Source organism: Corallococcus sp. AS-1-6 (genome assembly GCF_020037015.1).
Lineage (GTDB): Bacteria > Myxococcota > Myxococcia > Myxococcales > Myxococcaceae > Corallococcus.
The window spans coordinates 1-56,045 of record NZ_JAIQDE010000044.1 but is presented as its reverse complement, the minus strand read 5'-3'; the positions used below and the strand labels follow the sequence as shown (position 1 = coordinate 56,045).

At 72.5% G+C, this 56,045-nt stretch carries 52 protein-coding genes and 1 pseudogene (1 of these 53 running past the window's edge); 30 read left to right on the top strand and 23 right to left on the bottom strand.

The window, feature by feature from the left end:
• The 6 genes from K8612_RS36840 to K8612_RS36815 all read right to left on the bottom strand — a co-directional run.
• A protein-coding gene (locus K8612_RS36840; protein ID WP_304503948.1) for a YcaO-like family protein crosses the window boundary here: on the bottom strand, positions 1-490 show its 5' portion. It extends 986 nt beyond the left edge of the window; 490 of the gene's 1,476 nt are visible here — the first part of the coding sequence; its start codon is at positions 488-490; the stop codon falls past the left edge of the window.
• Positions 487-1,320 carry an MBL fold metallo-hydrolase gene (locus K8612_RS36835; protein WP_223765675.1) on the bottom strand — a complete coding sequence of 278 codons (834 nt, stop codon included), beginning with the start codon at positions 1,318-1,320 and terminating at the stop codon, positions 487-489. The genes K8612_RS36840 and K8612_RS36835 overlap by 4 nt, the downstream gene beginning before the upstream one ends.
• Positions 1,311-2,345 (bottom strand): Gfo/Idh/MocA family protein, encoded by a 1,035-nt coding sequence (locus K8612_RS36830; protein ID WP_223765674.1) that lies wholly within the window; start codon positions 2,343-2,345, stop codon positions 1,311-1,313. Before K8612_RS36830 ends, K8612_RS36835 begins: the two co-directional genes overlap by 10 nt.
• Positions 2,346-2,385: 40 nt before the next feature.
• A complete protein-coding gene (locus tag K8612_RS36825; protein ID WP_223765673.1) occupies positions 2,386-3,318 on the bottom strand; it encodes a hypothetical protein in 933 nt (310 codons plus the stop codon).
• Between the two features lie 4 nt (positions 3,319-3,322).
• Positions 3,323-4,549 carry an inositol-3-phosphate synthase gene (locus tag K8612_RS36820; protein WP_223765672.1) on the bottom strand — a complete coding sequence of 409 codons (1,227 nt, stop codon included), beginning with the start codon at positions 4,547-4,549 and terminating at the stop codon, positions 3,323-3,325.
• Between the two features lie 199 nt (positions 4,550-4,748).
• Positions 4,749-6,191: an MATE family efflux transporter gene (locus tag K8612_RS36815; RefSeq protein ID WP_223765671.1), complete on the bottom strand. Its 1,443-nt coding sequence runs from the start codon at positions 6,189-6,191 to the stop codon at positions 4,749-4,751.
• An 88-nt stretch (positions 6,192-6,279) separates the two neighbouring features.
• Between K8612_RS36815 and K8612_RS36810 the strand changes: the two genes are divergently transcribed.
• A complete protein-coding gene (locus K8612_RS36810; protein WP_223765670.1) occupies positions 6,280-7,473 on the top strand; it encodes a glycosyltransferase in 1,194 nt (397 codons plus the stop codon).
• Here the strand turns inward: K8612_RS36810 and K8612_RS39685 are convergent.
• The 3 genes from K8612_RS39685 to K8612_RS36795 are packed head-to-tail and all read right to left on the bottom strand — an operon-like array spanning position 7,404 to position 10,329.
• Positions 7,404-8,627: a glycosyltransferase family 4 protein gene (locus K8612_RS39685; protein WP_223765669.1), complete on the bottom strand. Its 1,224-nt coding sequence runs from the start codon at positions 8,625-8,627 to the stop codon at positions 7,404-7,406. The genes K8612_RS36810 and K8612_RS39685 overlap by 70 nt on opposite strands.
• Before the next feature lie 9 nt (positions 8,628-8,636).
• Positions 8,637-9,416: a DUF5953 family protein gene (locus K8612_RS36800; protein ID WP_223765668.1), complete on the bottom strand. Its 780-nt coding sequence runs from the start codon at positions 9,414-9,416 to the stop codon at positions 8,637-8,639.
• A gap of 1 nt (position 9,417) precedes the next feature.
• Positions 9,418-10,329 (bottom strand): DUF6310 domain-containing protein, encoded by a 912-nt coding sequence (locus tag K8612_RS36795; protein ID WP_223765667.1) that lies wholly within the window; start codon positions 10,327-10,329, stop codon positions 9,418-9,420.
• A gap of 26 nt (positions 10,330-10,355) precedes the next feature.
• Between K8612_RS36795 and K8612_RS36790 the strand changes: the two genes are divergently transcribed.
• Positions 10,356-11,165, top strand: a complete 810-nt coding sequence (locus K8612_RS36790) for a hypothetical protein (RefSeq protein WP_223765666.1) — start codon at positions 10,356-10,358, stop codon at positions 11,163-11,165.
• A 1-nt stretch (position 11,166) separates the two neighbouring features.
• Here the strand turns inward: K8612_RS36790 and K8612_RS36785 are convergent, their stop codons facing one another.
• Entirely contained in the window at positions 11,167-12,213 is a 1,047-nt protein-coding gene (locus K8612_RS36785; RefSeq protein WP_223739754.1) for a pirin family protein, read from the bottom strand.
• Between the two features lie 276 nt (positions 12,214-12,489).
• On the opposite strand from K8612_RS36785, the gene K8612_RS36780 reads away from it, so the two are divergent.
• From K8612_RS36780 to K8612_RS36760, 5 genes are read left to right on the top strand one after another with little or no spacing between them, the layout of a single operon-like run.
• Positions 12,490-13,482 (top strand): hypothetical protein, encoded by a 993-nt coding sequence (locus K8612_RS36780; RefSeq protein WP_223765665.1) that lies wholly within the window; start codon positions 12,490-12,492, stop codon positions 13,480-13,482.
• A gap of 60 nt (positions 13,483-13,542) precedes the next feature.
• Positions 13,543-14,511, top strand: coding sequence for a hypothetical protein (locus tag K8612_RS36775; RefSeq protein WP_223765664.1), 969 nt, complete (start codon positions 13,543-13,545; stop codon positions 14,509-14,511).
• On the top strand, positions 14,508-15,176 hold the full coding sequence (locus tag K8612_RS36770; protein ID WP_223765663.1) for a hypothetical protein: 669 nt from the start codon (positions 14,508-14,510) through the stop codon (positions 15,174-15,176). Before K8612_RS36775 ends, K8612_RS36770 begins: the two co-directional genes overlap by 4 nt.
• 12 nt (positions 15,177-15,188) lie before the next feature.
• On the top strand, positions 15,189-15,590 hold the full coding sequence (locus K8612_RS36765; protein WP_223739718.1) for a hypothetical protein: 402 nt from the start codon (positions 15,189-15,191) through the stop codon (positions 15,588-15,590).
• Positions 15,591-15,592: 2 nt separating this feature from the next.
• Complete coding sequence (locus K8612_RS36760; RefSeq protein WP_223739717.1) at positions 15,593-16,588, top strand: hypothetical protein; 996 nt, start codon at positions 15,593-15,595, stop codon at positions 16,586-16,588.
• Here the strand turns inward: K8612_RS36760 and K8612_RS36755 are convergent.
• Positions 16,585-16,971, bottom strand: coding sequence for a serine/threonine protein kinase (locus tag K8612_RS36755; protein ID WP_223739716.1), 387 nt, complete (start codon positions 16,969-16,971; stop codon positions 16,585-16,587). The genes K8612_RS36760 and K8612_RS36755 overlap by 4 nt on opposite strands.
• Positions 16,972-17,199: 228 nt before the next feature.
• On the opposite strand from K8612_RS36755, the gene K8612_RS36750 reads away from it, so the two are divergent.
• Together K8612_RS36750 and K8612_RS36745 are read left to right on the top strand one after the other, a co-directional pair.
• Complete coding sequence (locus K8612_RS36750; RefSeq protein ID WP_306799789.1) at positions 17,200-18,744, top strand: HAMP domain-containing sensor histidine kinase; 1,545 nt, start codon at positions 17,200-17,202, stop codon at positions 18,742-18,744.
• 102 nt (positions 18,745-18,846) lie between these two features.
• The gene (locus tag K8612_RS36745; RefSeq protein ID WP_223765662.1) at positions 18,847-19,458 is read left to right on the top strand and encodes a hypothetical protein; all 612 of its coding nucleotides are present in this window, start codon (positions 18,847-18,849) and stop codon (positions 19,456-19,458) included.
• Positions 19,459-19,473: 15 nt separating this feature from the next.
• Here K8612_RS36745 and K8612_RS36740 read toward each other — a convergent pair whose 3' ends face one another.
• Both K8612_RS36740 and K8612_RS36735 read right to left on the bottom strand, forming a co-directional pair.
• Complete coding sequence (locus tag K8612_RS36740) at positions 19,474-19,839, bottom strand: response regulator (RefSeq protein ID WP_223739714.1); 366 nt, start codon at positions 19,837-19,839, stop codon at positions 19,474-19,476.
• A gap of 80 nt (positions 19,840-19,919) precedes the next feature.
• Complete coding sequence (locus K8612_RS36735; RefSeq protein ID WP_233587365.1) at positions 19,920-20,201, bottom strand: helix-turn-helix domain-containing protein; 282 nt, start codon at positions 20,199-20,201, stop codon at positions 19,920-19,922.
• A gap of 528 nt (positions 20,202-20,729) precedes the next feature.
• Here K8612_RS36735 and K8612_RS36730 point away from each other — a divergent pair.
• The 3 genes from K8612_RS36730 (at position 20,730) to K8612_RS36720 (ending at position 25,468) form a co-directional block, all read left to right on the top strand.
• Positions 20,730-22,106 (top strand): GDSL-type esterase/lipase family protein, encoded by a 1,377-nt coding sequence (locus K8612_RS36730; RefSeq protein ID WP_223765661.1) that lies wholly within the window; start codon positions 20,730-20,732, stop codon positions 22,104-22,106.
• Entirely contained in the window at positions 22,103-24,355 is a 2,253-nt protein-coding gene (locus K8612_RS36725; RefSeq protein ID WP_223765660.1) for a serine hydrolase domain-containing protein, read from the top strand. Before K8612_RS36730 ends, K8612_RS36725 begins: the two co-directional genes overlap by 4 nt.
• Before the next feature lie 222 nt (positions 24,356-24,577).
• Positions 24,578-25,468, top strand: a complete 891-nt coding sequence (locus K8612_RS36720; protein WP_223765659.1) for a YIP1 family protein — start codon at positions 24,578-24,580, stop codon at positions 25,466-25,468.
• Between the two features lie 16 nt (positions 25,469-25,484).
• Here the strand turns inward: K8612_RS36720 and K8612_RS36715 are convergent, their stop codons facing one another.
• Positions 25,485-26,543: a hypothetical protein gene (locus tag K8612_RS36715; RefSeq protein ID WP_223765658.1), complete on the bottom strand. Its 1,059-nt coding sequence runs from the start codon at positions 26,541-26,543 to the stop codon at positions 25,485-25,487.
• Between the two features lie 366 nt (positions 26,544-26,909).
• On the opposite strand from K8612_RS36715, the gene K8612_RS39060 reads away from it, so the two are divergent.
• From K8612_RS39060 to K8612_RS36705, 3 genes are all read left to right on the top strand, one after another.
• Positions 26,910-27,032: a hypothetical protein gene (locus K8612_RS39060; protein ID WP_255651485.1), complete on the top strand. Its 123-nt coding sequence runs from the start codon at positions 26,910-26,912 to the stop codon at positions 27,030-27,032.
• A 90-nt stretch (positions 27,033-27,122) separates the two neighbouring features.
• A complete protein-coding gene (locus K8612_RS36710; protein ID WP_223765657.1) occupies positions 27,123-28,406 on the top strand; it encodes a hypothetical protein in 1,284 nt (427 codons plus the stop codon).
• A gap of 2 nt (positions 28,407-28,408) precedes the next feature.
• Positions 28,409-30,364 carry a tetratricopeptide repeat protein gene (locus K8612_RS36705; RefSeq protein WP_223765656.1) on the top strand — a complete coding sequence of 652 codons (1,956 nt, stop codon included), beginning with the start codon at positions 28,409-28,411 and terminating at the stop codon, positions 30,362-30,364.
• Between the two features lie 31 nt (positions 30,365-30,395).
• On the opposite strand, the gene K8612_RS36700 is transcribed toward K8612_RS36705, so the two are convergent.
• Both K8612_RS36700 and K8612_RS36695 read right to left on the bottom strand, forming a co-directional pair.
• A complete protein-coding gene (locus K8612_RS36700) occupies positions 30,396-31,052 on the bottom strand; it encodes a metallophosphoesterase (RefSeq protein ID WP_223739706.1) in 657 nt (218 codons plus the stop codon).
• An 85-nt stretch (positions 31,053-31,137) separates the two neighbouring features.
• On the bottom strand, positions 31,138-31,998 hold the full coding sequence (locus K8612_RS36695) for a sigma-70 family RNA polymerase sigma factor (RefSeq protein WP_223739705.1): 861 nt from the start codon (positions 31,996-31,998) through the stop codon (positions 31,138-31,140).
• Positions 31,999-32,310: 312 nt separating this feature from the next.
• Here K8612_RS36695 and alr point away from each other — a divergent pair, with 312 nt between their 5' ends.
• Complete coding sequence (alr, locus tag K8612_RS36690) at positions 32,311-33,528, top strand: alanine racemase (RefSeq protein ID WP_223765655.1); 1,218 nt, start codon at positions 32,311-32,313, stop codon at positions 33,526-33,528.
• Positions 33,529-33,534: 6 nt separating this feature from the next.
• Here alr and K8612_RS36685 read toward each other — a convergent pair whose 3' ends face one another.
• A complete protein-coding gene (locus tag K8612_RS36685; RefSeq protein ID WP_223765654.1) occupies positions 33,535-34,569 on the bottom strand; it encodes a lysophospholipid acyltransferase family protein in 1,035 nt (344 codons plus the stop codon).
• Positions 34,570-34,667: 98 nt separating this feature from the next.
• Here K8612_RS36685 and K8612_RS36680 point away from each other — a divergent pair, with 98 nt between their 5' ends.
• Positions 34,668-37,430 carry a M1 family metallopeptidase gene (locus K8612_RS36680; protein ID WP_223765653.1) on the top strand — a complete coding sequence of 921 codons (2,763 nt, stop codon included), beginning with the start codon at positions 34,668-34,670 and terminating at the stop codon, positions 37,428-37,430.
• A gap of 78 nt (positions 37,431-37,508) precedes the next feature.
• Here K8612_RS36680 and K8612_RS36675 read toward each other — a convergent pair whose 3' ends face one another.
• Together K8612_RS36675 and K8612_RS36670 are read right to left on the bottom strand one after the other, a co-directional pair.
• Positions 37,509-38,261: an enoyl-CoA hydratase gene (locus tag K8612_RS36675; protein ID WP_223739701.1), complete on the bottom strand. Its 753-nt coding sequence runs from the start codon at positions 38,259-38,261 to the stop codon at positions 37,509-37,511.
• Between the two features lie 11 nt (positions 38,262-38,272).
• Positions 38,273-39,193 carry a ribose-phosphate pyrophosphokinase gene (locus tag K8612_RS36670; RefSeq protein WP_223765652.1) on the bottom strand — a complete coding sequence of 307 codons (921 nt, stop codon included), beginning with the start codon at positions 39,191-39,193 and terminating at the stop codon, positions 38,273-38,275.
• Between the two features lie 123 nt (positions 39,194-39,316).
• On the opposite strand from K8612_RS36670, the gene K8612_RS36665 reads away from it, so the two are divergent.
• From K8612_RS36665 to orn, 3 genes are all read left to right on the top strand, one after another.
• On the top strand, positions 39,317-40,003 hold the full coding sequence (locus K8612_RS36665) for a phosphoribosyltransferase (protein WP_223739699.1): 687 nt from the start codon (positions 39,317-39,319) through the stop codon (positions 40,001-40,003).
• Positions 40,004-40,055: 52 nt separating this feature from the next.
• A complete protein-coding gene (locus K8612_RS36660) occupies positions 40,056-40,514 on the top strand; it encodes an archease (RefSeq protein WP_223765651.1) in 459 nt (152 codons plus the stop codon).
• Positions 40,515-40,620: 106 nt separating this feature from the next.
• Complete coding sequence (orn, locus tag K8612_RS36655; RefSeq protein ID WP_014393105.1) at positions 40,621-41,172, top strand: oligoribonuclease; 552 nt, start codon at positions 40,621-40,623, stop codon at positions 41,170-41,172.
• 7 nt (positions 41,173-41,179) lie between these two features.
• Here the strand turns inward: orn and K8612_RS36650 are convergent, their stop codons facing one another.
• Both K8612_RS36650 and K8612_RS36645 read right to left on the bottom strand, forming a co-directional pair.
• Complete coding sequence (locus tag K8612_RS36650; protein WP_223739697.1) at positions 41,180-41,548, bottom strand: response regulator; 369 nt, start codon at positions 41,546-41,548, stop codon at positions 41,180-41,182.
• Between the two features lie 177 nt (positions 41,549-41,725).
• Positions 41,726-43,288: an AMP-binding protein gene (locus K8612_RS36645; protein WP_223765650.1), complete on the bottom strand. Its 1,563-nt coding sequence runs from the start codon at positions 43,286-43,288 to the stop codon at positions 41,726-41,728.
• Positions 43,289-43,395: 107 nt separating this feature from the next.
• On the opposite strand from K8612_RS36645, the gene K8612_RS36640 reads away from it, so the two are divergent.
• On the top strand, positions 43,396-43,902 hold the full coding sequence (locus tag K8612_RS36640; RefSeq protein ID WP_223765649.1) for a hypothetical protein: 507 nt from the start codon (positions 43,396-43,398) through the stop codon (positions 43,900-43,902).
• Positions 43,903-43,908: 6 nt separating this feature from the next.
• Here the strand turns inward: K8612_RS36640 and K8612_RS36635 are convergent, their stop codons facing one another.
• Positions 43,909-44,997, bottom strand: coding sequence for a hypothetical protein (locus K8612_RS36635; protein WP_223765648.1), 1,089 nt, complete (start codon positions 44,995-44,997; stop codon positions 43,909-43,911).
• A gap of 218 nt (positions 44,998-45,215) precedes the next feature.
• Here K8612_RS36635 and K8612_RS36630 point away from each other — a divergent pair, with 218 nt between their 5' ends.
• The 5 genes from K8612_RS36630 to K8612_RS36610 are packed head-to-tail and all read left to right on the top strand — an operon-like array spanning position 45,216 to position 52,470.
• Entirely contained in the window at positions 45,216-46,460 is a 1,245-nt protein-coding gene (locus tag K8612_RS36630) for an HlyD family efflux transporter periplasmic adaptor subunit (RefSeq protein WP_223765647.1), read from the top strand.
• The gene (locus K8612_RS36625) at positions 46,460-47,203 is read left to right on the top strand and encodes an ABC transporter ATP-binding protein (RefSeq protein ID WP_373692166.1); all 744 of its coding nucleotides are present in this window, start codon (positions 46,460-46,462) and stop codon (positions 47,201-47,203) included. The genes K8612_RS36630 and K8612_RS36625 overlap by 1 nt, the downstream gene beginning before the upstream one ends.
• An 18-nt stretch (positions 47,204-47,221) precedes the next feature.
• Complete coding sequence (locus tag K8612_RS36620; RefSeq protein ID WP_223765645.1) at positions 47,222-49,642, top strand: ABC transporter permease; 2,421 nt, start codon at positions 47,222-47,224, stop codon at positions 49,640-49,642.
• Between the two features lie 42 nt (positions 49,643-49,684).
• A complete protein-coding gene (locus K8612_RS36615) occupies positions 49,685-51,091 on the top strand; it encodes a sigma-54-dependent transcriptional regulator (protein ID WP_373692165.1) in 1,407 nt (468 codons plus the stop codon).
• Positions 51,088-52,470 (top strand): ATP-binding protein, encoded by a 1,383-nt coding sequence (locus tag K8612_RS36610; RefSeq protein ID WP_223765643.1) that lies wholly within the window; start codon positions 51,088-51,090, stop codon positions 52,468-52,470. Before K8612_RS36615 ends, K8612_RS36610 begins: the two co-directional genes overlap by 4 nt.
• On the opposite strand, the gene K8612_RS36605 is transcribed toward K8612_RS36610, so the two are convergent.
• The gene (locus K8612_RS36605; RefSeq protein WP_223765642.1) at positions 52,439-52,957 is read right to left on the bottom strand and encodes a hypothetical protein; all 519 of its coding nucleotides are present in this window, start codon (positions 52,955-52,957) and stop codon (positions 52,439-52,441) included. The two genes, K8612_RS36610 and K8612_RS36605, sit on opposite strands and share 32 nt — an antisense overlap.
• Positions 52,958-53,488: 531 nt before the next feature.
• On the opposite strand from K8612_RS36605, the gene K8612_RS36600 reads away from it, so the two are divergent.
• From K8612_RS36600 to K8612_RS36585, 4 genes and pseudogenes are all read left to right on the top strand, one after another.
• A complete protein-coding gene (locus K8612_RS36600; protein ID WP_223765641.1) occupies positions 53,489-54,598 on the top strand; it encodes a GRAS family protein in 1,110 nt (369 codons plus the stop codon).
• Positions 54,595-55,086 (top strand): CinA family protein, encoded by a 492-nt coding sequence (locus K8612_RS36595; RefSeq protein ID WP_223765640.1) that lies wholly within the window; start codon positions 54,595-54,597, stop codon positions 55,084-55,086. The genes K8612_RS36600 and K8612_RS36595 overlap by 4 nt, the downstream gene beginning before the upstream one ends.
• An 84-nt stretch (positions 55,087-55,170) precedes the next feature.
• On the top strand, positions 55,171-55,569 hold the full coding sequence (locus tag K8612_RS36590) for an STAS/SEC14 domain-containing protein (RefSeq protein ID WP_223739686.1): 399 nt from the start codon (positions 55,171-55,173) through the stop codon (positions 55,567-55,569).
• A 12-nt stretch (positions 55,570-55,581) separates the two neighbouring features.
• Positions 55,582-56,045, top strand: a pseudogene (locus K8612_RS36585) (hypothetical protein); the annotation flags it as partial.

Genomic DNA, 56,045 nt, shown 5'->3' with positions numbered 1-56,045 from the left:
CCTGGCCGTTGGTGATGGGGGTGATGAGCGGGGTCCGCCCCTGCAACTGCCCGGGGTGGATGGCGACGTACTCCTCCGGCACCAGCACCCGCTCCCCGGTGGACAGCCGCTGCATCTCCACCCAGACGAGCGGCAGGTCCGGTTGGTACGGACTGCCCGCGGGCAGCCCCAGCGTGAGCGGATCCGCCACCGCCGTGGGGCCTCGCGCGCGCACCAGCGCCGCGTAGCTGCCGTGCACGCGCGGCATGCGCTGCATGGCGAGCTCACAGAAGGTCTCCTCCACCAGCTCGCCCAGCGCGCCCACCCGCGCCTCTTCGTCCGTGCGGCCATATCCGTTGCCGTGCAGCACGGAGCCCGGCCCGCCCCCCAGCGCCAGGCTGGCGGAGGCCACCGGAATCCCCAGCCGGTCGATGGGGTCGATGCGGAACATCTGCAGGGCGCCGGTGGACACGGCGTGGTGATACGCGTCGATGGCTCGGGCAATGCTCATGACAGTTCCTCCAGGGGAAGGGGACGGGTGTGCGGCATGCCCGAGAGCAGCCGGTCGAACAGCGCCAGCGCGTGCCGGCGGGTGACGCCGCGCGCGAACTCGAACGAGGTGAAGACGTTCTCGAACGGGAGCTCCTTGAGCACCGCGCGGTAGCGGCGCAGCTCGCCGTGGCTCAGCGGGATCGCGGCGTGGAAGCCCTTGTGGCACGACAGGCCCGTGGGCCTGCCCCGCGCGTCCAGGTCCACCTTCAGCGCGTCGCCGCAGAACAGCGAGCGGGTGCGCGCGTCGTACAGCACCATCTGGCCCTCGTAGTGGCCCCCCACGCAGTGCAGCGTCAGGCCCGTCGCCAGCTCGTGCTCGTCATCCACCGGCCAGCGCACCTGGAAGGCCTTGCTGTAGGGCACCGCGTCCCGGTGCAGCACGAGCAGCGGGTCGAAGTGCTCCTGCAACTGCCACAGCGCCCCGAAGCCGTGCGGGTGTGACGCGGACAGCCTGTGGATGCCGCCCATCACGTCGATGAACTCCAGCGCGGGCCGCGAGTACCAGGGCGCGCCCTCGAAGCAGACGTTGCCCTCCGGCCTGCGCAGCAGCCAGCCCGTGGGGCCCAGGCCGAAGGTCGGCGTGCAGGTGAAGCCCCAGACGCCGGGCAGCGTCTCCTCCCAGCGCGTGGTGAGCCGCTCCGACACCTGGCCCGCGGTCTGGAAGTCCCAGCCGTCGCGCGGCAGCGCGTTGCGCACGTCCAGGCAGGTGGGACAGCCCGTGGGCCGCTCGCGCGGGAAGCCCGGCTGCCACGTGCCGCAGTGGGTGCAGGCGTAGCGGGTCAGTGGCATGACGGAAACGCCCTCCCTGCCTGCGTCGCCTGCGTGAGCAGCCCCACCAGCCGCACGTCGCGCTCCGGCGCGAACGGCTGCGGGCGGCCCTCCAGCACGCACGCGGAGAAGTTCTCCACCTGGTGGAGGAAGGGGCTCCGGTCCTCCTCTGGCGACAGGGGGACCCACGTCTCCTCGCCCGTCTTCGCGTCGGTGAGCGACAGGGAGCCGCCGGGCGTCTGGCCCATCGTCTTGTACGCCAGCGCTCGCGCCCGGGTGCCGATGAGCTCCAGCGTGCGCCGGGGGTACGCGTCCGGGCAGTTGTAGGCCACCTGCAAGAGGCCCAGCGTGCCGCTCTTGAACTGGCCCATCAGCACCGCGCCGTCGTCCACGGCGTAGCGGTGCACGCGCCGCTGGGTCAGGGCGATGAGCGACTCCCACTCGTCGCCGAGCACCACCTCCAGCAGGTCCAGGCCGTGCGGCGCCAGGTCGATCATCGCGCCGCCGCCGGCCTGCTCCGGGTCGATGCGCCAGTTGTCCGGGGCCCAGTCCTCGGGCAGCCAGCAGGCGTAGTGGATGCGCGCCTGGGTGACGGTGCCCAGCACGCCCTCCTTCACCAGCGTGCGCAGCTTGCGGTGCGCCGCGTGGTGGCGCTGGTCGAACGCGGTGGCGTAGTGCACGCCCGCGCGCTGGCACGCGGACACCATGCGCAGGCCGTCCCGGGGCGTGACGGCCATGGGCTTCTCGCACAGCACGTGCTTGCCCGCGGCGGCGCACGCCTCCGTCATCGCCGCGTGCAGGTGGTTGGGCGTGGCGATGTAGACGGCCTGCACGTCCTTGTCCGCCAGCACCGACCCCAGCGCGGTGTAGCGCTTCACGTCGTCCGCCGGGATGCGCATCAGCGCCTCCGCGTTCGCGTCACACAGCGCCACCAGCCGCGCGTTGCTCGCGCCCTGGAGCGCCGGGATGACGTAGTCCCGCGCCACCCAGCCACACCCCACCACCGCCCAGCCCAGCCTCCGGGCCTTCGGCTTCGCCTCGAACATGGTCACCGCCTGTTGGGAAGGTTCAGGAATGGCCGCCCGCTCATGGCCACACCGCCGCGTCGCGCAGGACTGCGTTGCCGAACGTCTGGAGCGGGCCGGGGTGGATGAGCTCCAGGTCCTCCATCGCCTGGCGCAGGGTGAAGCCCGCCGCGCGGGCGTGGGCGTCCAGCTCCAGCACCCGGTCCAGCGCGTCCGCGGCGTTGAAGGCGCGCGCCTCCGCCGAGTCCACGTTGCCGGTGAGCGCCAGCGCCTGCCGCACGACCCCGGCCAGCCGCTCCGGCAGCGACGCCAGGGCCTTCTCCGTGAGGCGCTTCATGACGGGCTCCAGCAGGTCCCCCAGCAGCGCCTCGCCGCCGTAGCCCGCGTCCGGCAGCGCCGCGTTGAAGAGGTGGTGGGAGAGCCCCGCCACGAAGGGCAGGGCCGGGGACGCGCCGAAGCAGGGCGCGACGAGCACCGCGCCCACCGCCACCGCGTAGCAGTGGTCCGCGTGGCCCTCCTGCGGGGACACGAGGATGCGCGGCCGGCCGGGGAACGTGGCCCCGGCGCGGGGCTGGCGCACCAGCCGGTCCACGAACGCGGGCGGAGGCACGTGACAGGCCTCCTCCCGCGTCTGGGAGAGCGCCACGGCCAGCCGCTCCCGCAGGCCGGGGTCCAGCGGCCCGGCGACCGCCTCCAGCCCCCGGTGCAGCACCCGCGTCGCGTCCAGCGGGGACAGCCCCGCCCGCTGGAGGACGTCCATGTCCAGGCCGCCCAGCCGCACCGCCGCCAGCGCGCGCGCCGTCTCCTGCAGCGCCACGCCGCGAGGGTCCATGCCGGAGGCCAGCGCGGCCCACGCCCGGCGGAAGCCGTGCGCCGCCAGTCCGTCCGGATGGTCCGGGGTGCGCAGGCGCTTGAGGTCCATCAACTCCGACAGGAGCGGGCGGAGCTCCGCCAGACGGCTCGGGGCGGCCGTGTCACGCGCGGGTGCGTTCATGGCTTCAGCCCCTGATGCGTTCCGGCTGGCGCTCCACCTGCCGAGCGCGGCCCGCGCCAAGCCACGTCATCAGGCGGCGCTGCTGCTCCGGCATGGCGTGCTCCACGGGCTGGCCGTCCTGCGACATGGGGGCCTTGAAGAAGCAGCCCAGCGCGTCGATGACGCCGCACTCGCCCCGGCGCTTCGCCAGGTCCAGCGTGCGCGCCAGCTCCACGACGAGCGGCGCGGCGAGGATGGAGTCCTTGCAGAGGAAGTTGAGCTTCAACTGCATGGGCTGCCCCAGGAAGCCCGTCACGTCGATGTTGTCCCAGGCCTCCTTGTTGTCCCCGCGCGGGCGGTAGTACTGGATTTGAACGACGTGGTCCTGGACCTTGTAGCCGAGGATGCTGTCCAGCGCGGCGCCCTTGGTGTCGAGCTTGTTCTGCCGCGAGGCCGGGTCGTTGAGGGCCTCTCCGTCGCGGTTGCCCAGGATGTTGGTGGAGTACCAGCCGTCCACGTGCAGCGCGCGGTCGCGCAGCGCGGGGGCGAGCACCGTCTTGAGCAGCGTCTGCCCCGTCTTGCCGTCCTTGCCGGCGACGGGCGCGCCCGTGCGCTTGGCCAGCAGGAGCAGCGCGGGCACGTCCGCGGCGACGCTGGGCGTGAAGTTGGCGAACGGGATGCCGTCCACGATGGCCGCGTACGCGTAGAGCATCGCGGGGCCGATGTCCGGGTCGTTCGCGTCCAGGGCCTTCTCGAAGGCCTCCGGCGTGGCGAACTCCGGGCGGGTGAGGTCCACGGCCTTCTCCGTGGAGGCCAGGTTCACCACCACCACGCGCTCCAGCCGCTCCCGCTCCTTGAAGCGGGCCAGGTCGTCACGGATGGCCCGCACCTGGTCGCGCAGGGTGCGCGCCTTCTTCTCCGCGGTGCCCACGACGTTCTTGCAGAACTTCGCGTTGGAGGCCGCGGGCCACGGCCGCATGCGGCCCAGCGTGGGCGCCACCGCCTCCAACTGTCCTTCCGTCAGCACGGCGTGGTTGCGCGCCGCGTGCGCCAGGTCGTCCTCGAACAGGTCCCAGCCGCCGAACGTCAGCGCGCCGTACTCCACCAGCCCCATGCCCTGGGCGTCCGCCAGCGGCAGGCCCCGGGTGTCCACCCGTCCCCGGCGCAAGAGCTCCATGCCCGCCACCGCCGTGGTCGCCACCGCGCCACCCAGTCCCACCACCGCCACGCCCAACCGCTCATTGCCCGCCATGTGTGAAGCCCCTCCCCCACCGTTGTGCCCCGTGCTCTCGCGATGACACCTTGGCGGCGCCCCGGGGTGACGGGAGCCCCGTGGCTGGAAGCGCTTCCTGCGCCCACCCGCTGCGAGAGTTTCGGGAAAGTCCGCACTCCCGGAGGGCTTTCAACTCAGCCCCCGGACGGTGCGAACTGTCGGCTGGAGGAGGGTCGTCTCAGACGTGGCGCAGCTTCCAGCCGCCGCGCCGGAAGAGGGCGGCGCTCGCCAGCCCGAGCGCGCCGTAGGTGACGGCGATGGCGATGAACGCGCCCGAGGGCCCCAGGCCCAGGGGATGGGAGAGGACCCACGCGAGCGGCAACTGGAGGCCCCAGGAGAAGAGGGCGTTCACCACGGTGGGGGTGGTGGTGTCGCCCGCGCCGTTGAAGGCGTGGGGCAGCACGGTGACGAAGGCGTAGAGGGCCAGGCTGCAACTGACGATGCGCAGGCAGCGCACGGCGTGCAGGCCCACCTCCGGCTCGGTGGTGAAGCGGTGGATGAGGGGCTCCGCGAAGAGGAGGAAGCCCACCGCCACCACGCCCAGGAACGCGAGCGTGTAGAAGCTGGCGCGCCACGCGGCCCGCTCCGCGCGGTCGGTGTCGCCCGCGCCCAGGCTCTGGCCCACCAGCGTGCCCGCCGCGTGGGACAGGCCCCAGGACGGCTGCTGCGCGAAGAGCAGCACGCGCATGGCCAGCGTGTAGCCCGCGAGCGCGGTGCTGCCGAAGGTGGCGACGATGCGCATCAGCACCAGCCAACTGGACATGCCCAGCAGCGACTGGAGCGTGGCGCCTCCCGACAGCCTCAGCAGCGAGCGCAGCGCGGACGGCTCCACGCGCAGGTGGCGGCGGCGCAACTCCAGACGTCCGCTGCCCTTGAGCAGGCGGTACACCTGATACAGCACGCCGGTGGAGCGGCCCAGGGTGGTGGCCAGCGCGGCGCCGGTGACGCCCATGGCGGGCACGGGGCCCAGGCCGAAGATGAACAGCGGCGCGAGCACGATGTTCACGGAGTTGGCCAGCCACAGCGCGCGCATGGACGTGGCCGCGTCCCCCGCGCCGCGCAGGATGGCGCTGATGAGGAACAGCAGCATGATGATGGGGAAGCTGGCCAGCATCAGCCGCGTGTAGCCCGCGCCGTGCTCGACCACGCCGGGCGCGGCGCCCAGCGCCAGGAGCAGCGGACGCGCGAAGTAGCTGCCCGCGAACGCCAGCGGCACGGCCAGCGCGAGCCCCAGGCCCAGGGCCTGCACCGCGGCGCTCGCGGCGCGCTCCGGGTCCTTCTGCCCGATGCGCCGCGCGATGAGCGCGGTGGCGCCGATGGACAGGCCCAGCGGCAGGGTCTGCAGCAGCGTGAGCATGGACTCGGTGAGGCCCACGGTGGCGATGGCGTCCGCGCCCAGGCGCGACACGAAGAGCACGTCCACCAGGGCGAAGACGGACTCCATCACCATCTCCAGCACCATGGGCACGGACAAGAGCAGGAAGGCGCGGTCCACGGGCCCGGTGGCCAGGTCCTCGGTGGAGCCCTTCAGCGCAAGCCACAGGGAGGCGAGGAGGCCCCTGGCTCCAGCGGCAGGAGGGGCGGCGTCCCGGGCGAAGGTTTCAGGCGGGGGTTGCGTCATGGATTGCGCGTTGCAACGGGACACCTTCCGGCTTTCATCCCTCGCGGTTCCCCGCCTGCCGGCGCGCGCGGGCGGGTAGATTCAGGGCATGGCTTCCGGTCCCCGCGTCCTCCTCCTCGCCGAGCGCTTTCCCCCTGACATCGGAGGGCTCGCGCGCAGCGGGGCGCGCACCGCGGGCTCGCTCGTGCGGCTGGGCGCACGCGTGGACGTGGTGGCCTGGACGCGCACGGCGCGGCCGGGGGCGCTGGAGACGGCGCCGGACGCGGGGGACGTGTCGCCGTTCGCGAAGGGCGTCACGCTGCACCGGCTGGGGTTGTTCGGCAGCGCGGACCTGTCCATGCAGCACACGCTCGACGTGCTCGGCCACCTGCACTCGCGGCGCAAGTACGACCTGGTGTGGGGGCACTACCTGTACCCGCCGGGCTTCCTCGCGGTGGTGTTCGCGCAGAGCGCGGGGCTGCGCTCCATCCTCAGCGCGCGGGGCAATGACGTGGACCAACTGATGTTCCCGCCGGGGGACTTCGCCCGCCTGCTCTGGACGCTCCAGCGGGCGGACGTGCTCACCGCGGCCTCCGCGGACCTGGGCCGGAAGATGGCGATGCTGCTGGGCCGCGACCCGGGCGTGGAGGTCATCCCCAACGCGGTGGACACGGCGCTGTTCTCACCGGGCCCGGCGGACGCGGCCCTGCGGGAGCGGTTGGGCATCCAGCCGGGCGAGGCGGTGCTCGGCTTCTCCGGGGAGCTGCGCCACAAGAAGGGGCTGCCGTTCCTGCTGTCCGCGCTCACGGAGGTGCGGCGCGTGCGGCCCGCGTGCCTGCTGGTGATTGGCGAGGTGCGCGCCCGGGACGCGGAGCACCTGGTCGCCTACCGGGCGGAGCACCCGGAGGACGCGGCGCGCGTCCTCATCTCCGGCGCGCTGGAGTCCCCGGAGCTCATCGCGGAGCACCTGCGGCTGTGTGATGTGTATTTGCAGCCGTCGCTGTGGGAGGGCATGCCCAACGCGCTGCTGGAGGCGATGGCGTGCGCGCGGCCGGTCATCGCCAGCGACGCGGGTGGCATCCCGGAGGCGGTGGAGTCCGGGGTGAATGGCTTCATCGTGGAGAAGGCGCTGCTCAACCACCTGGGGCAGGCGTGCCTGGACGTGCTGGGCCTGCCCGAGGCGAAGCGCGCGGCGCTGGGGGCGGCGGCGCGCGCGCGGGTCGAGGCGGGCTTTCAGGCGGACGCGGAGGCCGCGGTGTTGTCGCGCGTGCTGACGCGCGCGATGCCCAGGTCGTCCGCGTAGGCGTTCACCAGCGCCTCCTGCGCGCGGCCCCAGGGGAAGTCCCGCTCCACGCGGGCGCGGGCGTTGGCGCTCAGTGAGGCGCCGAGCGCGGGATGGGCGATGAGGTCCCTCATGGCCTCGGCGATGGCCTTGGGGGAGCCGGGGCGGATGCGGTAGGCCTCGGTGGCCTCCGCGAGCGCGCGGGTCACGGGCAGGTCGCTGACGACGACGGGCGTGCCGGTGGCCATGGCTTCGAGGAGCTTCAGCGGGCAGCAGCCCTGCACGCAGTTGCGGTCGTTCACGGGCAGCGGCACGAGCACGACGTCGCAGGCGTGGTGCAGCCGGGCGAGTTCTTCCTGGGGCAGGGGTTCGAGGATTTCGACGGCGCCCTGGAGCACGAGGTCGCCGCAGCGGTCCAGGAGGGCGCGGCGCGCGTGCTTGCGCAGGGGGCCCACGAGGGTGAGGGTCACCGGCAGGTCGCGGCGCAGGAGGCGGCAGGCCTCGATGGCGTGGTGCACGCCCTGCCACGCGGTCATGGTGCCGCTGTAGAGCATGCGAAAGGGGCGGCCCGCTTCGGGGGGGCGTGGAGGCGCGTGGCGGAACACGTCCAGGTCCACGCCGTTGGGGATGACGCGCAGGCGCTTCGGGTCCGCGCCGCGGGAGCGCAGGTACTCGGCGGTGACGGCGCTGGGCGTGACGAGGAGGTCCGCGGCCTGGAGGCAGGCCTCTTCCTGGGCGAGCAGCTTGCGCATCAGCTCCGCGTCATCCGCGACGTCGGGGTGGTGGTACTTGAGCTCGATGGAGGGCAGGCCGTTGACCTCGTAGACGAGCGCGTCGGTGAGGGCGGCCTTGCGCCGGGCGATGGGGTAGCCCTCGAAGATGGAGCGGACGTGGACGACCTTCGCGCGCGGCCGACCCCGCCACCACGCACCCAGGTGCGAGCGGAACGTCAGCGCCTGGGCGACCAGGTCTTTCCCGCGGGCACCCAGCGGGTGGTAGGTGACGAGGGGGCCCAGGGCAGGCGGGGGAGCCCCCGGCGCATCGCCGATGGCCACCAGGTCCACCGGGCCGAACGCGGCGCCCAGGGCCTCCACGAAGGCGCGGATGTGCACGGCGGCGCCCTTGGGCGCGGGGAAGCGGTCGAAGGACGCGTAGACGATGCCGGAGGTGCCCACGGCCCGGTGCTACCGCGACACAGGGCCGGCGGCAAACGGGGCACGTCCGCCGATTTCAGGGAAGCGAGCGTAGGCGCGCAGCAGGGCGTCGAGGTGGGCGGGGTCGTCCAGGTCGAGCGGTGCCTCCGTGAGCTGGACGAGCCACCCTCCGCTCGCGGTGCGCCGTGAACGGGTCAGCAGCTCCGCGTCACGCGTCGCATCCGGGAACCCGAGCAGCCGCGCGGTGGCGGCGGACCAGTAGTTGAGCCAGCCGAGATAATGCGGAACGTCCGGGGAGCGGAGCTCCCAGGGGAGCTTGAGCGATGGCAGGCCCCGAGGGGGGGAATGTGGCTCATCCCCGAGGTGGTGGAACTGCCGCGCCACGATGAGGGCGAGACCTTCGGGGAGCACCCGTGCCCAGAATGCGTGGGCCGCCTCCGATACCGAAACCAGCGCGTCCCGTAGCGATGAGGTGGTTGCGATGGCCGGCGGGACCTCGGCGTGGATCTCAAAGACGGGGAGGCCTCCCGGTGAGCTGCCCGCGGATGTATCCAAACCGTAGAATGTAACGAGGGCGTCCTCGTCCCCATTGCAGAGCATGGGGAGCTCCATGCGCGCGGCGGCATCCGTGAGCCACGCATCGCGCTGGGGAAGGGCGAGGACCGTCCCGTCATCGGAAATCGTCCGGTCCAGGCGCAGTCCAGGAACCGCTCGCTCCATGGCATGGGTCGCGGCGAGCGTCCGACGGTCATCCCTCACGAGCGCGGGCGCATAGGCAATCAAGACGAAGGTCTTCCGCGGATCCGCCATCTCAGCACCAGTCCATGACCACGATATCGAGAGAAGCATCTTGTTCGAGAAGCGCGGCCGCATGCGCGGCGCTCCGAACACCGACCCGAAAGTCAAATCCGCAAGCCTTCGCGATATCGCGTTCCCGGCGCAGTTCGAGCAGTTGCTTCCCTACGACGATCTTCCGCAGCGCGGACGTGAACGTGTCGAAGTTGTCAGTCTTGATCTCCCACAGCACGCGCGCGCGGAGCTGCATCGCGTCGAAGCGCTTGCCGTTGATGAGCACATCCGAGCCGGCGAAGTCGTTCGAGGGCACCCGGTCCGCGCACTGGTTGTGCAGGGCATCACCGCCCAGGTGCGCCAAGGGCTGAGGCCGGCACTCCGGGCGTCGCTCATGCGGGTCTCCCGAACTGGGAGGCCCTGGCGGAGGAAACCAGTCTCGTCCGGAGGCGCTCCCCTGGGGTTCCGGGCTGTGCTCCGCCACGGGCTGCCGCGCGAGAGGCCGTGTCCGGGGTGCATCTTCATCCGGATACGCGTGCCGCAGTTCATACGCCTCCAGCGCATCCGCGATGGCGACCGCCACGGCCACCGCGCCAATGACGACCACGGCGCCCACGACGATCTCCGGCTGCGTCAGCAGGCAGACGCCCACCACCATCTGGAGACTCGCTGCGTCCGCCGTGGCCACGGGACATCGCTGCTCGACGTCCCGGAACCGGACCCGCCGCGTGTCCAGCGCGGGAAAGCACTGCTCCACCACTTCGGACCAGGGCCGGGATGCCTCCCGCACCACGCACCGCCCTTCGTCCCTCCAGGGCAGCGCCGCCGCGCGCTGGAGGTTGGCGAGCCTTGGGCTCCGGGACTCGGGCGGCTGCGTCGTCGCGCAGGCCGTGGCGACGAGGAGCAGCAGTGCGACGCAGGTGCGGAAACACATGGCCTGTCTGCCATAGCATGGCGCGCATGCTCATGAGCTCCGTGGTGATGGCGGCGCTGTTCACGGCGGCGCCTGCTCCGAAGTCCCAGCCGCTCACGTGGAAGGTGACCGGCACGGACGTCACGTTCGAGATGTCGTCCAAGGACCTGCGTGCCCTGCGCGGCGGCAAGGAGGTCTTCGGCCTCCAGTCGCGCAAGAAGGAGTTCCTCGCCAGCGTCACGGAGGGCGTGGACGCCACGCGGGACACGTCCGACTGGGAGGCGTCCCAGTCCTTCACCGTGCTGTCCGTGGTGGGGCCGTACGTGAGCTACGAGGAGTCCAACGGCGGTTACACCGGCGGCGCGCACCCGTACGCGAGCCGCATCTACGTCACCCGGGACGTGACCAGGGGCAAGGACGCCTTCAACCTGCTGGACCTGTTCCCGGAGAAGGACGTCCTCAAGGCCCTCAAGGCGGACGGCTACGTGCGCAAGTTCATGGGCGACCCCAAGGCCTTCGAGGCCGCGAAGACCGTGGAGGCGCTGCTCCAGGGGCTGGAGGCCGGCGAGGACTGCGTGGGCTTCGAGTACGGCCTGGACAACGTGAAGCGCTCCGTCGCGTTCCACCACGTCGAAGGGGACAAGGTCGCCGTGCGCATCTCCTTCGGCTACGCGGCGGAGATGTGCCGCGGGAACATGTTCGTGGTGGGCGTGCTGCTGCCCATCCCCGCCTCCCTGAAGCCCGCCCTGGAGCGCGCCCGCACGCGCCAGGAGGGCTTCCTCATGAAGGACGCCAAATCCGTCAAGGCGCCCTCCATCCAGTTCGACTGGGAGGGCCACGCGCCCGACAAGCCCTGACTCAGGCCGGCCGCTCCACCTTGCCGTCCGCGTGCCGCGCGAAGCGGCCTTCCTCCCGCGCGTGCACCGGGTCGTGGCTGGGCCACGGCCAGCCGCCGAAGCCCGTGCGCTGGTAGTCCGCGAAGGCCTGTTGGATCTCCTGCCGCGAGTTCATCACGAACGGGCCGTACTGCACGACCGGCTCGCCAATGGGCTTGCCCTGGAGCAGGAGCAGCTCCGCCGTCTCCGGCCCGTTCTCCAGCACCACGTCCACGTCCGCGCGCAGCTCGACGGCGCTCCTCGCCGGCACCGCCCGGCCGCCCACCTTCATCCCCGCGCCCAGGAAGAAGTAGAGCATCCGGTTCGTGCCGCGCTTCGCGGCCGGCAGCGTCCAGCGCGCGCCCGGCTCCATCTTCAGCGTCCAGATGGCCACGTCCGCGTCCGGGTTCGCGGCCCACGACCGGGGCGGCGACGGCGGCGCCTGGAGGTCCCCCAGGTTGCCCGCCACCACGGTGACGTTCGTGACGCGGCCCGCGTCGTCCTTCGCCACGTGGCGCGGGATGACGTGGTTCCACAGCATGGAGAAGTGCGCGGGCACCATCTTGTTGGCGCGCGGCAGGTTGAGCCAGATTTGAAACAGCTCGATGTGGTTGCCCTGGTCCTGCTTGAGCAGCGGGAACATCTCCGAGTGGTTGATGCCGCCGCCCGCGGTGAGCCACTGCACGTCGCCCTCGCCGAAGCGCGCCGCCGCGCCCAGCGAGTCCGAGTGGTCCAACAGCCCGTTGCGCACGATGGTCACCGTCTCGAAGCCCCGGTGCGGGTGCTGCGGGAAGCCCGGCACCACGGTGCCGTGGTACATGTTCCAGCCGTCCCGCCCCGCGAAGTCCTGGCCGATGTCCCGGCCCGCGAGCGACGCCCTGGGCCCCAGTTGCTCGTTGCCCTGGGGGTAGCGGTCGTCATGGTGCACGCAGAAGAGGAACGGATCCGGCGTGCGCCACGGGGTGGGGGACGGCCCCAGCGCGTCCACGCGGACCACGGCCTCCGGTTGCTGTGCCTGCTGCTGACCCATCTTCGACTCCTCCGCCTTTCCCGAGCCGCGTGAACACCCCGCGACGGTGGTGACACCCGCCGCCGCGATGAGCTTCAGCGCTGCCCTCCGGCTCACTTCATCCACGGTCCACCTCGCGCTCCATGCCGTTGGGGCCGCCCATTCTACCTAACGTCGCCGCCTTCCCGGCGCCCGGCCTGCCTGCATGGCCGGCGGTTCACCCCTGGTGGGACGACCCGGAGGCCCCTACGCTCCCGCGCGGGTCCGCCCGACGGGCATCGCACGGAGTCCACCGCCTTGGCGGTCAACGTCAGCCGCTTCCACGAGGTCTTCCGCTACCAGTCCCGCGCGCCGGTGCCGGCGCTGCTCGAGGACCTGGAGGTCCTTGCCCACCTGGACGCCCGCGCGGAAGGGCAGCGGCGCGCGCTGGCGTGGGCCGGGAGGTTCACCGTGATTCCGGGCGCGGTGATGGCCGTCCTGACCTACGGCGTGTGGTCGGGCACCGTGGAGCGGGACGAAATCACCGAGGCGGGCGCCCGGCTCCTCCAGCTCACGGGCGGGGTGGGCGTGGCGCTGCTCGTCGTGGGGCTCCTCCTCTTCCTGTGGCGCTACACCCTCAGGCCGCGCGACCTGGACAACCGGCGCTACGGCCTGGCCCAGGTGCTGCTCCGGCGCCTGGAGCTGGACCTGGCCCCGGACGCGCCGGTGCGGCTCAAGCTGGACCTGCGCCCGCCGGACGCGCTCGACAAGCGCGTGAAGCAGGACCTGGTGGGCTGGTGGAGCACGGACTTCTTCGTGGACCCGTGGTTCATGCTGGAGACCCGGTTGGCGGACGGCGCCTTCGTGCAGGTCCGCATGGTGGAGTGGCTCCAGAAGCGCGAGCGCTCCAAGACGAGCGCCAGCGGCAAGACGAAGACGAAGACGAAGCGCAAGGGCTTCGCCCGGCTGGAGGTGTCCGTGCGCGTGAAGCCGGAGCGCTACCCCGGTCTGGAGCGGCTCAAGGTGCGCGCCACCGCCGCCACGCGCCTGCCCCGGAAGGTCGAATTGGAGCGGGTGCGCGTCGCCGCGGGCCGGCTGTCCCTGCGCGCCCGGCTGTCCGACCAGTGGGTGGCGCGGGCCGGCCGCGAGCCGGGCTCGCCGGAGACGCCCGCCGTCTGGAAGCAGGCGCTGGAGCAGGACGACGCGTCCCGCACCGCGACGATGATGCTCCTGAGCATCTACCAGGTGCTGGGCTCCACCCGCGGACGCGCGAAGCAGCGGGCCGTGCTCCGCCGCCGCGAGACGGTTTGACCCGCCCGGGAGCGCCTCCTACGCTCGCGCGCGGCTTTCCCTGAACAAGGCTCCTCTCCCGTGGCGTTCGACCCCTCCGCGTTCCAGAAGACGTATGTGTACGAAGCCCGCGCCACGGTGCCGGAGGTGCTGGCCGACCTGAAGGCCCTGGGGGAGCTGGACGCGCGAGCGGAAGGGAAGCGGCGCACGCTGTGGATCGCCGCCTGGGGCCTGCTGGCCTTCAGCGTCGCCGGCTGCGCGCTGCTGTCCGCCGTGGTGGGACAGCTCTCGTTCGCCCGGCAGGACGCGCTGGCGGGGATGCCGTGGCTCGTGGGCGTGGCGAGCTTCGTCGCGGGCATCGTCCTCTTCATCGTCCGGGGCAGCACGAGCCGCACGGACCTGGACAACCGGCGCTATGGATTGCTGGCCACGCTGCTGAAGCGCTTCCAGGTGGACCTGGACGCGAGCGCGCCCGTGGACGTGAAGCTGGACCTGGCGCCCGTGGACGACGCGCGCAAGTGCGTGGGCAAGCGCAAGCGGGGCCGGTGGGACAGCGAGGACTTCACGGACACGTGGCTGTCTTTGCACGGGCGCTTCGCGGACGGCACGCACCTGCACCTGTCCGCCGTGGAGCACCTGCAGAAGCGCAGGCGCACCGGCCGCGGCAGCAGCGGCAAGACGAAGCTCAAGACCAAGCGCAAGGGCAAGACGCTGCTCCAGGTGGGGCTGCGCGTGAAGCCGGAGCGCTTCCCCGGGCTGGCGGAGCAGCGCGCGAACGCGAAGAAGGCCGCGAAGCTGCCCCCGGGCGTCGCGCTGTCGCGGCTGGACGTGGCGCAAGACCGGGTGGCGATGCGCGCGGTGCTGGATCAGGAGTGGACCGTCCTGACGACGAAGCCCGCCCCTCCCGCCGGCACGACGCCCCAGGCGGGGAGGCTTCCGGCGCGCCAGGACGCGGCGCGCGCCGCTACGATGATGCTCTTGAGCCTCTACCAGGTGCTCAACCACTCCCGCTCCCGGGGCCAGCCCGGGAAATCGAGGTCCACGCCGTGAAGCTTCGTGTCCTGTTCCTCGTGGGCCTGGGTGTGCTCGGGGTCTCGGCGTGCCAGCAGGGAAGTGCCCCCGCGCCCGCGCCGCACACCCAGGCGATCCCCGCCAACGCCGCCGCCGCCGAGCCGAAGGAGGCGGGCGCCAAGCTCAAGTTCAAGGATGGCGACGACCGCGAGCGCTTCTCGCTCAAGCCCAAGGACGACGGCGCGAAGCTCGTCGACGGCTCGGACCAGGAGGTCGCCCGCTACAAGTGGAAGGGCGGCGAGCTCAAGGTGTCCGGTCCGGACGACACGGTGCTGGCCTATGTGACGGGCGGCCCGGACGCGTACCAGGTGAAGGACGCCGCGCGCTCGGCGGTGCGCTACACGCTCGCGCGCGAGGGCGCCGGGTGGAAGCTCACGGATGCGCAGGGCGCGGTGCTCTACACCGTGGCCCCGGACGGCGGCGGCGCGTCCGTGAAGGGCGCTTCCGGCGCGGAGGCGGTCCACGTGAAGGTGCGCGACGGCAAGCTGTCCCTGCGCGACCCCTCCGGCAAGACGGTGCTCGCCACCAAGCAGCCGGTGTCGCCGGAGGCCGCCGCGTGCCTCGGCTTCGATTCGCTGGACCTGCCCCTGCGCATGGCCCTGCTGTTCCGCCTCCAGACCCCCGCGGGCGCCGCGTCGCCCTGAGCCTCCCAAGCCATGTCCCCTTCCTTCGCATCCGCAGAGCAGTGCCAGGAGACCTCCGGCTTCCTCTTCTCCCACCCGTGTGAGCGGGGGGCGACCACGCAGTGCATGCGCTGCCAGAAGGCCATCTGCCTGCTGCACATGCGCACGCTCGACGGCGAGGAGACGGTCTGCGTGACGTGCGCGCGCGCCGCCGACAACGGCGACGAGAACCGCGACCCGTCCGACACCTCCGACTACGACGAGGACGACCCCAGCTACTACTACGAGGACTACGGCTACTACGGCCGCGACGCGTGGCGCGGCTCCGGGTCCTCGTCCTCCGGCAGCGACCCCAACGACTTCACCGAGGCCGACGGCGAGAGCGTGCGGCGCGAGGACGACGCCTCCTTCGAGGAGGACCTGGGCGGGAGCTGAGCGTGGCCGCGCGACGCCGGCACTGGCGCCTCTACGCGCTCGGCGGAGGCCTGGGGCACCTGACGCGCGCCGCGGCCCTGGCCCGCGCGGCCGTGGCCCGGGGCCACGCGGTGGACCTGCTCACCAACAGCCCGTTCGCCCCCGGCCTGCCCCTGGAGTCGTGGCTGGGCCCCGGCGCCACCGTGCACCGCGTGGACGCGCGGCTGGACAAGGCCGCCACCGTGGCGGCGGTGGGCGCGTGGCTCGCGGAGTCCACGCCGGACGTGCTGGTGGTGGACACCTTTCCCCGAGGGCTCGCCGGGGAGCTGGTGGCGCTGCTGCCCACGGTGCGCGCGCCGCGCGTGTTGGTGCACCGCGACCTGAACCCCGTCTACGTGGAGCGCTTCGACGTGGCCCGCGCCGTGGACGCGTTCGACCTGCTCGTCGTGCCCGGTGAGGACGCGCCCTTCATGCACCACCCGCGCGCGGTGCGCACGGCGCCGTGGCTGCTCCTGGACGCGGACGCGTGCCTGTCCCAGGTGGAGGCCCGGCGGCGGCTGGGGCTGGATGACGGGGACTCGCGGCCCCTGGTGGCGGTGATGGGCTGTGGGCGCCCGGAGGAGGTGGCGGAGGCCGGGGAGACGGTGGCCCGGCTGCGCGCGTCGCTCACCCCCCATGCGGAGGTGCTGTGGCTCGTCCCCACTCCCCACGAAGGCGGGCTGACGGTCTGGCCCGCGCTCGAGGTGCTGCGAGGCGTGGACGTGCTGGTGGGCGCGGGGGGCTACAACACCGTGCAGGAGGCCCGGGCCACCGGGACGCCGCTGGTGGCCTGGGCGCGGCCCCGGCTCTATGACCGGCAGGCCCTGCGGTTGAAGGCGGCGGAGCGGGTGGAGGACGCGGCGGAGCTGGAGGCGAAGGTCTCGTCCCTGCTCCTGCACCAGGCCGGGCCCCCGCGCCCCTCGACCTGGGTCAACGGCGTCCACGCGGCGGTGGAGGCCATCGAGCGCGTCGCGCGCTAGTGCTTGAAGCCCTGGTGGCCGGTGGCCGGCTCGATGCCGTGGGCCATGATGAAGTGGTACATCACCTGCGGGTCCTCCTTGGGGCCGCCCATCAGCTCCACCAGGAAGTGGCCCGCCTGCGGATCCGCGTCCGGATCCGGGGAGATGGTGACCTCGGAGACCTCGCGGCCCACCATCACCATCTCGCCCACCAGGGACTTGCCCTTGATGAGCTGGAGGACGTGCTGGCGCTCCTCTTCCATCAGCATCCAGTGGAAGTCGTCATGGTCGAACAGGGTCATGTCGGGGGAGCCACACCGCAGGATGCAGTTGGTGTGCTCCTGGAGCCAGCGCCAGAAGGCATCGAAGTTCAGGGTGCGGGCCGGTGGTGCGAGCAGATCCATCGGGTGACCTCATCGAGAAGAGCAGGCGCCCGAGCGCCGGGTGCGCATCGGGCCGCGTGTCCGTGCTGACTAACATGGCCGGGCCTCGGGAGGCCGGCTCCTTTTGGGGGCCCCGTCCGGGGGCGGCGGCCCGCCAGCAGCCGGGGCGCGAATCCACGAAATCGGACGCTTGTTGCTTTCCTGGGAAGAGGGCGGCGACCAACTGGGTTGGCGCGGCCCGGAGGGAGGATGCGCGACCATGACGAAGCGGGACGCCAGCCGGAGGTTCGCGCGGAGGCCGCGATGAGCCTTCGCGCCTTCTTTTCCACCGTGGTGGGTGGGTTGGTCCTGCTCACGACGGTGTCCGCCACCCTGCTCGTGGTGCTGACGACCGCCCTGGAGCACATGGCTTCCACGCTGAGTGAATCCGTGGAAGGCGTCCGGCAGGCCGAGGAGCTGGAGGTGGACCTGCTCGTCCACTCGCGGCTGCTGGCGTCGCCGGGGACCCCCATGGTGGCGGACCCGTCGCGCGGGCGCTCGCCTCCCCAAATCGAGTCCGACCTGCGCCGCCAGATGGTGGAGATGCACGCCATCGCGTCCACGGACGAGGAGCGCCAGACCGTGACGGAGGTGCAGCGGCAGGTCTACGCCTACCTGGCCGCGCAGCATGCGCCGCTCGGTCCGGGGGTGACCGCGGCCCAGCACGACGCGTCCGCCATGGCCTCGCTGGACGCGGCGCTGCGCTCGCTGGAGCGCCTCATCGAGATCAACGTGGACCAGGCGCAGGAGGCCCGGCAGAGCGCGGCGCGCTGGAGCGAGATGGCCGACGTGCTGGGCCTGGTGCTGGGCCTGCTGGTCCTGTCGACGCTGGGCCTGGTGGTCTTCTGGCTGAGGCGCTTCGCGCTGCGCCCGGTGACGGCGCTGCGCAGCGCGATGGCCGGCTTCGGCCGGGGCGGGAGGCACCTGCGCGCGCCCGAGGAGGGCCCGCTGGAGATCCGCGACATGGCCCACACCTTCAACGAGATGGCGGACAGCCTGACCCACCAGCAGGAGCAGCAGTTGGCGTTCCTGGCGGGCGTGGCGCACGACCTGCGCAACCCCCTGTCCGCGCTGAAGCTGTCCACCGCGCTGACGGGCCGCGGAGAGGTCACCCCGGAGCGGATGCAGCGCACGCTGGCGCTGGTGCGCCGTCAGGTGGCGCGCCTGGACCGGATGGTGGGGGACCTGCTGGACGCGACCCGCATCGAGGCCGGCAAGCTGGAGCTCCAGCCGGAGGTGCGCGACACGCGCGAGCTGGCGCGCTCCGTGGTGGAGCTGTACCAGTCCAACGACTCCGGGCACACGCTGGAGCTGGTGGTGCCGGACAGCCCGGTGCTGGTGCGCGCGGACCCCGCCCGGCTGGAGCAGGTGCTGAACAACCTGGTGAGCAACGCGCTCAAGTACTCCCCGTCCGGCAGCCGCGTGGAGGTGTCCGTGCGCGGAGAAGCGGAGCACGTGGTGCTGGCCGTGGAGGACCAGGGCATCGGCATGTCGCCGGACGAACTCCAGGGGCTCTTCATCCCGTTCCAGCGCGCGGGCAACGCGAAGCAGCGCGCCCCGGGCGTGGGGCTGGGGCTGTCGGTGTCGCGGCGGATCATCGAGGCGCACGGCGGCCGCATCGAGGTGCAGAGCCAGCCCGGCCAGGGCTCCGTGTTCCGCGTCCACATGGCCCGGGTGTCCGCCGGCCCGCCGATGTCGCCCGCGCCCTCCGACGAGGAGGAGCCCGCCAGCGAGGGCCCTGGCGCGATGCACTGAAGGCCAGGGCAACCGTTGCCTGAAGCGGGCCCGGGTGAAGTGGAGGGATGCGCCCGGGCGGGGCAGGGCGTACCTTGCGGCCCCATGTCAGGAGCCGTCTGGATGATGAAGCGTTCCTACCGGGCCGTGCCGCTGGCCGCCGCCCTGCTGGTGCTGGGAGGGTGCGCGGGGCGCACGCGGACCGAGCCCCCCGTGTCCCCCGCCGCGCCCGTGCGGGAGGCGCCGTCCTCCGTCGTCCAGTCCCAGGAGGGTGGCTTCAGCGTGACGTTCCCCGGCCCCGTCACCGAGGAGCGGCGCGTGCAGCCCACGGACGTGGGCGAGGTGACGTTGCACACGTTCATCGCCGCGCGCACGCAGGAGGACACCGCCTACTACGTCTCCTATACGGACTTCCCGCTCGCGGCGGTGGCGCAGGTGCGCCCGCGCGACGTGGTGGACCGCGCCAGCCAGGGCGCGCTGGAGGCCCTGGGGGCGACGGCCATCAGCGCGAAGCCGCTGGAGATGGAGGGCGGCTTCCCGGGCCAGGAGGTGGGCGGCGTGTCCGGTTCGCGCCGCCTCCGGGGCCGCTTCTTCATGGTGGGCCCGCGCCTGTACCAGCAGCTCCTGCTGCACCCGGAGGGACGCGCGCCCGAGGACGCGGACCGCTTCTTCGACTCGTTCCGCCTGGACCCGGCCGTGGTGGGCCAGTTGAGTCAGCGCACCACCGGCGGCTGAGGGGCTCGCGTTTCTTCAGTGCAGCGGGTGCACGAAGCGGCGCACCCCGGCGAGCAGGGCCTCGCGGTCGAAGGGCTTGGAGAGCACCTCGCGGATGGCGGGGTGGCGCTCCTCGCTGGAGCTGATGGCCATCACGGGGAGGTCCGCGAAGCGGGGCTCGCGGCGCAGCGTGTCCAGCAGCCGCCAACTGTCCTTGCGCGGCGTCCACATGTCCACCAGCACCAGCGCGGGGCTCGGGTGCGCTCCCAGCCACGCGAGCGCCTGGTCGCCGTTCTCCGTGGCCGCGACGGTGTGCCCTTCGGCGAGGAGGATCTCCACGAGCGCGTCGCGCAGGTCGCTGTCTTCCTCGACGAGGAGGAGGGTGGGGGGCGCGCGGCTCATGGGCCCGACGCATAGGGCAATCGCGCGGGGAGTGACAGGGAACATCTGCCGGGTGTGACCGGCAGCGCACGGCGCGTGCTTCAGCGCTCGTCGAACATGGCCTGGAGCACGCGCCAGGCGAGCTTCAACTCGGAGCCGGAGCGGCACGCGAGGAAGTCGCAGATCTCCGCCACGCCGTCCGTGCGCTCCAGGTCGAACGAGTGGAAGAGCGTCTTGAGCGACACGTCCAGCCCCACGGACAGCTTGCCCAGCGTGTCGAGCGATGGAGAGAAGGCGCCCCGCTCGATGCGGCGGATGGCGTCCACCGACAGGTCACTGCGCTCGGCGAGGGCTTCCTGGGTGAGCGCACGGCTGTTGCGCATGCGGCGCACGTGGTCGCCAAATCGCCGGTGGAGCTTCGTCCACGTTGTGAGCCTGTTCTTCGCCATATTCGCGGCGGATAATTTGGGGGCGCGCCGCGCCATGTGAAGGGAGCATGTTCGCGGCCTGACCCTGCATTTGCACTGGGGTACGGGAAACCGGTTCTTCCACCGGGGGGGCTGGCCAGGACGTGCGCTCCCGGACGGATTCAATGTCCGGGAGGTCACGCCGGGGCGGCTCGCGAGGCGGCCAGGCGTGGGGTCCAGAACATGCGTGTCCCCGGGCTTTCGTCTACGCTCCCGGGCCACATGACGGTTCTCGATGTCTCGCGCGGGCGCTGGCGGGCGGGGTTGCTCGCTGTCCTGGCGGGGGCCCTGCTCCCCGGGTGCGAGTCCCGCACACCCCCTCACCGCTTCCCCCTGACGACGCCGCCCGCGACGGACTCCGTGCCGCCGCCAGGAGCGGGTGTCTCGCGGCCCGCCTCCGAGGAGGCGCGACCTTCCGAAGCTCCCGGGTCCCCGGTGACGGGTGTGGCTTCGCCCCAGGTGGTGCCCGCTTCCGCGAGCCTGCCCGCGCAGGCGCCCAGCAAGGCGCGGCCGGTGGCGCGCTCCGCGTTCCGCGCGCTGCCGCCCACCACCGAGCGCGCCGGACACCTGCACGCGCTGGCCACGCGGCTGAAGGCCCCGGGGGGCGCGGTGGAGGACCCCTGTCTGGAGCAGGGTGACGCCGGCTGCGCGCGGTCCGCGCTGACGCCGTTCTTCACCGCGCTGGACGGGCTCGTCCAGGCTCCGGGGGCGGCGCCCACGGTCATCGCCGCGTTCGGCAACTCGCTCATCGCGGGGGACCGCATCGTGGACGTGGTCCGCGAGGAGCTGGCGGCGGGCTTCGGCGGCGCGGGCCGGGGTGTGCTGCTGGTGGACCGCATGGCCCCGTACGGCGGACGGGGGCGCACGGCCGCCGTGAGCCACGGCTGGCAGCCGCGCACGCTGGGCGAGCTGAAGGCGCCGCCGCACCCGTTCGGCATCACCGGCGTGTATCACCTGGCCACGGAGGACCGCGCCCGGGGCCGCTTCAAGCTGGAGGGCGAGCCGCGCGGGACGCTGTGGTGGAAGGACGTGAAGGGCGCGGGCCGCCTCGTCGTGTCCGTGGATGGCGCGGTGCTGACGCGCACGGAGCCCCAGGAGGACGGGAAGAGCCGCACCACGTCCTTCGATTTGCCCGCGGGCGCGAAGTGGCTGGACATCACCGCGGAGGGCAGGGGCGCCATCGTGCAGGGCGTGGTGCTCCAGAAGGACGGGCCCGGCATCGTGCTGGACATGCTCGGCGTGCCGTCCGCGGATGCCACGCTGTATGCCCGGCTGGAGGAGGACGCGCTGAAGGCGCAGATTGCCCAGCGCGACCCGAAGCTGCTGCTCTTCTTCCTGGGCGGCAACGAGTCCAAGCGCCTGGAGTGGAAGCGCACGGACCTGCCCACCGTGCGCCAGGACCTGGCCGCGCTGCTGCGCCGCGCCCGCGCCGCCGCGCCCGGCAGCGCGTGCCTGGTGGTGGGCCCCATGGACGCGGTGCGGGACGGGCACGCGAAGGGCAAGCCCCTGACGCAGCGGCCGTTCCTGGTGGCCGCCATCCAGGCCGAGCGCGAGGTGGCGCTCGCCGAGGGCTGCGGCTTCTTCGACCTCTACGCGGCGATGGGCGGCGCGGGGTCGCTCGAGCGCTTCAACCAGGCGGGGTTCATGCACGATGATTTGGTGCATCCGCGGGGGCAGGGATTGGACCTGCTGGGGCAGGTGGTCTCGGACGCGCTGCTCGCGGGCTGGGTGAACGAGGGCGCGGTGCCGGCGCTCACGAGCTCGCGTGAAGAGGCCGCGGACACCGGGGCGAGCAGCGAGACCGCGGAGGTGGTGCCATGAAGCGGCTCTTCGTCGCGCTGTGGGTGTTGCTGGAGGCGGGGCCCGCGTTCGCGCAGGCGACCGCCGTGAAGCCCCCGCTGGAGGCCAGCGCGAAGGCCGCGCCGGAGCCGGATGCGAAGGCCTCCGAGTTCCCTCCGGAGGTGCAGCGCGCGCTGGACGCGCTGGTGCGCGCGGACCTGAAGCAGGGCCCCACCGCGGGCCTGTCCGTGGGCGTGATGCGGGGCGGCCAGCGGTGGATGAACGGCTACGGCTACCGCGACCTGGCGAAGAAGCTGCCGGCCACGGTGCGCACCACGTACCGCATGGCGTCCATCACCAAGTCCTTCACGGCGGTGGCCGTGATGCAGTTGGCGCAGGCGGGCAAGCTGGACCTGGACGCGGACATCCACACGCTGGTGCCCGAGTACCCGGTGAAGCAGTGGCCGGTGACGGTGCGGCAGTTGCTGGGCCACCTGGGCGGGGTGCCCACCTACGACAGCCCGAGCGCCGGCAACAACACGAAGCCGGTGACGACGAAGGAGGCCATCGGGCTGTTCGCGGACCGGCCGCTCGTGTCGGAGCCGGGCACGCGCTACCTGTACACGACGTGGGGCTTCAACCTGCTGGGCGCGGCGGTGGAGACGGCCTCCGGCCAGTCCTACCGCGAGTACCTGCGCGACCACGTCTTCGGCCCCGCGAACATGAGCCACGCGGACGTGGACGAGATCAGCACGCGCGACGCGCAGCAGGCGGTGGGCTACCGGGTGTCGGGCGCCACGCTGAAGCCCTCGCGCTTCCTGGACGTCACCAGCCGCTTCGCGGGCGGCGGCACGCGCGCGACGGTGGAGGACCTGCTGGGCTTCGCGCGCGCGGTGCTGGACCACACGCTGGTGTCGCGCGAGACGATGGGCCGCATGCAGGCGACGATGGTGACGCGCGACGGGCACATCACCGACTACGGCATGGGCTTCGCGACCTATCCGCTGCGCGGCCACTACATCGTCGCGCACGCGGGCGGGCAGCCGGAGACGACGACGCTGCTGGTGCTGCTGCCGGCGGAGGACACGGCCATCGCGCTCGCCACCAACGTGGAGGACGAGGCGAAGCGGCTGCGCCGGCTGTCCATCCGGTTGATGGAGACGGTGCTGGACGAGGGCGCGCCGGCCCGGGGCGGACACTTCACGGACCCGGTGGACGCGGTCGTCTACGAGGGCATGGGGCGGCTGGCGAGCTACGGGCTCGCGTACCACGACTGGGCCACGCGCGGGCCGGGCACGCTGCCGCCGGAGACGGACCTGGCGGGAGCGTTCGCGAAGGTGTCGTCGCTCTTCGACCGGGCGGCGATCGCCCGGGACGGCCGGGGCGCGATGGAGCGGATCCGCGGCGCGCACGAGCCGCGCGCGGAGTCGCTCTTCATCCGCGTGGGCGCGCACATGGCGGCCACGGTGGAGAAGGCGATGGGCGCGGAGCGGCTGCGCGCGTACCGGACGCAGGGCGCGGCGGGCTTCTTCGCGGACTACCTGTCGGCGTGTGAGACGCTGAAGTGTCCGGAGGCGGAGCGTTTCAGTCCGTCCGTGCGGAGCGACGTGGCGCGCTTCGTCGCGGGGTGGAGGCGCGCGGAGGTGCCGGCGCTGAAGCGCACGCGCCTGGAGGCGATGAAGGATCCGGAGCGGCTGTGGCCGGCGCTGAAGGAGGCGGCGGTGCGCGCCCCCGCCGTGCGGCCCGACTACACGGACGAGCTGCTGACGCTGGCGGACCGCGCGAAGCGCAAGCCGGTGGACCGGATGCGCTGGTTGGAGCGAGCGACGGAGCTGCATCCGGAGTCGATGGACGCGCATCTGGCGCGGGCGGTGGGGTTGATGGAGGCGGACCGGGAGCCGGAGGCGATTCCCCACGTGCGTGAGGCGTTCGAGACGCCGGAGGGGTCGCTGGTGCTGTCGCCCACGGGGTTCCTGAAGCGGCTGTTGGACACGCGTTCGCCGAAGGTGGCGCGGGGCCTGTTGCGCGCGGCGGTGACGCTGCATCCGGACGCGCCGGAGCTGTGGGACGCGCTGGCGAAGCGCGAGCGTGCCCTGGGTGACGCGGGCGCGGCGAAGGCGGCCCTGGCCCAGGCGAAGCGGGCCCGTCAGGTCCGGGCCGCGCAGGAGGCCCGGGCCCCGAAAGCGCAGCCGGGCGTCGTGGCACCCGCGGGCAGCGCGCCGGCACAGGACAAGGCCGGGAGCACGTCCCCCACGGTGCCGGTGGATCCGGAGTCCGCGCCAGAGCCGTAGCGCCCGCGACCGGGCATCCCGGGAAGGCACGGCTCCCAAGCCTCCGGACACGGAGGTTGTCCCTGGCGCTGAGAAGGTGAGAGCCCTGCCGCGTCCACCCGGCGGAGGCGGGCCGTGGAAACCTGTCCGACAGTCGGACAGGTTTTGAGACCGCGCGGCCGGGAGCTCCGCTCCATCGGCTGTGCTCATGACGGGGTCCGAGCCGTGCGAGGATGCGCGGCGATGACGCCTTCCTGTCCTTCCTGTCAGGCCCCCTTCACCCCCGGCGCGGAGACGTGCGCGCGGTGCGGGGCCTCGCTGCTGGTGGCCCCGGCTCCCGGCGGCGCCGAGCCCGTCTGCGCCGTGCACCCTGAGTGGCTCAGCGTGGCCACCTGCCCTCGCTGTGGCGTGTTCGCCTGCGCCCGCTGCATTCGACAGGGGCCCGAGGGCACCGTCTGCGCCACCTGCCTTGACCGTGAACCCTTGGGCCAACTGCCCTGGGACCAGCGCGCGGAGCTGGGGACGCTCAAGGCCTTCTGGCGGACGTGCTTCGGCATGCTGATGCGGCCCACGGAGACCCTCCGGGGCGTCAACCCCGACGCGCCCGTGAGCAGCTCCATGGGCTTCGTGATGCTGTCGGCGATCGCCGGCTTCCTGTCGACAGGCCTCGTCTACACCGCGCTCATCGGCGTCATCATGGGCTTCATCCCGGAGACGGAGACGGGCGGGAGCGGCGCGGATCCAAAGACCGTCAAGCTCTGGATGACCGTCGGCATGGCGGCCTGGACCGTGCTCATGCCCGTGTTCAGCACCGGCATGACCCTGGTGAACGCGGGCCTGGACCACCTCATCCTCCGCATGGGCGGCGTGGAGCGCGGCTTCTCCGTGACCCTGCGCGCTCACGCCATGTCCCAGGCTCCGTACATCGTCGGCATCATTCCCTTTGTCGCCGTGTACGCCGCGCCCTTCTGGGCCATGGGCCTGCGCGCCTTCACCTACCGCACGCTGCACCGCACCAGTTGGGGCACGGCGCTCGCGGGCGCGCTCCTGGTGCCCGTGCTCTCCTGCTGCCTCTGCGGTGGCGTCTACGGCGCCATCGTGCTCGCGGCCCTCAAGAGCACGGGGCAGATGTGAGGAGCGGCTCGCGCGCCTACGGTTGACCGGACGCCGCCGTGGCTCCGCGCGGCACCCTCGAGCCCGGCTCCGGCCAGAAGCGCACGCTCCGGAAGCCGTCGAAGGACGCCGCCAGGCGCCGCGAGCCCAGGTCGTAGACGCGCGCCTGCGTCTCGCCCGCGAGCAGCAGCAGGTCCCCGCGCGCCAGCGCCCGCACGGGGCTGTGGGCGGGCAGGGCGAGTCCCTCGGGCTCGCCCAGGTGGCCGTCCTCCACCTCCCAGCGCACCGGCATCATCAGCGCGGTCTGCTCACCCGCGGTCTGCCACGCGAACAGCGGACCGCCGCGCGACTCCACGCGCGCCCAGCCGCCGAACACGTCGTGCCCCCGCTCGGGCACCACCGCGTCCAGCCGGGCCGCGTCCTGACTGCCCTCATCCAGGCCCTGCGCCGCCAGCGCGTCCACGTCCCCGGCCACCGTGGACGACACCAGCATCTCCGTGGTCGCGAGCGCGAACACCGCGTCCGCGTCACCGCGCGTGGCCACCGTCTCGATGCGCTTCCACGCCCCCGCCTCCAGCCGGTACGCGTGCGCGAGCCCCGCGCCCTCGTCCAGCTCCGGGATGGGGATGCGCCGGCCCTCGAAGAGGAAGACGTCGTCGCGCCGCACCAGCTCGCCCGTGTGCGCCGTCAACGCCACCAGCCGCCCCACCGAATCAAACCCCACCGCGCCCGTCAGCCCCTCCTCCGGCAGGAGCTGCGCCGAGCCCTGTCCGGACGACAGGTCCACCGTCCACACCCGCCCGGGCCCCCGAGCGCTGCCGGCCGGGTCGCGCACCGCCGCGTGCCTGCCGTCCGGGCTCCACGCGAGCTGCAACCCGTCACACGCCGCGTCCACCGTGACGAGCGCCCTGCGGCTGCCGTCTGACTCCAGCCGCAGCCAGGTACAGCCCGACGACGCCTCGTCCCGCAGCACCGACAGCGAGAACGGCGCCACCTTCACCGGCGCGGCAGCGGGCACGGTCAGGGAGGACTCCGCGGGCTTCTGGCAGGCGCTCAGGAGGAGCAGGGCGCTGAAGAGGCTCGAGGTGCGGACCATGTTGAACTCCTCCCGGAAAAAGATGACCTCCATGGAATATGCCAGAACCCCGGGTGCATGCGGAAGGCACCCACGGCCCTCACCGTGAGGTCCGGCGTGAACCCATCAATCCCTCTCCAGCCCGGGGCTCCTCCCCGCAATCCCTCACCAGACGGCGTGGAATGGGGCCGTGTGACACCGGGTCTGGATTGACGTTGGCGGGTCCGGGCGGATGTGACTGACGCGGGCCGACAATTCCTTGCGTCAATCCAGCATTTCCCCTGTTTGAGTATATCTCATGGCTGTTATTGACTTGTGATTTGATGAGACTATTCTCGATATCGGCACGGCGCCATCGTGGCCCGAAAGCCAATCCAGGAGAGTCTCATGAACAGCACTTCGACGCAGCCGGCGATGAAGAAGTTCACCATCCGCGAGATGGAGACCGTGAAGACGACCGCCGCCTACTACGACATCTGGTGCATCCTGACGGGCGCCGGCGCCAACTAGTCTCTTCTGTGACCGGGATGGAAGGGTGGACCCCCATTCCTTCCATGCCGGGTTGGAGTTCCCTTTCGCGCTGCTCCACGGGGGCCGGGTGTGAGCCACTACGCCGCGACGTCGACGTTCATCGTGGCTGCCTTTACCCGGCAGCAGGAGGGCGGAGAGGTCATCATCGGCCTGCCGGCGCAGGGCGTCTTCCTGGCGCTTCCTCCGGATGCCGTGGAGCTCCTCGACCAGTTGCGCGAAGGAAGGACGCTGGCGGAGGCGGAGGCCTTCTACGTCTCGAAGTACGGCGAAGTGCCTGATGCGCAGGGGTTGATTGAAGCGCTGGAGCCGCGGGGCTTCCTGCGCGACGCGACGCGCGCCGTGACGGCGCAGCCGCCTCCGGAGTCCGCGCCGCGGACGGATCCGGTGCGCTACCACTTCGCGGGCTTTCCCCGGGGGCTCGCGCAGGCGCTCTTCGGACCGTGGGCGCTCGGGGCCTATGGCGCGCTCATCATGGCGGCGGTGGCCGCGGTGGTGCTGCGGCCTTCCATCCTCCCCGGCTGGTCGTCCCTGGCCGTGTCCCAGCACATGACGGTCACCCTGCTGGTGCTGCTGGCCCTGAACTACGGGATGCTCTTCCTGCATGAGATGGCGCACCTGGTGGCCGCGCGTGCCGTGGGCGTGCCGTGCCGGCTGGGCATCAGCCACCGGCTGTGGATCCTGGTGGCGGAGACGGACATGACCGGGGTCTGGGGCATCCCCCGGCGCCAGCGCTACCTGCCCTTCCTGGCGGGCCCGCTGCTGGACCTGGTCCTCATGGCCCTGTCGTTGCTGACGCTCTTCGCGCAGGCGCAGGGCTGGGTGTCCCTGGCCTTGCAGACGCAGTGGCTGCTGCGCGCGTCGCTCCTGATGCTGGCGTTCCGCGTGCTGTGGCAGTTCCAGTTCTTCCTCCGCACGGACATGTATTGCGTCTTCGTCAACCTGTTCGGGTGCAAGAACCTGATGGGGGACACGGAGGCGCTGCTCAAGCACCGGGTGCGCGGGCTGCTGCGCTCCCGCCCTCCAGAGGGGGACCCCCTGGAGGCGGTGCCCCCGGCTGAGCGCCGGGTCATCCATGTCTACGCGGGCTTCTGGGTGCTGGGGCGGCTGCTGGCCTTCGCCCTGCTGTTCGGCGTCCAGCTCCCCGTCGCCCTGGCCTACGTCCGCTCCATCCACCACGCGCTGGCTTCACCGGGGGACCACGTCTACGCGGTGGTGGACGCCCTGGTGCTGGGCACGGTGGGCCTGGGCACGCTGGGCGTGGGCCTCTTCCTGTGGCTGCGCGGCATCGCGCGGGACCGCTCCGGCCGCAAGCGCGCCGCGGCGGCGCTTTCCCAGACAGTGGCGCTGGAGTGACCATGACACGAGCGAACGACGTCTTCCCGGTGGTGATGGAGTCCCCGTCCGTGCTGCTGCTGGAGTGCGAGCCCGGTGCCCGGCGACAGGCGCTGCTGGCCCGGTGGGCCGACGAGGCCGGGCGCGGCGGCGCCCGCGTCTGGTCCACCAACGGCGACATGGCCTGGGGCGGCCCGTGGGCGGGCCTGCGGGACCTGCTGGCCGCGAGCATCCCCGCGCTCCGCGAGGAGGCGCCCGGGCTGCTCGTCCAGCACGACTACGAGCTGCTCGCGGTGCTGCCCTCCCTGCGCCGGGAGATGAAGGCGCGCCACACCACGCTGACGGACGGCGCGCTCAGCCACGAGAAGGTCCGCAACTTCCCGGCGGACCGCGTCTTCCGCATCTCCCACGGGCTCATCGACCTGATGGCCGCCTGGAAGCGGCACGCGCCGCCGGCGCCCTGGGTCATCCTGTGTGATGCGTTCGACCAGGCGGGGAAGCTGGTCCAGCACTTCTACCTGGAGCTGCTGCGCCGCCGCGCCCAACCGCTGGGCCTGCGGCTGGTGCTCGCGGTGGCGCCGGGGCAGGCGGAGCCGCTGATGGCGCGGCTGCCGCGCACGGTCCCCATCCACCACGTGCGCGAGGACTTCCCTCGGGAAGCGGCGCCGGCCGCGCTGGCGCCGGACGAGGCCTCCCGGCGCGCGGAGGCGCTGGAGGCCGAGCTGCGGGAGGACCCCATCGCGCTGGAGATGCGCCTGCCGGAGCTGCTGCGGCTGTGGGAGGCGAGCGGCCGTGAGGCGCCGTTGTTCGAGGCCCGCGTGACGGCGTTCCGGCTGGCCAGCCACTACGGGCTGTACTCGGACGCGCTGCACTACGGCGAGCCCCTGCGCGAGCAGGCGGAGCGGATGGCGGAGGACGCGCCGGGGTCGTACTGGACGGTGACTGGCCTCTTGTTCAACAGCTACTCGGCCCACCGGAACACGGATGCCATCCTGGCCCTGGCGACGCGCGTGGGCGCCCAGCGGACCTCCCCGCTCATCCGCACCAAGCTCCACTACACGCTGGGCATGCTGCATGGGCGGTTCCTGGCCCGGCCGGACCTGGAGCGCGCCGAGCACTACCTGGACCTGGGCCTGGAGGACATCGACGCCGCGGACATCCCGGAGGAGGAGCGCATCTTCCTGCGCGTCTTCAACCGCAACGCGCTGGCGTTCGTCCGCCACCGGCAGGGCCGCTCCGAGGAGGCCATCGAGCTGTGCAGGGCCGGCTTCCAGCAACTGGAGTCGCACCTGCACCCGGAGCGCCACCGGCTCCACCGCTCCGTGCTGCTCTACAACATCGCGCAGGTGCTGGCGGGGCTCGGCTCGGACGCGCAGGCCATTGAGTACTACACCGCGGCCATCCAGATGGACCCGGACTACTCCGAGTACTTCAACGAGCGCGGGAGCCTGCTGATGCGCGGGCGCCGCTACGCGGAGGCGCTGGAGGACTTCCAGCGGGCGCTCCAGTTGAGCCCGCCGTACGCGGAGGTCCACATCAACCGGGGCCAGTGCCTGCGGGCCATGGGGCGCATGGAGGAGGCCGCGGAGGCGTACTCCACCGCGCTCGACCTGGAGCCCTCCCGGCTGCTCGCCCTGCTGGGCCGTGCCCAGGCCCACGAGGAGCTGGGGCGCGTCGAGGCGGCCATCGCCGACTACTCAGGGGCGCTCGCGCTCCAGCCGTCCCAGCCGACGGTGCTCGCCAACCGCTCCCTGCTCCACTACTCCCAGCAGCGGCTGCCGGAGGCGCTGGCGGACCTCAACGCGGCCATCGCCCTGGCCCCGACCGTCGCGGACTTCTATACGAACCGGGCCATCGTGCTCGCGGAGCTGAAGCGGCGCGACGAGGCGGCGTCCGACCTGCGCGCCTACCTGGACATGGCGCCGGAGGCGGAGGACCGGGCCAGCGTGCAGGAGCGGCTGGCGGCCCTGACGGCGTAGCGGGGGCGCGAGGCCCGGGGCCCGCGGCGCCTCACAGCGCCATGTACGCGCGGGCCGCGGGCACGGAGTAGAACCGCCCCTCCGGCAGGACGTACGCGGTGAGCTTGCCGCCGTAGACGCAGCCGGAGTCCAGGCCCACCGCGAAGGGGTGCCGCTGCAGGCCGCGCATGGCGTCGTGGCCGAAGATGACCAGCTCCGGGCCCTGCCACAGGCTGCCCCACGGCTCGCCCGCCTCCAGCCGCTTCGACGGTGTCCCGTCCGCCGCGATGCTGCGCAGGTTGAAGAGGAACTCCTCCCGCTGCTCCTCCAGCGGCACCCCCGGCACCAGCCCCGCGTGCACCGCCAGCGCGTTCAGGTCCGGGAAGCGCAGGTAGGAGGGCAGCGTCCCCATCCAGGCCCAGTCCGCCGCCGTCAGCGTGTCCAGCACCTGCCGGTGCTCCGGCTTGAGCTTCTTGCCCTTGGACGCGTGGCCCCCGTGCCAGCGCAGCACGTGCGCGTCGTGGTTGCCCTTCACCGCCTGGAAGCCGTGCTCGCGCGCCCGCCGCACCACGCCCGCGGAGTCCGGCCCCTTCGCCACCAGGTCGCCCACCAGCACCACCCGGTCGCCGGGCGTCCAGTCACACGCCTTCAGGAGCGCGTCCAGCTCGCTGGAACAGCCGTGCACATCTCCGATGAAGAGCGTTCGCATCTCTCCCCTCTTTAACGCACTGGCCCCGGATGCCCCGCCGGGATTCTCGGACGCCTCGCCGGGGGACGGGGCGTCGCGCGCCGCGTTACTCGGAGGGCGTGCGCAACAGCCGGCTCAGGCTCACATCCAACTGGCTGGAGATGAGCCGCAGCACGCTGTCCAACTGGGAGCGCGTCAGCCGCAGCCGCTCCGTCAGCCGCTGCCGCGTCCCGTCCAGCAGCTCCTCCTGCGCGCCCACCACCCACCGCGCCGCCGTGGAGCGGTGCACGCCGTACAGCGCGCCCAACTGGTCGATGCCCAGCCCGTCCAGGTACTTCAGCCGCAGGAAGTTGCGCTGCCGCGCGGACAGGGCCGCCAGCGCCGCCTGGAACGACGCGCTGAACTCCGCGCGGTACGTCTGCTTGAGGTACGCCAGCTCCGGGTCGTCCCCCGGCGCCACCAGCATGGACAGGTCGCCGTCCTCCGACTGCGCCTGCCCGGAGCGCTGCCGCTGCCAGTCCAGCGCCAGCCACAGCGCCGCCGCGCGCACCCAGCCCGCCAGCGGCCCCGTGCCCGGGTACGCCGCCAGCCGCGCCGGGGCCTCCGCGCTGCCCACCAGCATCCGCTGCCGCAGCGCCTGCCGGACCTCGTCCAGCCCGGCCGGGGGGAGCTTCAGCCGCGCCACCGCCGCGTCCACCTCCGGCATCAGGCGCTCCTCGAACGTGGCCAGCGCCGCCGGCACCCCGTCCGCCGCCGCCCGGGCCAGGTACACGTCCGCCATGTGCAGCCGGCCCCAGGCGTCCTCGTGGCCGTCCGCGGGCACCAGCCGCGCCAGGTGCGCCGCGAAGCGCGGCCCCTCCAGGGGGATGTCCGGCCACGATTGACGGGCCGCGTCCAGGGCCTGGGCCAGCCGCTCCTGGAGGACGGAGAGGGCGCCTGCCGGCTCCGTCTTTCCTCGGGCGGTCATGAAAGCCTGGGCTAGGGGCAATTCAGGTGCGGCCACGGGAGGGAACACTACCACCGGCCCCTGTCGCGCCGCCGGGTCACCCGACATGTCGCGCGGAGGCTCCCACCCGTCAGGTGTCCCCCGGGACACGCTCCCTCGCCGCGCGTGTCCACCCGTGCACGCCCCCCTGGCCGTGCGGGGTGGCCCTCCTTTTCCCGCCCTCGTCCGCCCGAGTGGCATGCGGCCCCCGTGGCCCGCCGGCCACGGCCGCCCATGGCCCGCGCTTTGCTGGTAGAGGCGTCAGACAACGTTGGCAGGCGCGGAGGTGTGAACGTGGGAGAAGTCGGTGTGGGGCTCGGGGCCGGGCCTGGTGACGCGGTGTACTCCTCGTGGCTGGAGGTGAGCGCGTCCCACCTCCGGCACAACGTGGCGGCGTTCCGCGCGCTGGAGTCCACCGGCCCCACTCCCCGTGCGCTGGGCGCGGTGCTCAAGGGCAACGCCTACGGCCACGGCCTGGCCCAGGTGCTGCCCGTGGTGCACGCGGGCGTGGACGTCCTCTACTTCATCGCGCCGCAGGACGCGCTCACGGTGCGCGCGCACGAGTCCGCGCACGGCCTGCCCGCGCGGCAGGTGGTGGTGCTGGGCGCGGTGGCCCCGGAGGAGGCCGTCGTGCTGGCGCGCCAGGGCATCGACGTGGTGGTGGCGGACCGCTCCTGGGCGGACACGGTGCCGGCCCTGCGCGCGGCGAACCTGCCGCGCCCCCTGCGCGTGCACGTGCACATCGACACGGGCCTGGGCCGCGAGGGCTTCACGTTGGATCAACTGCCGCGCGAGACGGCGTTCCTCGCGGAGGCGCCGGACGTGTTCGAGCCGGTGGGCGTGCTCAGCCACTTCGCCAACACGGAGGACGTGACGGAGCAGGCGTACGCGCTGGCGCAGTTGGACGCGTTCGAGACGGCGCTGGGGCACCTGGCCGCGCAGTTGAGGCCCGCGAAGCCGTTGCAGCGGCACATCGCCGCGAGCGCCGCGGCGCTGGTGCTGCCCCGGGCGCGCTACGAGGCGGCGCGCGTGGGCATCTCGCTGTACGGCCTGTGGCCCTCGCCGGAGACGCGGCTGTCCGCGCGGCTGGTGCTGGGCGAGCTGCCGGTGCTCAAGCCGGTGCTGTCGTGGCGGTGCAAGAGCCAGGTGGTGAAGTGGCTGCCGGCGGGCGCGTACGTGGGCTACGGCTGCACGTACCGGACCTCGGAGCCCACGCGCATCGCCGTACTGCCGGTGGGCTACTACGACGGCTATCCGCGCCTCGCGTCCGGCAAGGCGCACGTGCTGGTGAACGGGCGGCGGTGCGCGGTGCTGGGCCGCGTGATGATGAACCACCTGATGGTGGACGTGACGCGCGCCACCGCCGACGAGCGCCCGGTGACGGCCACGCTCCTGGGGCGCGACGGTGAGGAGTCCGTGTCCGCCGAGTCCCTGGCCGGCTGGGCGCAGACCATCCACTACGAGCTGGTGACGCGCCTGGGCGCGCACCTGCGCCGCGTCGTCGTGGAGTAGCGCGGGCTACTTCGGCGCAGTGCCTTCCGTGAGGCCGGGCGACGGCGCCGTCGCGAGCGCCGGGGGCTGCACCTTCCAGCGGCGGTGCAGCCACAGCCACTGCTCCGGGTGACGGCGGATGGCGCGCTCCAGCGCGGCGGTGACCCGCGCGGTGTGCTCGGTGATGGGGTCCGCGCACTCGCCGGGCGTGGGCGGGAGGATGGGGCCCTCCACCTCCAGCTTGTAGCGCGCGCCGGGGCCCGGAGGCCGCACGCCCATCACCACGAACACTGGCACGCCCGTGCGCTCGGCGGCCACCGCCATGGCGGGCGTCGTGGACGCGAGCCGGCCGAAGAAGGGCACGAACACCGCGGACTTCGCGGGCAGCGCCTGGTCCAGCAGCATGTACGCGGACTCGCCTCGGTTCACCGCGTCCGTAATCTCCTGGATCGCGCCCTTCGGGTAGATGAGCCCCGCGCCCGCGCCCAGCCGGTTCTCCGCGATGCGCGTGTTCAGCGCGCCCTTGAGCGGACGCACCAGCGCGTTGAGCGGGATGCCCCAGCGGATCAGCATCTGGCCCACCAGCTCCCAGTTGCCGAAGTGCGCCGTCACCAGCAGCGCGCCCTTGCCCGTGGCCACGTGCGCCTTCAGCGCCGCGAACGCCTCCTCGCCCTCGATGCCCTGCTGGTCCCAGTCCGGCGTCATCCGGTCCCCGGACGGCAGGGACTCCACCACCACGCGCGCCATGGTGAGGTACGCGCCCCGCGCGATGGCGTGGCGCTCGGCTTCGCTCTTCTCCGGCATCGCGTGCGCCAGGTTGTCCAGCGCCACCTCGCGGCGGATGCCCAGCGTGTAGGCCAGGTTCGCCACGAAGCGAGCGAGCGCGTCCCGCGCCTTCGGTGACAGCGCGGTGAGCAGCGCCCAGACGCCGCGCGTCAGGAACGCCACGACGGGGCCCGGCGGCGAGCCGATGATGCGGCGCAGGTGCTCCGGCGGCCTTTTCCCCTCGGGAGGGGTGTTCGTTTGCGGTGGCAGCGGATGCGAGGAGAGGGGAGCGGACACGGCCGCGCACTCCACCGCGAACACGACCTGACAGCAAGGCCACGCACCGCGCGCGCGTCGCTACCTTGCCAGGCTGCTCTGGTCCACACTGCGCGGCCATGCCCAACCTGCTCCGTCCGGTGGCCCTGGCCACCGCAACCTTCCTTGCGGCATGTGGTGCCCGACAGGGCAACGCTCCCGCTCCCGGTGCCGTTGAAACGCCCCCCGTTGTCTCCGAGCTCAGTGAAGCCACCGCGCCCAAGCCTCCCGAACTGCGGCTGCCGGACGACGTGCGGCCCACGAAGTACGCCATCGTCCTGAAGATGGATCCGAAGGCGGAGGCCTTCGAGGGCACCGTCGACGTGACGCTGGAGGTGGCCCGGGCCACGAACGTCATCTGGATGCACGGCAAGGACCTGGCCGTGAAGGAGGCCACGCTGGAGCAGGGGGGCGTCACCCAGAAACTCAAGGCGTCCTCCGCCGGTGAGGACCTCCTGGGCCTGACGCTGGAGAAGCCGCTGGCCGTGGGCGGCGCGAAGCTGCGCCTCGCGTACACGGGCACCGCGTCCGAGCGCGAGAACTCCGGCGCCTTCCGCGTCAACGAGGGCGGCGACTGGTACATCTACACGCACTTCGAGCCGTTGGACGCGCGCCGCGCCTTCCCGTCCTTCGACGAGCCCGGCTTCAAGGTGCCGTGGCAGCTCACCTTCCACGTGCCGGAAGGCAACGTGGCCGTCACCAACACGCCGCAGTTGGCGGAGGAGAAGGGCGCGGACGGCTGGCGCATCTTCCGCTTCGCCCCCACGCAGCCGCTGCCCAGCTACCTCATCGCCTTCGGCGTGGGCCCGTTCGACTTCCTGCCCGCGCGCGACGCGGGGCAGAAGCAGGTGAAGACGCGCATCATCACGCCGCGCGGCCGGGCGAGCGAGGCGGCGTGGGCCGCGAAGGTGACGCCGGACATCCTGGAGCGCCTGGAGGCGTACTTCGGCATCCCGTACGCGTACGAGAAGCTGGACGTGCTCGCGGTGCCGCTGATGCCCGGCGCCATGGAGAACCCGGGCCTGGTGACGTTCAACTCGCGCCTGGCCCTGGCGAAGCCGGAGGAGGACGCCGTCTGGCGCCAGCGCGCGTTCGCCAACGTGCAGGTGCACGAGCTGGCGCACCAGTGGTTCGGCGACCTGGTCACCCTGGCGTGGTGGGACGACCTGTGGCTCAACGAGTCCTTCGCGTCGTGGATGACCCCGCGCATCGTGGAGTCCTGGCAGCCCACGTGGGACGCGCCGGTGGAGCGCGTGCAGGACCGCAACGGCGCGCTGGACGCGGACAGCCTGGTCGCCGCGCGCTTCATCCGCCAGCCCATCCAGGACGCGGGTGACATCGAGAACGCCTTCGACGGCATCACCTACGGCAAGGGCAGCGCGGTGCTGGCCATGGCGGAGACGTGGCTGGGCCGGGACGTCTTCCAGAAGGGCATCCAGCGCTACATCCGCGCGCACGCGGGGAAGAACGCCACCGCGAAGGACTTCCTGGACGCGCTGGCCGCCGAGTCCGGCAAGGACGTGGCCCAGGTGATGAACAGCTTCCTGGACCAGACGGGCGCGCCCTTCATCACCGCGACCCTGCTGTGTGACGGCGGCAAGCCGCGCGTGGCGCTCGCCCAGGAGCGCTACGTGCGCCTGGGCTCCAAGGCCCCGGGGGCGCAGTCGTGGAAGGTGCCGGTGTGCGTGAAGTACCCGGGCGCGGGCAAGGACGCCACCGCGTGCACGCTGATGACGGAGGCGAAGGCGGAGGTCGCCCTGACGGAGGCGAAGGCGTGCCCGGCGTGGGTGTTCCCCAACGCGGACGGCGCGGGCTACTACCGCCTGCGCCTGGCGGACGACACGCGGGCCCGGCTGATGAAGTCCGGCCTGTCGAAGCTGTCGCGCGCGGAGCGGGTGGTGCTCTTGAGTGACTCGCTGGCGCTCGCGCAGGCGGGGCTGATGCCCGCGGCGGACGCGCTGCCGCTGCTCACCGGCGTGGCGCAGGACCCGGACCGGCAGGTGCTGGAGGCGGGCCTGGAGCTGATGGACCTGGTGTCGTCGCGGCTGCTCACGCAGGCGCAGGAAGCGGACCGCGCCCGCTACGTGCGCGACACCTTCGGGCCGCGCGCGCGCAAGCTGGGCTTCAAGCCGCGCGCCGGTGAGAGCGAGGACATGCGCCTGTTGCGCCCCCGCCTGCTGGAGCTCGCCGGCAACGAGGGCAACGACCCGAAGCTCGTCGCGGAGGCGCGCACGCTGGCGGAGGCGTGGCTCAAGGACCGCAAGGCGGTGGCGCCGGACGTCGTGAGCGCGGTGCTGGCCATCGCCGTGGAGCACGGGGACGCGGCCCTGCACGGCAAGCTGATGGAGGCCCTGCGCGCGGAGCAGAGCCGCTACCAGCGCCAGCAGTTGCTGGGCGGCCTGTCCCACACCACGGACCCGGAGCTCGTGAAGGTGAACCTGGCGCTGCTGCTCGACCCGAAGCAGGACCTGCGGGAGAACCTGTGGCTCCTGATGGGCGCGTCGCGCGACTCGCGCACCCGCGACACCGCGGTGGAGTTCCTGAAGGCGCACTACGACACGCTGGTGGGCACCGACGGCAAGCCGGGCCTGCTGCCGGACGGCATGGCGTCCCGGCTGCCGTACCTGGGCGCCGGCTACTGCGACGCGTCCAGGCGCCAGGAGGTGGCCGCCTTCTTCGAGCCGCGCGTGGCCCGGGAGCCCGGCGCCGACCGCGTGCTGCGGCAGGTGCTGGAGATCGTCGACCAGTGCATCGCGCTGAAGGAGGCCCAGGGCGCGAGCATCGGGGCCTTCCTTTCCGGCAAGCCGGCCCAGACGCCGCAGGCGCCGCCCGCGCCCCGGTAGTCCGTCCCTGGAACGACACCGGGTCCGCGTGGCAGGCACGCGGACCCGGGAGGGAGGCCTTCGTCGCGGCGGGGAGGGCTACTTCCGGCCGCGCGACATGAAGGACATGAAGGCCTCCCTGGCCTCGTCGGAGCCGAGGCGCTGGACGAACTCGGCGCCCTCGCGCTTGAGGGCGGCGTCCACCTGCTCGCGCAGCGGGCCGCGGATGAGCGCCTTGGTCACCTTCAGCGCCTGGGCGGGGCGCTGGGCCAGGGCGCGGGCGCGCTCGGTGGCCACGTCCTTCAACTGCGCCTCCGGGACGGCCTTGTTGATGATGCCGGCGCGCAGCGCGGTGGCCGCGTCGAACGGGTCCCCGAAGAGCAGCAGCTCCGACGCCAGCGCGAAGCCCGCCGCGCGCGGCAGGAGCAGGCTGCTGGCGCCTTCCGCGCACAGGCCCAGGTTGACGAAGGGCATGCTGAAGCGCGCCTTCTCCCCGGCCACCACGTAGTCGCAGTGCAGGAGCATGGTGGTGCCGATTCCCACCGCCGCGCCCTCCACCGCCGCGAGCACGGGCTTGCTCAGCCCGGCCAGGGCGCGCAGGTAGCGGAACACCGCGCTGTCCTCGCCCGTGGGCGGGTGCTCCAGGAAGTCGCCAATGTCGTTGCCCGCCGTGAACGCGCCGCCCGCGCCGGACAGGAGCACCACCCGCACGTCGTCGCGGCGCTCCGCCTCCTGGAGGGCGGCGGTGGCGGCCTCGTACATGGCGTGGGTGAAGGCGTTCTTCTTCTCCGGCCGGTTGAAGGTGACGGAGAAGACCCCTGCGTCGAGCTGCGTCAGAAGCGTGTCGGACATGGCCGGGCAGACTAACGCGCGTCGGGCCTCAGTGCGCGCAAGAGCAGCGGGGCCAGCGTCACCACCTGGTGGGGGAAGGGCAGGTCCTCCCGGTGCTCCACACTGTCCGTGCTGAACAGCCGCTTCACGGGCACGCCGCGCAGGCGCTCCAGCGCGGGGCCCACCAGCAGGGCGTGCGTGGTGGCGAGGATGAAGTCGTCCACGCAGCCCTCGCCCTTCAGCTCCTTCGCCGCCGCGGCCAGCGTGCCGCCGGTGGACACCATGTCGTCCACCAGGATGGGGCGCATGCCGCGCACCTGGCCCAGCAGGCCCAGCGTCTCCACGTCCTTGCCGCTCAGCCGCGCCTTGTGCACCACCGCCCACGGGCGGCCGAGCAGCTTCGCCAGCGCCTCCGCCCGCTTCACCGCGCCCAGGTCCGGCGCCACCACCACGGTCGTGTCGGTGACGTGGGGGCGCAGCGCGTCCGCCAGCAGCGGCAGCGCGGACAGGTGCTCCAGCGGGGCGCCGAAGCAGCCCTCCAGCGCCGGGTTGTGCAGGTCCACGGTGAACACGCGCGTGAAGCGGCCGTGGGACACCATGTCGGCCACCAGACGTCCGCCCAGGGGCTCGCCCGGCCGCGCCCGCCGGTCCTGGCGCGCGTAGCCCACGTAGGGAATCACCGCCTCCAGCGAGGCCGCGCCCGCCCGCCAGCACGCGTCCGCGAGCAGCAGCAGCTCCATCAGGTTCTCCCCCACGGGCGGGGCGGAGGACTGGAGGATGACGACGCGGCGGCCGCGCACCTCCTCCGGGGGCACCTCGATGTGCAGCTCTCCATCCGGAAAGCGCTCCCGCTTCACTCCCACCGGCTCCGCGCCGAACGCCTGGGCGAGCGCACGGCCGAGGTGGGGACTGGCACTGCCGACGACGAGGGCGATGGGCGTCATGGGGGACACCCTAGCGCGGGAGGTGCTCGCGGTGCCCTGGCCCCCCGGGCATGCCGACAGGAGAGCCACTGAACGTGCCTCCGCCGACACACTCCGGAGGGAAGACCACCTTCCGGGGGTGGAGGCTGGCCAATGCGTTTCCGGGACAGGGCGGAGGCGGGACAGAAGCTCGCGGGGGTGTTGACGCCCTACCGCTCCGGGGACGTGTGCGTCCTGGGGCTGACACGCGGCGGGCTGCGCGTGGCGTACGAGGTGGCCCGGGGGTTGAGGGCCCCCCTGGACCTGTGGGTGGCGCGCCGGCTGCGCGTGCCGGGGGGCCGCCTCACGCTGGGCGCGGTGACGGAGGGCGGCGGGCTGTACCTGGACCCCCAGGCCGTGCTCCAGGCGAAGCTGTCCGGGGAGATGCTCCAGCGCTTCGTGCGCGACGAGGTGGACGACGTGGAGCGGCAGGCGCGGCAGTTGCGCGGCGGCCTCACGCCGAGGATCCGCGGGTGCCTGGCGCTGCTGGTGGACGACGGGATGGTGACGGGCGCGACCATGGCCGCGGCGCTCCTGGCGCTCAAGCAGCAGGGCGCGCGCCAGCGCGTCGTGGCGGTGGGCGTGGCGACGCCGCGCTCGCTGGAGCTCATCCGGAGCCGCGCGGACGCGGTGCACGCGCTGACGCTGGACCCCGCGCTGCGCGAGGTCTCCGAGGCCTACGACAATTTCCCCGCGCTCAGCCAGGACGAGCTGCGGCGCTGGCTCACCCGCGCCCGGGAGGCCAGCCCCGCCCGGGCGCAGGGCCCGGCGCCGGACGTGGCGGGCGGGTGGTGGTTCTGACGCGGGGGCGGGGATTGGGAAGCAGGCGACGACGAGGACAGGAGGAGGACGTATGGACGTGGAGACCGTGCACGCGGAAGACCGCAGGCCCCGGACGCACTGGGAGCACTTCACGCGCGATGAGCTGCTCGGGGTGCGGGGCGTGGGCCGCTCCATGGAGCAGGCCTTCGAGATGGCGGCGCTGGGACTCTGCGCGCTGGTGACGGACCCGCGCAGCGTGGAGGCGCACGAGGAGCTGGAGGTGGACTGCCAGTCCGCGGACCACGACCAGTTGCTCGCGGACTGGCTGCGGGCGGTGGTGGGCGCGATGGCCGGCGGACGGCGCCTGCGCTTCCAGTGCTTCGTGGTGCGCCTGGACGGGCTGAACCTCTTCGGCCACGGCTTCGGCGAGCGCGCGGGACAGGCGCGCCACGGCACCCACGTGGCGCTGACGGGCGCGTCGTTCACCCAGGTGTCCGTGCGCCAGGGGCCGGAGGGCGTGTGGACCGCCGAGGCGCTGGTGGACTTCTAGGGAGGCAGGCGGGCGCGGCGGGCGGATTCGTCCACGCGAGGGATGCACCGGGGCTCCGGGCTGCTATAGGGACGTTTCCCTCTTCGCGACCAGGACCCTTCCGGACATGGCTTCCCGTGACATCCGCTTCGTGTGGCTCGACCTGGAGATGACCGGGCTGGACCCCAATACCTGCGGCATCATCGAGGTGGGCATCATCGTCACCGGCCCGGACCTGCGGCCGCTGGGCGAGTTCGAGCGCGTCGTCTGGCAGCCGGAGGAGATGCTCCAGCGCATGGAGCCCGTCGTGCGGGAGATGCACACGAAGAACGGCCTGCTGGAGAAGGTGCGCGCGTCCACGTCGTCCCTGCGCGTGGTGGAGCGCGAGGTGACGTCCTTCATCGCGGACTACTGCGACCTGGGCGAGGGCATCCTCGCGGGCAACTCCATCCACACGGACCGGCGCTTCCTCATCGACCACATGCCCATGGTGGACCGCTACCTGCACTACCGCATGGTGGACGTGACCAGCCTCAAGGTGATTACGCGCGCCTGGTACCCGGCGCTGGTGGAGCCGCGCAAGCCGCCCAGCGGGCACACCGCGCTCGCGGACCTGCGCTCCAGCATCAGCGAGCTGCAGTACTACCGGGACGTCCTCTTCCGCGCGACGCCAGGCTGAGCGCCGTTCAGGCGCGGGCCTCGTCCGCGGGCAGTTGCTTCTGGAGGGTGCCCAGCAGGTCGTCCAGCTCGAAGGGCTTGGCGAGGAAGTGGGAGCTGGCGCGGCGCTCCTCGTCCGTGAGGCGGCCCGCGCTCATCACCACCACGGGCAGGTCGCACAGGTCCGGGTGGGCGCGGATGCGGCGCAGCAGCTCTCCTCCGTCCATCACCGGCATCATCAAGTCCAGCAGCACCAGGTCCGGCTTGGAGGCCAGGAGCCGCTGGAGGCCCTCGTCGCCGTTGTACGCGGTGACGATGTCGTAGCCCTCCAGGGACAGGATGTCCTCGAGCGCCTCCACGATGGCGAGCTCGTCGTCCACGATGAGCAACCGCTTCATGCGCGGCCCCCCTCCACCGCTCGCACGGGCCCCGGGACCCCCGTCGGCCCGGAGGCCCGGGGTGGGAGGGACGGGATGCGGGCGGGGTGGGACTTCACGCGGTGGCTCCATTTTCTCTCGCCGCAGAAGGTAGGTCCGCGCGCCAGTTCGGCCAGGGGCCGGTGTGGGTTCTGTTGGTCAGGTGGCGGTGGATGTGTCCTGGGCGCCAGCCAGGCGCTCCTTGAGGATGTGCTTCTGGACCTTTCCCAGGGCGTTGCGGGGAAGGGCGTCGGTGAAGACGACGCGGCGGGGCTTCTTGAAGGCGGCGAGCCGTTCGCGGCACCAGTCCACCAGGGCCTGGGCGTCGGAGGGGGCGCCGGGGTGGGGGACGACGACGGCGACGACCTGCTCCCCGAAGTCCGGGTCGGGGAGGCCCAGGACGGCGGCCTCGGCGACGGCGGGGTGCGCGGTGAGGACCTCTTCGACTTCGCGGGGATAGATGTTGAAGCCACCGCTGATGATGAGCTCCCGGGCCCGGCCGGTGATGCGCAGGAAGCCGTCCGGGTCCCATTCGCCCAGGTCGCCGGTGCGGAACCAGCCGTCGGCGTCGAAGGCCTCGGCGGTGGCGTCCGGGCGGCGCCAGTAGCCGGTGAAGACGTGGGGGCCGCGGACCTCGATTTCGCCTGTCTCGCCGCGGGGCAGGGGCTGGCGGGAGCGCACGTCCACGACGCGGGCCTCCTGGCCGGGGAAGGGCATGCCCACGGTGCCGGGGCGGCGCTCGCCGTCGTAGGGCTGGGTGGTGTTCATGAGGGTCTCGGTCATCCCGTAGCGCTCCAGGATGCGGGCGCCGAAGCGCGCCTCGATGTCCAGGCAGAGCTGGGGGCTCAAGGGGGCGGAGCCGGAGACCCACAGACGCAGCGGGTGCGGCGTCACGCCGGTGCGGCGGGACTCCTCCAGGAGGCGGCCGTACATGGTGGGCACGCCGAAGAAGAGGGTGAGGGACGCGTCGTCATGCAGGGCGGTGAGCGCCTCGGAGGCGACGAAGCGGCGGCGCAGGTCCACGCTGGCGCCGGTGAAGAGGGTGCCGTGCAGGCCCACCATGAGGCCGTGGGTGTGGAAGAGCGGGAGGGTGAGCAGGAGCCGATCCGCGTCGGTCCAGCGCCACGCCTCGGTGACGGCGCGCACGTTGGCGAGCAGTTGCCGGTGCTGGAGCATGGCGCCCTTGGAGCGGCCGGTGGTGCCGGACGTGTAGCCCAGCACGGCCAGGTCCTCCGCGCGGGGCAGGGGCAGGGGCAGGGACGCGGTGGACGCGGCGCCCTGTGCGAGCACGTCCGCGAAGGCCACGGAGGGCAGTCCGGGAGGCGGCGGCTCCACTGTGATGAGCCATTGCAGCGAGGGGAGTTGGTCGCGCAGCGGCACCAGCTCCGAGGCACCGGAGGTCCCGGTGACGCAGACCTTCACCTCCGCGTCGGAGAGGATGTGGGCCAGCTCGACCTGGCGGTAGGCGGTGTTGACGAGCACGGCGACGCAGCCCGCGGCCTGGACGCCCAGCCAGGTGACGACGAACGCGTCGCTGTTCTCCAAAAAGAGCGCGACGCGGTCGCCAGGAGCCAATCCCCGGGCCTTGAGCCCGCGAGCGAACGCGGTGACCCGCTCCGCCAGTTGTCCGCGCGAGTACGTGGTGCCCTCGAAGGAGAGCAGCGGGCGCGAGGGTTCGTGACGGGCATGGTCCAGAAACACTTCAAGCAGGGAGGCCGGCATGGCGCGCGAGCCTACCTGGGACGGGATACGCTGAGCGCATGTCCGTGCGGAGGACCTATCTCATCCTGATCTCTTCGCTCGTGCTGGCTGGCTGCATGAGAGCCGCCGTGCCGTCCTCCTCGAACTACGAAGACGATTTCTCCATCGCCTTCCCGCCGTTCTTCGCGCAACCCGCTGTCTCGCTGGGGACCGAAGGCACGGTGTACGAACTGGATGGAGACACCCTGCGAGCGCTCACCGTCGCTGCCCGGGACCTGCTTCCACCGCGGGACGCCCCTGTGTCTTGTGGAAGCCGCTGGGAGTCCCAGCAGTACCGCGTCGTCCGACAGGGCGACGTCATCTTCATCCGCATCGATGAAGACCCGAAGGCGTGTGGCCGCACGCAGCCAGCGCTGGACTCGGGGGCGAGCTACGCCATCCACCGGGATGGCCGGATCCTCCGGCGGCTCATCGACGGTCAGCCGGATGTCTCGAAGCCCGAGGATGCCGGCGTGCCCGCCACGCCCGGAGAACCCGGCAGCGCAGCTCCTGATGCGCTAGGCGACGGGCCCTCTCCGGTCCTGCCACCCTCATGGCAGGACGCGGGCTCACCGGCTCCCGCGCCCCGTCCGTAGCACCGTCTAGAACAGCGACATGCCCAGCGTGACGCTGCACAGGAAGCCGCCGTGCTGGCTGGTTCCGATATCGAGCGCGTCGAGGAGGTTCGGGTCGCGGCCGTCCGACGTGTTCCAGTTGTCCTCACGCAGGCGGAAGCCCCAGCCCGCGCGCAGACCCAGGTACATGGGGCCCATCGACTGGCGCATGCCCACCGCCAGCGTCGCCACCGGCGTGAACAGCTTCTCCGTCGTGTACACCTCCGACTCGTCGCCAATCGTGAGCGTGGTCGTCGACGTCGTGCCCATGTTGAAGCTCATGCCCGCCTCCAGGAACGGGCTCGTGCGCACCTCGCCCAGCGGATACAGGCGCGCCACCGGACCCACGCGGAAGCCCCAGGCCCCCGTGCCCGCGCTCAGGTTGAGCCCCAGGATGGGCGCCACCCGGTACTCCAGCTCACCGCCAAAGATGCCGGACGGGCTGTTGAATCCCAACGCGAGGCCCAGGTCCAGGTTCGTCCGGCCACCGCGCCGGGGAGGCAGCCGCGGGCTCTCCGTCTCGCGCCCCATCGAGTCCCCGTCCATGCCCTCATAACGGGACGCGTCGTTGCTCAAACGCTCCGATACCAGCGAGTCCGAGCCCGCCGCGGCGGGCACCTCCGCCGCCGCCACCGGCGTCTCCTGGCTCGCGGCCTCCAGCTTCTGGGCCTCGGCCAGCACCGCCTGCGCCATCACCACCGAGCCCTTGTCGCTCAGGCTGGGATTGACGAACTCATACGCCAGCGTCTTGGTACGCACCGGCGTGTGCGTCGTGGCCAGTTGATACGTCAGCCGGTACTTCTCCCCGGCCCGCGTCACCTTCGCGCTCACCGTCACGTCGGGTGAACCCTCGTGCTGGGCGTCCACCAGGATGGCCTCCGTGGTGGCGCTCTTCAGTGCCTCCCCGATGCCATAGCGCGTGCGCTCCGCCACGGTGCTCGCCGTCAGTCCGCTGGCTTCCACCTCGCTGCCCACCTCCGTGAGCTGGAGGTACAGGGCATCGGCGAAGGCGGAGAAGGGCAGCAGCGTCGCGGCCAGCAGCATGCCGGCGCGCGTCCGCAGGGCGGTGGAGCGCATGGGGTGTTCCTCGAAATTGTGTGGGAATTGAACCGGGCAGCCAGACGGCCTGACGCTGTTTCTATTCAGCCCCAGCACACGCCTTCGCGGTGTCCGTTCCTGGGACGCGCGCTTCGCGCAAGCGGTCAACGCGGCCGGACAGCCCTCCGCCACCTTCGTGTTTCCAGGGGCTTGGCCCGGCTCGAAGCCCTGGCACACGGCTCGCTATGGCCCGGGGCGTGGACATCCCGAAGCCCCGCGCACCCCGCCGCAAACCCTACCTCCTGGCCGCCCTGGGCCTCGCCGCGCTCGTGGCGGTGACGGTGGGCCTGTCCCGGCTGCGCCCCGCCGCGCCCACCGTGGACCGGGCCTCGGTGTGGCTGGACACGGTGAAGCGCGGCCCGCTGGTGCGCCAGGTGAAGGGCACCGGCTCGCTCGTGCCTGAATCCATCCGCTGGCTCACCGCCGACACCGCCGGCCGCGTGGAGCGCATCCACGTCCGCCCCGGCGCCACCGTCACCGCGGGCACGCTGCTGCTGGAGCTGTCCAACCCGGACGTGCAGCTCCAGGCCCTGGAGGCCGAACGCCAGCTCGCGAGCGCCGAAGGCGACTTCCTGGAGCTGCGCGAGGTGCTCCAGACCCAGCGGCTGTCCCAGCAGGCCACCGTGGCCACCCTCACCGCCGAGTCCGCCGACGCCACCCGCCGCGCCCAGGCCAGCGCGGCCCTGTTCGAGAAGTCCTACGTCGGCGACTTGGAGACGCGCCAGGCCCAGGAGAAGGCCCGGGAGGCGGGCCAGCGTCTGGAGTTGGAGCGCCAGCGCCTGGACGTCATGTCCCAGAGCCTGCGCCAGCGCCTCGCGTCCCAGCAGGAGCAGGTGGAGCGGCTCAAGGCCGTGGCGCGCTTCCGCCGCCAGCAGGTGGAGTCCATGAAGGTGCTCGCGGGCGAGGACGGCGTGCTCCAGGAGCTGCCGCTGGAGCTGGGCCAGTGGGTGACGCCCGGCGTGCTCCTGGCCAAGGTGGTGAAGCCGGAGCGGCTCAAGGCGGAGCTGCGCATCGCGGAGACGCAGGCGCGCGACATCCTCCCGGGCCTGAAGGCGCGGGTGGACACGCGCAACGGCGTGGTGGAGGGCACCGTCGCGCGCGTGGCCCCCGCGGCCAGCCAGGGCACGGTGCGCGTGGAGGTGTCGCTGCCGGACGCGCTGCCCAAGGGCGCCCGGCCGGACCTCACCGTGGAGGGCACCGTGGAGCTGGAGCGGCTGGACGACGTGCTGTCCGTGGGCCGCCCCGCGGGCGCCCAGGCGGAGAGCACGCTGGCGCTCTTCCGCCTGCTGCCCGGCGGCGACGAGGCGGTGCGCATCCCCGTGAAGCTGGGCCGCGGCTCGGTGAACGCGGTGGAGGTCGTGCAGGGACTTTCGGAAGGCGATCAGGTGGTGCTGTCGGACATGACCGCGTGGGATGCGGTGGAGCGCGTGAGGCTGCGATGATGACGACGATGACGAACGACGGCGAGGCGAAGGCCGTGGCCCCGGTCGCGGTGCCGGGCAGGGCGCTGCTCCAGCTCGACGGGCTCACCAAGGTGTTCGAGACGGAGGAGGTGGAGACGCACGCCCTCTCCAACATCCAGCTCACCATCCGCCAGAACGAATGGGTGGCCATCGTCGGCCCGTCCGGCTCCGGCAAGTCCACGCTGCTCGCGGTGCTGGGGCTGTTGGACACCGCCACGCGCGGCAGCTACCTGCTGGATGGCCGCAGCGTGCTGGAGCTGTCGCCCACGGACCGGGCGAAGGTGCGCAACCAGCACATCGGCTTCATCTTCCAGAGCTTCAACCTCATCGGAGACCTGACCGTCTTCGAGAACGTGGAGCTGCCGCTCACCTACCGGGGCCTGCCCGCGCAGGAGCGCAAGCAGCGCGTGGAGCGGGCCCTGGAGCGCGTGGGCATGGCGCACCGGGCGCGGCACCTGCCGGGGCAGTTGTCCGGCGGCCAGCAGCAGCGCGTGGCGGTGGCGCGCGCCGTGGCGGGCGACCCCCTCATCCTCCTGGCGGACGAGCCCACGGGCAACCTGGACTCGAAGAACGGCGAGGCGGTGATGCAGCTCCTGTCCGACCTGCACAAGGCGGGCTCCACCATTTGCATGGTGACGCACGACCCGGCGCACGCGCGCATCGCCACGCGCACTGTGAGCCTGTTCGACGGCCGCGTCGTGCAGGACGAACAGCTTCGCTGAAGGACGGGGGACACGGCCATGGAACACCTGCTCGGTGACTTGCGCTACGCGTGGCGCTCCCTGAAGAACGCCCCCGGCTTCGTGGCGGTGGCGGTGCTGACGCTGGCGCTGGGCATCGGCGCGAACAGCGCCGTGTTCAGCGTGGTGAAGGGCGTGCTGCTCACCCCGCCGCCGTTCACGCGGCCGGAGGAGTTGGTGCTTCTGGCCCCGAACTTCGACGCCTTCGGCCTGAAGGAGGTCTCGAACTCCGTCCCCGAGTACCGGGACCTGACCACGCACACGAAGGCCTTCGCGTCGCTCGCGGCCTTCCGGCCGGACGACATGACGCTCACCGGGGGGGACTCGCCCCGGCGCCTGCGCGTCGTCGCCGCCACGGCGTCGTTCCTGCCCACGCTGGGCGTCGCGCCGGTGCTCGGCCGGGGCTTCACGCGGGAGGAGGAGACGCCGGGCCTGGACGCGGTCGTCATCCTCACGGACACCGCGTGGCGCACCCTCTTCGCGAAGGACCCGGAGGTGCTGGGGCGCGTGCTGCGGCTGGACGGCGTGCCGCGCACGGTGGTGGGCGTGCTGCCGCCGGGCGGCATCTATCCGGAGGACATGGAGGCGGTGCTGCCCTTCGCGCCCACGCCGGAGCAGCAGGAGGAGTCCCGGCGCGGCAACCGCTTCCTGAGCGTGATGGCGCGGCTCAAGCCGGGCATGACGCTGGACGCGGCGCGCGCGAACCTGGTGCGCATGGGCAACGCGCGCCCCGCGGACCTGGTGGACCAGTACCGGCGGTGGGGCTGGTCCATGAGCGTGAAGTCGCTGGAGGAGCAGGTGGTGGGCGGGGTCCGCGAGACGCTGTGGCTGCTCTGGGGCGCGGTGGGCTTCGTGCTGCTGGTGGCGTGCTCCAGCGTGGCGAACCTGCTGCTCGCGCGGGCGGTGTCGCGCGGCCGCGAGGTGTCCATCCGCGCGGCGCTGGGCGCGGGGCGGCTGCGGCTGGTGGCGCAGTTCCTCACGGAGAGCCTGGTGCTGTCGCTGGTGGCGGGCGCGGTGGGGCTGCTGCTCGCGCTGTGGGGCACGGACGCGCTGGTGGCCACGGTGGGGGACAGCCTGCCGCGCGCGCAGGACGTGAAGCTGGACCTGGCCTCCGTGTTCTTCACCCTGGGGGTGTCGGTGCTCACGGGCGTGCTCTTCGGGCTCGTGCCCGCGCTCCAGGCGAGCCGCGCGGACCTGCACGCGGCGATGCGCGAGGGCGCCCGCGCCACGGGGAACCACCGCACGGGCCGGCTGCGCGCGGCGCTGGTGGTGGCGCAGGTGTCGCTCGCGCTGGTGCTGCTGGTGGGCGCGGGCCTGTTCGTGAAGAGCTTCCTCGCGCTCCAGCGCGTGGACGCGGGCTTCGAGCCGGACGGCGTGCTCACCGGGCAGCTCGCGCTGCCCCGGGTGCAGTACCCGGACCGGGCGAAGCAGGCGGCCTTCCTCCAGGCCCTGCTGCCCCGGCTCCAGTCGCTGCCGGGCGTGGAGTCCGCGGGGCTGACGAACGTGCTCCCGCTGGGCGGCTCCACGGACAACAGCTTCGACATCGAGGGGCGCCCACGCCAGCCGGACGAGCTGTGGAAGGCGGTGGAGTTCCGCGCCGTCACGCCGGGCTACCTGCGCGCGCTGCGCGTCCACCCGCGGCAGGGCCGGCTCCTGGAGGACTCGGACGGGCCGGAGGCGCCCTGGGCGGTGGTCATCAACCGCTCCTTCGCGGACCTCTTCTGGCCGAAAGGGGACGCGCTGGGGCAGCGCTTGAAGCTGCACGGAAAGGACATGCAGTGGACCACGGTGGTGGGCATCGTGGACGACCTGCGCGAGTGGGGCCTGGACGTGCCGGCGCGCCCGGCGGCGTACTATTCGCTGTCGCAGTTGCCGTCCGTGTCCATGGGCCTGGCGGTGCGCGTGAAGTCGGGGAACCCGGAGGCCCTGCGCGCCCAGGTGGAGGCGGAGGTTCGCGCGGTGGACGCGGACCTGCCGCTGTTCGACGTGTCCTCGCTCACGCACCGGATGGACCAGTCCACGGGCCCCCGGCGGTTGTCCGCGCTGGTGATGGGGCTGTTCGCGGGCGTCGCGCTGCTGCTCGCGGCGCTGGGCCTGTCGGGCGTCATCGCCTTCTCGGTGACGCAGCGCACGCGGGAGCTGGGCATCCGCATGGCCCTGGGCGCGGCGCGGGGGGACGTGCTGCGGCTGGTGCTGGCGCAGGGCCTGCGCCTGTCGCTCACGGGCGTGGGGGTGGGGCTGTGCCTGTCCCTGGGGCTGGCGCGGCTGTTGGGGTCGTTGCTGTATGGCGTGTCGGCGGCCGACCCGTGGACGTTCGGCGGGGTCGCGTTGCTCTTGACCGGGGTGGCGCTGGGGGCGTCGTGGCTGCCTGCCCGGCGGGCGACGCGCGTGGACCCCATCATCGCGCTCCGGGCCGACTGAGTTCCCTCCTTTCTGGCACAGTCCCTCACCGTGGCGTCCTCCGTGTCCGAACCCACCGCTCCCTCCCCGCGCACCACCCGCATCCTCGTGGCCGACGACCAGCCGGACGTGCTGGAGGCGTTGCGCCTGTTGCTCAAGCGCGACGGCTACACCGTGGTGAGCGCGCAGTCCCCCGCGGGCGTGAAGGCCACGCTGGACGCGGAGGACGTGGAGCTGGTGTTGATGGACCTGAACTACGCGCGCGATACGACCTCCGGGCGTGAGGGCCTGGACCTGCTGGGCGAGCTGCGCGCGCGGGACGCGCTCCTGCCCGTGGTGGTGATGACGGCGTGGGGCAGCGTGGAGGGCGCGGTGGAGGCGATGCGCCTGGGCGCGCGCGACTACGTGCAGAAGCCCTGGGACAACACGCGCCTGCTGGCCACGCTGCGCACGCAGGTGGAGCTGTCCCGCGCGTTGAAGCGCGGCCGGCGGCTGGAGGAGGAGAACCAGCACCTGCGCCGCGAGCAGGGCGGGCGCTCCCCGCTGGTGGGCGAGTCGCGGGCGATGCAGCCGGTGCGCAGGCTCATCGAGCGGGTGGCGCCGTCGTCCGCGCCGGTGCTGGTGACGGGGGAGCACGGCACGGGCAAGGAGGTGGTGGCGCGGCTCATCCACGCGGCGAGCACGCGCGCGGACCGGCCCTTCGTCGCGGTGAACTCCGGCGGCCTGTCCGAGGGCGTCTTCGAGAGCGAGCTCTTCGGCCACGTGAAGGGGGCCTTCACGGACGCGAAGACGGACCGCATCGGCTGCTTCGAGCTGGCGGACGGCGGCACGCTCTTCCTGGATGAGATTGGGAACATGCCGCTCACGCAGCAGGCGAAGCTGCTGCGGGTACTCCAGACGGGGGAGCTGCACCCGGTGGGCTCGTCGCGGACGCGGCGCGTGGACGTGCGCGTGGTGAGCGCGACGAACGTGGACCTGGGCCGCGCGGCGGCGGAGGGCCGCTTCCGCGAGGACCTGCTCTACCGGCTCAACACGGTGGAGGTGCAGTTGCCGCCGCTGCGGGAGCGGCGCGAGGACATCCCGTTGCTCGCGACGCACTTCCTGGCGGCGCAGGGGCAGCGCTACGGCCGTCCCAACATCCACCTGGCGCCGGGAGCCATGGAGGCGCTCATCGCGTATCCGTGGCCGGGCAACGTGCGCGAGCTGGAGCACGCGGTGGAGCGCGCGCTGCTGATGGCGGTGGGGGACCGCGTGGAGGCGGAGGACCTGCTGCTCAAGCGGATGGGCCCGCCGGGCGGAGCGGGCACGCGCCTGGAGGAGATGACGCTGGAGGAGGTGGAGCGCTACCTCATCGAGCGCTCCCTCGGCCGGCACGACGGCAACGTGAGCGAGGCCGCGAAGGCGCTGGGCCTGTCGCGCAGCGCGCTCTACCGGCGGCTCCAGTACTACGGCATCAAGGGCGCAAGGTGAGCCGCGGCGCCGCGCACGACAAGGACGCGCACGAGCCGCGGTCCCTCGTGCCGTACGACCTGCGCGTGACGTGGCTCGCGGTCCTCGCGGGGCTGCCCGCGGTCGTCGTGACGCTCGCGCTCCTGTGGACGGGGGACTTCACCGCCAAGGTGCGCTGGACGCTGTCCGTGCTGGTGGTGGGCGTCCACGCCGGGGTCTGCCTGGCGCTCCGCGAGCGCGTCGTGCGGCCCCTGCACACCGTCGCGGGCCTGCTGGCCGCCCTGCGTGAGGGCGACTACTCCGTGCGCGGCCGGGGCGGACGCGCGGGGGATCCGCTCGGGGAGGTGCTCCTGGAGGTCAACGCCCTGGGGGACACCCTGCGCGAGCAGCGCCTGGGCGCGATGGAGGCCGGCGCGCTGCTGGGCCAGGTCATGGAGGCCATCGACGTCGCGGTGCTCGCCTTCGACGCCGCCGGCACCCTCAAGCTGGTGAACCGCGCGGGCGCCCGGCTCGTGGGCCTGCCTCGCGCGCAGTTGTTGGGCCAGCGCGCGGAAGCCCTCGGCTGGAGCGACCTGCTGGAGGGCCCCGCCCCCCGCCGCCTCACGCGCGCCTTCGCGCAGCAGGACGGCGGTCCCTACGAGCTGTGGCGAGGCACCTTCCGTGAAGGCGGCCAGCCCCACCAGCTCGTCGTGCTCACCGACCTGCGTCTGGCATTGCGCGAAGAGGAGCGCGAAGCCTGGCGCCGGCTGGTCCGCGTGCTCAGCCACGAAATCAACAACTCCCTCACCCCCATCCAATCCATCGCGGACGCCCTCCGGGACACCGTCGCCCAGGTGCCGCGCCCGGCGGACTGGGAGGAGGACACCCGTCACGGCCTGGGCATCATCGCCCGCCGCGCGGAGGCCCTGTCCCGCTTCATGTCCGCCCACGCGCGGCTCGCGCGCCTGCCGCCCCCCACCCCGGGCCCCGTCGAGGTGGAGCCCTGGGTGCGCCGCGTGGTGGCCCTGGAGCCGCGCCGCCCCGTCGCCGTGCGCCCGGGCCCCGTCCTCACCGTGTCTGGCGATGGCGACCAACTGGAGCAACTGCTCATCAACCTGGTGCGCAACGCCGTGGACGCGGTCCTGTCGGACGGGGGCGCGGGTGGTGTCTGGGTTTCCTGGGCGGTGCACGCGCCGGGCGCCGTGGAGGTCTGGGTGGAGGACGAAGGCCCCGGCCTCGCGGACACCGCGAACCTCTTCGTGCCCTTCTTCACCACCAAGCCCCAGGGCAGCGGCATCGGCCTGGCGCTCAGCCGGCAGATCGCCGAGGCGCACGGAGGCAGTCTGCGCCTGGAGAACCGCACGGACGGCCGGGGCTGCCGCGCGAGGCTCAGGCTCCCGCTGGACGCTCCGCGCGCGTGAAGCCCTTCTTGCCGGAAGTGGCCCCGGGCCCCGAGGGCGCGGCGGGAACGGCCTCCGGCTCCGGCAGGGGCGCGGCCAGCCGGTAGAGCAGCGCGGTCGCCGCCCAGAAGAACAGCACGGTGAAGCCCACGTGGATCCACCGCGCCCCGGACCACTGCTGGAGCGAGCGCGGCAGCGCCTCCAGCGCGACGAAGCCGCCCAGCCACTGCCCCAGCCAGCACAGCGCCGTCACCCACAGCACGCGCTGCCACGACGCCACCCGCGAGCGCCCGAAGGCATAACGGTGCAGGGCCCACAACAGCCCCACGGCGCAGCCCCACAGCGCCAGACGTGTCAGGGAAAGGCCCCGGTGCGAAGGACCCCATGGGTCCAGCTCCAGCACCCCGAAGCTCGGCGCCAGGATGAGCACCTGCACCAGCACCACCCGGCGCACCCGCTCCGTCAATCCCTTGAGGAGCTGCCCATACGTCCAGGTCAGCGCAATCATTGGAGCCCTCCTCGGGCACGAATGAGCGGTGCTGCAGGAGAAGAACGGTTCGCCCTTTATTTCTTGATTTATTTGTTTGGGATGAACTCCCGGGCTCCACCCCGTGAACAACTTCCGTGGGTTGGAGGGTCGTCCGCAATGACTATTCAAAAATTGACAATTCGGAGAGGGAATAGAACTCAGCGGGTGGGGTGGTGCCGTCGTAGGTAGGGGATTCCACGGAGAGCCGCACGAAGCGCACGGGCCCGTCGCCGTAAGGGGGAGTCTCCCCCGGACGGCGGACCGCGACACGAATCCCGGGAGTGCCTTTTCACGCGATGTCCATGGGATGCGGCGCCAGGACTCGCGGGGCCTCGCGAGACACCGCCATTGCCCTCGCGGCGCGCCACTCCGTCCCCAGGGGCGGCGCGCTGTGTGAACGCGCACGGCCTTCTGTCCCGAGGTGCCGCCCACTGGAGCCGCGACCTGGGCGGTCGTTACACTTTTTCATGTCGAGCGGAAGCCACGGCCAGGGTTTCGCGGGGAGGGCGCATGCGCACGCCGAAGGACGAACTGCTGCTCCGGGCGATGGACCATGCGTTGTCAGCGCGGACGATGGACGCGGTGGAGACGCTGGCCTCGCTCTATCGGTTGTTGGATGCGGAGCGCATCCCCGAGGACGAGAACTACGCGGTGTTCGCCACCGCGTTGTCGCGCCGGTTGGAGGGGGCGACGGGGGCGCTGCATCCGTACCGGGCGTCGGAGGTGGACGGCGGCGCGCCACAGATTGAGTTGTTCCGGCGGTTGATGAAGCACCTGCCGCTGGCGTCGGCGGCGGACGCGGTGGCGAACGCGCTGCTCGCGGACTTCCTGCGAGGACACGCGGAGGTGACGCTGCTGGACGTGGGCATCGGGCAGGGGCGGCAGGAGTGCAACCTGCTGCGAGCGCTGGCGAAGGCGGGCGCGCTGCCCCGGCACCTGACGGTGGTGGGGGTGGACCCCAGCGGCACGAGCCTGGTGGAGGCGCGCGACGCGGTGCTGGCGGTGGCGGAGGAGGTGGGGCTGTCGCTCGAGTTCGTGAAGCTGGAGTCGCCGGTGGAGGACCTGGACCTGGCGACGTGGGCGGCGCTGCGAGCGGTGCGCCGGCCGCTGGTGGTGAACGCGGCGTTCGCGCTGCACCACGTGGCGGAGAAGGAGACGAAGGGCCTGGAGGCGCGCGACGCGGTGTTGGAGCGGCTGGCGTCGCTGGGCCCGGTGGGCGTGGTGATGTGCGAGCCCCACGTGGATCATCACCGCGCACCGGCGCGCGAGCGGTTGAAGAACGCGTGGAATCACTTCTCCCGGGTGTTCCAACTGCTGGATACGCTGGAGATCCCGAGCACGGAGCGCCGCGCCATCAAGCGGTTCTTCGGCCGGGAGGTGGATGACATCGTGGGCACGGTGAACGAGTCGGAGCGGTGTGAGCGCCATGAGCCGGCCCTGGCCTGGTGGGAGCGGTTGCGGCGCGCGGGCTTCGCGCCGCGAGGCGGGCTGTCGGCGGTGTGCCCCCGCGACGTGCACCCGGCGGTGGGGCTGTGCGTGGAGGAGGGCACGGTGGGCATCACGTTCCGGGGGGATGTGCTGGTGTCGGTGTTGGCGGCGGTGCCGGGGGAGGGCGCGTGAGCGACCTGGAGGCGTTGGCGCCGAAGGTCATCGCGAGGTGCCGTGAGGCCGGGGTGCGGCTGGTGTTGGCGGAGGCGTGCACGGGAGGGCTGATGACGGCGGCGCTGACGGAGGTGCCGGGGGCATCGGCGGTGGTGGATCGCGCGTTCGTGCCGTACTCGAACGAGTCGAAGGGTGAGCAGTTGGGGGTGCCGCTGGCGTTGTTGCAGGCGCACGGCTCGGTGAGCGCGGAGGCGGTGGGGGCGATGGCCTCGGGGGCGCTGGAGCGTTCGTGGGCGGACTGGGCGGTGGCGGAGACGGGCATCGCGGGGCCCGGGGGCGGGACGGAGGCGAAGCCGGTGGGGCTGGTGTTCATCGCGGTGCAGCGGCGCGGGAGGGCCGCGGTGGTGGAGCGTCACCGGTTCCAGGGGGACCGGCGCCAGGTGCGGCAGGCCGCGGCGGCGCGAGGGCTGGCCCTCCTTTTGGAGCAGGTGGGAGTGGAGTCCTGAATAGGGGACTCATCCCGCCGGACGTTGGCACGCGCGGGGCGGATGGAGGAGAAGGTTTGACGCAGTCTCACGAAGGGGGCCTCGATGTATCGAATCGACGTGGACCGGGCGGAATCCATCGTGAGCTTCGCGCTGGAGGGCTACATCCGGCTGGAGGAGATGCAGCGCTTCGTGGAGGAGCTGCGCGCCGCGACGGATGAGGTGGCGGGGCAGCCCATCAAGATCGAAGCGGACCTGCGCACGTTCCGGCCGGCGTCGCCGGAGGCGGCGGACCTCATCCGGAGGGTGCAGGAGTACGGGCTGCGCTCCGGGGTGACGCGGGTGGCGGAGCTGGTGCAGAACCAGATCGTGGCGTTGCAGTTGAACCGGGTGGCGTCCGGGAGCGGGACGGACAAGATCCTCCGCCGTTTCTGGCAGGAGTCCGCGGCGAGGACCTGGCTGAAGCACGGAGACGCGGAGCTGGGCGTGGCGCTGCAAGGCTGAGCGGAAGCGAACATGCCAGCGCGCGGGTGGTGCGTGCTGTGGGTGTTGTTCGTGACGGGCTGCGCGACGTCACGAACGGTGCGGTTGGACACGGGAGAAGGCCGGGCGCGTGAGTACACGCCGCGCACGGACACGCGGCCCGTGACGCTGGAGTCGGACACCTTCGAGCAGGCGGTGCGGACGCTGGCGCGAGGAGCGCCGCCGGGAAGGGAAGCCCTCCGGCTGTTGAATCCCGGGACCGCGCGTCCGAGGACCTCCCTGGGCGTCGTGTCGGTGGACGACCCGAGGCAGGGGCGCGTCCGGGTGGCGCAAGGGAGCACGGAGCTGGAGGCCGCCTACGGACGCTGGTGCGAGCGCAAGCGGCTGTCCGGAGACTGCCTGCACCTGTTGGACCGGGGACTGACGCTGGATGAGGAGGGCAAGCGGACGCTGGCCTTCCGCATCGCGTTGGACTCGGTGTGGGAGGAGACGGCCGA

Bases quoted from the DNA above. Each gene is read 5' to 3' on its own strand.
- K8612_RS39060 (WP_255651485.1), top strand. From the start codon at position 26,910: ATGAACAGCACTTCGACGCAGCCGGCGATGAAGAAGTTCACCATCCGC.
- K8612_RS36755 (WP_223739716.1), bottom strand. From the start codon at position 16,971: ATGGATCTGCTCGCACCACCGGCCCGCACCCTGAACTTCGATGCCTTC.
- K8612_RS36665 (WP_223739699.1), top strand. From the start codon at position 39,317: ATGCGTTTCCGGGACAGGGCGGAGGCGGGACAGAAGCTCGCGGGGGTG.
- K8612_RS36815 (WP_223765671.1), bottom strand. From the start codon at position 6,191: ATGACGCAACCCCCGCCTGAAACCTTCGCCCGGGACGCCGCCCCTCCT.
- K8612_RS36700 (WP_223739706.1), bottom strand. From the start codon at position 31,052: ATGCGAACGCTCTTCATCGGAGATGTGCACGGCTGTTCCAGCGAGCTG.
- K8612_RS36835 (WP_223765675.1), bottom strand. From the start codon at position 1,320: ATGCCACTGACCCGCTACGCCTGCACCCACTGCGGCACGTGGCAGCCG.
- K8612_RS36750 (WP_306799789.1), top strand. From the start codon at position 17,200: ATGCGCGACCATGACGAAGCGGGACGCCAGCCGGAGGTTCGCGCGGAG.
- K8612_RS36725 (WP_223765660.1), top strand. From the start codon at position 22,103: ATGAAGCGGCTCTTCGTCGCGCTGTGGGTGTTGCTGGAGGCGGGGCCC.
- K8612_RS36605 (WP_223765642.1), bottom strand. From the start codon at position 52,957: ATGATTGCGCTGACCTGGACGTATGGGCAGCTCCTCAAGGGATTGACG.
- K8612_RS36830 (WP_223765674.1), bottom strand. From the start codon at position 2,345: ATGTTCGAGGCGAAGCCGAAGGCCCGGAGGCTGGGCTGGGCGGTGGTG.
- K8612_RS36660 (WP_223765651.1), top strand. From the start codon at position 40,056: ATGGACGTGGAGACCGTGCACGCGGAAGACCGCAGGCCCCGGACGCAC.
- K8612_RS36720 (WP_223765659.1), top strand. From the start codon at position 24,578: ATGACGCCTTCCTGTCCTTCCTGTCAGGCCCCCTTCACCCCCGGCGCG.
- K8612_RS36705 (WP_223765656.1), top strand. From the start codon at position 28,409: ATGACACGAGCGAACGACGTCTTCCCGGTGGTGATGGAGTCCCCGTCC.
- K8612_RS36785 (WP_223739754.1), bottom strand. From the start codon at position 12,213: ATGGGTCAGCAGCAGGCACAGCAACCGGAGGCCGTGGTCCGCGTGGAC.
- K8612_RS36645 (WP_223765650.1), bottom strand. From the start codon at position 43,288: ATGCCGGCCTCCCTGCTTGAAGTGTTTCTGGACCATGCCCGTCACGAA.
- K8612_RS36715 (WP_223765658.1), bottom strand. From the start codon at position 26,543: ATGGTCCGCACCTCGAGCCTCTTCAGCGCCCTGCTCCTCCTGAGCGCC.
- K8612_RS36820 (WP_223765672.1), bottom strand. From the start codon at position 4,549: ATGGCGGGCAATGAGCGGTTGGGCGTGGCGGTGGTGGGACTGGGTGGC.
- K8612_RS36790 (WP_223765666.1), top strand. From the start codon at position 10,356: ATGCTCATGAGCTCCGTGGTGATGGCGGCGCTGTTCACGGCGGCGCCT.
- orn (WP_014393105.1), top strand. From the start codon at position 40,621: ATGGCTTCCCGTGACATCCGCTTCGTGTGGCTCGACCTGGAGATGACC.
- K8612_RS36650 (WP_223739697.1), bottom strand. From the start codon at position 41,548: ATGAAGCGGTTGCTCATCGTGGACGACGAGCTCGCCATCGTGGAGGCG.
- K8612_RS36620 (WP_223765645.1), top strand. From the start codon at position 47,222: ATGGAACACCTGCTCGGTGACTTGCGCTACGCGTGGCGCTCCCTGAAG.
- K8612_RS36765 (WP_223739718.1), top strand. From the start codon at position 15,189: ATGTCCCCTTCCTTCGCATCCGCAGAGCAGTGCCAGGAGACCTCCGGC.
- K8612_RS36625 (WP_373692166.1), top strand. From the start codon at position 46,460: ATGACGACGATGACGAACGACGGCGAGGCGAAGGCCGTGGCCCCGGTC.
- K8612_RS36810 (WP_223765670.1), top strand. From the start codon at position 6,280: ATGGCTTCCGGTCCCCGCGTCCTCCTCCTCGCCGAGCGCTTTCCCCCT.
- K8612_RS36590 (WP_223739686.1), top strand. From the start codon at position 55,171: ATGTATCGAATCGACGTGGACCGGGCGGAATCCATCGTGAGCTTCGCG.
- K8612_RS36745 (WP_223765662.1), top strand. From the start codon at position 18,847: ATGATGAAGCGTTCCTACCGGGCCGTGCCGCTGGCCGCCGCCCTGCTG.
- K8612_RS36825 (WP_223765673.1), bottom strand. From the start codon at position 3,318: ATGAACGCACCCGCGCGTGACACGGCCGCCCCGAGCCGTCTGGCGGAG.
- K8612_RS36680 (WP_223765653.1), top strand. From the start codon at position 34,668: ATGCCCAACCTGCTCCGTCCGGTGGCCCTGGCCACCGCAACCTTCCTT.
- K8612_RS36735 (WP_233587365.1), bottom strand. From the start codon at position 20,201: ATGCGCAACAGCCGTGCGCTCACCCAGGAAGCCCTCGCCGAGCGCAGT.
- K8612_RS36740 (WP_223739714.1), bottom strand. From the start codon at position 19,839: ATGAGCCGCGCGCCCCCCACCCTCCTCCTCGTCGAGGAAGACAGCGAC.
- K8612_RS36675 (WP_223739701.1), bottom strand. From the start codon at position 38,261: ATGTCCGACACGCTTCTGACGCAGCTCGACGCAGGGGTCTTCTCCGTC.
- K8612_RS36800 (WP_223765668.1), bottom strand. From the start codon at position 9,416: ATGGCGGATCCGCGGAAGACCTTCGTCTTGATTGCCTATGCGCCCGCG.
- K8612_RS36635 (WP_223765648.1), bottom strand. From the start codon at position 44,997: ATGCGCTCCACCGCCCTGCGGACGCGCGCCGGCATGCTGCTGGCCGCG.
- K8612_RS36795 (WP_223765667.1), bottom strand. From the start codon at position 10,329: ATGTGTTTCCGCACCTGCGTCGCACTGCTGCTCCTCGTCGCCACGGCC.
- K8612_RS36600 (WP_223765641.1), top strand. From the start codon at position 53,489: ATGCGCACGCCGAAGGACGAACTGCTGCTCCGGGCGATGGACCATGCG.
- K8612_RS36695 (WP_223739705.1), bottom strand. From the start codon at position 31,998: ATGACCGCCCGAGGAAAGACGGAGCCGGCAGGCGCCCTCTCCGTCCTC.